We start from the raw sequence: 55,045 nt of genomic DNA, 5'->3' as shown, positions 1-55,045 counted from the left end.
GGGAAGATGATTCCCGGACAGAGCTTCACCACCAGCTGATGCACCTCTCGAAACCGTTCCCTCCTCACGAGGATTCTCTTCGCCGAGACACCGATGGCCGGTCACGAAATCCCTGAACCCAAAGACCGCAAGCCGGTAGCCGACCCAGGGTCGGAGCCGCGGACGGTCGAAGAAGCACGCCATGCGTGCGATCCCGCCTTCCGGCACGGAGTCGTGGTCGGTTTCGACGGCTCCACGTCGAGCGAGCGGGCTCTCGCCTACGCCATCGGCATGGCCGGCCGATCGGGCTCCGGCCTGATCATCGTCCACGTCGCCAACCGATTGCCGACCACGGTCTGGGCGGGCTGCGAGCCCCCCGTCTTCGTCGATGTCCCCGATCACCGCACCGAGGTCCTCGGCCTGGAGCTGGCCTGCGCGGACTATCTCTCGGAGGTGCCCTGGGTGCTGGTCGAGCGCGGGGGCGACATCTGCCACGAACTGGAGGAGGTCGGCCGGGAGTACGCCGCCGACGCCATCGTCGTGGGCTCCACGCACGGCATCGTCGGCCGGATCTTCGGGTCCGTGGCCGGCCGCCTCGCCCGCCGTGCGCAACGCCCCGTCATCGTCATTCCCTGAGGCCTCCGAAATAGCCCGAAGGCCGCCCCGCGCATCCTGAGGGGCCGCCAGGAGGCCCTGTAGCGCCACGCGTTGGGCCCCGTACCGTCTTCGCGACGGTACGGGGCCCAAGGTCTGTGTGCCACCGTCTACTCGACCGTCACGGACTTCGCCAGGTTGCGCGGCTTGTCGATGTCGCGGCCCATCGCGAGGGCCGTGTGGTACGCGAACAGCTGGAGCGGGATGCCCATGAGGATCGGGTCCAGCTCGTTCTCGTTCTTCGGCACGACGATGGTGTGGTCGGCCTTCTCCTGCACCTGGTGGGCGACGGCGAGGATGCGGCCGCTGCGGGCCTTGATCTCCTCCATCGCGGCGCGGTTCTTCTCCAGCAGGTCGTCGTCCGGCACGATCGCCACGGTCGGCATCGCGGGCTCGATCAGCGCGAGCGGACCGTGCTTCAGCTCGGAGGCCGGGTAGGCCTCGGCGTGGATGTACGAGACCTCCTTCAGCTTCAGGGAGGCCTCGCGGGCCACCGGGTAGCCGCGCACCCGGCCGATGAACATCATCGACTTGGCGTCCGCGTACTCCGCCGCGAGCCGCTTGATCTCGTCCTCGTTCGCGAGGATCTCGCTGATCTGCTCGGGCAGCCTGCGCAGCCCGTCGATGATGCGCTTGCCGTCCGCGACCGAGAGGTCACGGATCCGGCCCAGGTGCAGGGCGAGCAGCGCGAAGGCGACCACGGTGTTGGTGAAGCACTTGGTGGAGACCACGCAGACCTCCGGCCCCGCGTGGACGTACGTACCGCCGTCGGCCTCACGGGCGATGGCGGAGCCGACCACGTTGACCACGCCGAGGACCCGGGCCCCCTTGCGCTTCAGCTCCTGGACGGCCGCCAGCACGTCGTACGTCTCGCCCGACTGGGAGACCGCGATGTACAGGGTGTCGGGGTCCACGACGGGGTTGCGGTAGCGGAACTCGGAGGCCGGCTCGGCGTCGGCGGGGATCCGGGCCAGCTCCTCGATCAGCTGGGCGCCGATCTGACCAGCGTGGTACGAGGTGCCGCAGCCGAGGATCTTGATCCGGCGCACGCCGCGCGCCTCGCGGGCGTCCAGGTTGAGGCCCCCCAGGTGCACGGTGGAGAACCGGTCGTCGATCCGGCCGCGCAGGACGCGGTCCACGGCGTCGGCCTGCTCCGAGATCTCCTTGTGCATGTACGTGTCGTGGCCGCCCATGTCGTACGACTCGGCCTCCCACTCCACGGTGGTCGGCGTGGCCGTCGTGGTCGAGCCCTCCGTGGTGTACGTACGGAAGTCGTCGGCCTTCAGGGTGGCCATCTCGCCGTCGTCGAGCGTGACGACCTGGCGGGTGTGGGCGACCAGGGCGGCGACGTCGGAGGCGACGAACATCTCCTTCTCGCCGATGCCGAGGACGACCGGGGAGCCGTTGCGGGCGACCACGATGCGGTCGTTGAAGTCGGCGTGCAGCACGGCGATGCCGTAGGTGCCCTCGACCGAGCGCAGCGCCTCGCGGACCTTCTCCTCCAGGGTGTCGGCCTGGGCGCGGGCGATCAGGTGGACCAGAACCTCGGTGTCGGTCTCGGAGAGGAAGACGATGCCGTCGGCGGTGAGCTTGGCGCGCAGCTCGGAGGCGTTGTCGATGATCCCGTTGTGGACGACGGCGACCTTGTTCTCCGCGTCCATGTGCGGGTGGGCGTTCTCGTCGCTCGGCGCGCCGTGGGTGGCCCAGCGGGTGTGGGCGATACCGGTGGTGCCGGCGAAGCGCTTGGGGACCTTGGCCTCCAGCTCGCGGACCCGGCCCTTGGCCTTGACCATCTTCAGCGCGCCCGGCTTGCCCGCCGCCGCCTTGCCGGTGATGACGATGCCCGCGGAGTCGTACCCCCGGTACTCCAGCCGCTGCAGGCCCTCCAGCAGCAGCGGAGCGACGTCACGCTTTCCGATGTATCCGACGATCCCGCACATGTTTCTCTGCCCCTCCATCGACGTACACGCATTCCCGTTCGGCGCCCCGCACGGGCGCCCGGTCGCCGGCCGCGGCCGGTCAGCCGTAGACGATGCGGCGCAGCTGGCGGAGCGAGAGCTCCGGCGGCGCCACGGCGCGGTGCGGCAGCTCGGCCGCGATCCGCTCGAAGATCTCCGTGTTGACCAGGCCGCCGGACTGCAGTTCGCGGTGGCGGCGCCGGACGAAGTCGTCGGTGCTCTCGTCGAAGTACGCCAGCACGTCGAGGATCACCCGGGCCGCCTCGCCGCGCTGGAGCGCGGTGGAGCGTACGAGGTGATCGATGAGGTCGTCATGGGACGAGCGGCGTTCAAGCACCCGTCGATATTGCTTGCCGGGGCGCGCTTACGCAAGAAATCTGCCCGATATCGGGCAGAGAGGGCAGGGAATGCTCTCCGATCGCGTCACATGCTGCGCAGAACGGCCTGCTTCGCGGCGCTGAACTCCTCGTCGGTGAGCACTCCGGCCCGATGCAGCTCGCCCAGCTCCCGGAGTCGCCGCAGCAACGTGTCGTGGTCGCCGGCGGGCGGGGCGGCGGGCGCCGGCTCGGCCGCCTTGGCCAGGGCCGGGGCCACCTCCGGGGCGGCCGGCAGCGCACGGGTCCCGGGCAGCCGCATCAGCACCGCCGCCGCGACCAGGACCGCGGTGTGCTCCTTCTTGGATATCCCCCACAGCGCCAGGGAGTACGCGTCGTACTTCGGTGGGGCGGAGACAGCCCCCTCCACCGGCTCGAAGCGCAGATAGCCGTACTCCAGCCCGATCGAGGGCAGCCACCGCACGCCGGTGATCCGTGACAGCGGGAGGACGGACGGGCCCCCGGCGGTCTTGGACTCCTCGGCCTTCCAGTTCCAGGTCAGCCGGACGCTCTCGCCGTCGAAGGACGCCGTGCCGTCACCGCCTCCGCCGGAGACCGGCAGCGCGGGGCCGGGCAGCAGGAAACGGTCCACGGGGCCCTCCGGCACCTGCTCGGTCAGCAGCGCGTTGCGGACCTCGTCGACGAAGTACTCCGCGACCCCCGTGCGGTCCTTCTCCACGGTCAGCGCATAGGGATCGGCGCCGTCCTTGAGACGGCCGTCGGCGGCCCGCAGCACCGGGCAGGCGCCGCCGCGCAGCCGCAGCCGCAGCCGCCCGCCCTTGCGGTCCGGTTCGAACGAGATGCCCGCCACCGCCTGCACGGGTACGGCTGTCTCACCCAGCTCCTGCCGGACCGGGTGCGCCTTTCCCCCCGGCACGATGCGCACGGTGTCCCCGTCGAACGTCCACGTTCCGTCCCGCTGGATGATCTCTGCCATACCCGTGATTCTGCCAGCCCGCCTCCGGGCCGCGCGGAAGAAGGCGAGCGCCCGGGGGACCGTCCCCGGGCGCTCACCGGTCGGGAGGCCGCCGCGGACCGGCGGCCGGGCTCAGAACCCGGCGATCGGATTCTTCAGGATGCCCACCAACTGGAGTGCTCCGGCCGGGTCGTTGAGGTCGACCATCTGCTGGTTGTCGCGCAGCTGGAGGCGGTTGAGGCAGGAGAGTGCGAACTCCGCCGCGAACAGGTCGTACCGCTGGAACTTGTCTGCGAGATACGGCACCGATGCCTGGTAGTCGCGCACACAGGCGGCGACCGTCCGCCAGAAGGTGTCCTCGTCCAGGACGCCCTCGGTGTCCAGCCCCGCGCCCAGGAAGCGGAAGAAGCAGTCGAAGACGTCGGTGAGGACCGACAGCGCCTTCATGTCCTCGGGGACCTCGACCCGGATCCGCTCGACCTGCGGCGGCAGCACCGCGTCCGGGTCCATCACCGCGATCTCCTCGGCGATGTCCTTGAAGATCGTGCGCGTGACGACACCGTCCTCCACGACCAGGATCACGTTCTCGCCGTGCGGCATGTAGACGAGGTCGTAGGCGTAGAAGCTGTGCAGCACCGGCACCAGATAGGCGTCCAGGTAGCGACGCAGCCACACCCGCGGCTCCAGGCCGGACTCGGCGATCAGCGCCCCGGCCACCGAGCCGCCCTCGTGGTCGGTGTGGAGCAGCGAGGCCATCGTCGCGACCCGCTCGCCGGACCGGAGGCCGGGCACGGGGCTCTCGCGCCACAGGGCGGCCAGCATCTTCCGGTACGGGGAGCCCTTGGCGGTGGCCGCCTCGTAGGACCGGTGGTGGTAGCCGATGGCGGCCCGCTCCCGGATGATCGAGAACCCGGCGCCGCGCAGCAGGTCGTCGCGCTCGATCAGACCGGCCAGCCAGTCGTTGATCGCGGGAGTGGCCTCCATGTACGCGGCGGACAGACCGCGCATGAAGCCCATGTTCAGGACCGACAGCGCCGTCTTGACGTAGTGCTTCTCCGGGTGGTCGGTGTTGAAGAACGTGCGGATCGACTGCTGGGCGAGATAGCCGTCCTCGCCCTCGCCGAGCACCACCAGACGCCGTGCCGCCAGCTCTCCGGCGAAGCTGACCGCGAGCTTGTTCCACCACTGCCAGGGGTGGACGGGCAGCAGGTAGTAGTCGCCCGGATCGAGGCCGAGCCCGCGCAGCGTGCCGTCGAACCGCTCCCGGGTCGCCTCGCTCAGCTCACCCTTGACCAGCGCTTCGTGGTCGAGGCCGGCGCCCGCGGTGAAGGTGGCCCGGTCCCGGTGGGCGGCCAGCCAGACGAGCCGGACCTCCGAGGCCGTCTCGGGGGCGTACGCCCGGTACTCGTCCACGCCGAAGCCGAGCCGCCCGTTGTTGGCGACGAAGCACGGGTGGCCCTCGGTCATCCCGGTCTCGATGGCCTGGAAGCCGGCGGCGACGAGCTGGCCGGAGGTCGCCGGTTCCTTGGTGAGTTTGTAGGCGGTTCCGGCCAGGGTGGAGGAGACCTCCTCCAGATAGACCGGGAGGACCTCCGCGGATATCCCGAGGGTGTGCCGCAGCTCTATGAGGAACTCCAGTGTATCCAGGGGGAGTTCGGAGTCATGCCGGTGCCGGGTGATGCTTCCGGCGTCGATCTGCCAGTGGTCCAGGGCGAAGAGGCGCGCGGTGAAACGGTACTCGGTGGAGGCGTCGTCGCTACGGACGGTGTAGCGGCCGTCGCCGAGCGGCGTGGGGGCCAGCAGCCGTTCATGGCTGAATTCCGCCAGTGCTTTGCGCACCAGCAGTCGGTTTGCGGTGGCCCAGCGCCCCGGGGAGAGGTGGGCGACACTGTCGGTGAGGGCGCTCGTCATCGGTCGTTACCTCCGGTTGCTGCTTCGAACTGCGCACGGGTGCAGGCGCTGAGCAGGGCGTCCTTCTCCGGTTTGGCGATCTCCCGGAGCACCTCGAAGCCGACGGCCTTGTTGAGGGTCTGTACGGCGCTGTTGGTGACGTCGGGCTCGACGACGACCCGGCGCACCGACGGGTCGGCGAACAGGAAATCCAGCACGGCGGTGATCACGGCCCGGGTGAAGCCGTGCACCGGGGTGTCGGTGGGGGCGACCAGGAAGTGCATGCCGACGTCGCCGGGCTCCGCCTCGTACAGCCCCTTCAGCTCGACCTCGGTGGGGTCGTAGCTCTCGATCAGGAAGGCGGGTTCGCCGTCGTGCAGCCCGATGAACGCGTCATGGTGCGGGTGGGCGGCGATGGACCGGTACTCCCGCTCCACGTCCGCGAGCCCGGCGTCGCCCATCAGCCAGAAAGCGGCCTTGGGGTGGGTCACCCAGCCGTGCACCAGTGCGGCGTCGGCGGCGGGGTCCAGCGGGCGGACGGCGAAGACGCCGAGTCCGTCGGGGCCGAGTCCGTCCGGGCTGAGTCCGTCGGGGCTGAGTCCGTCCGGGCCGAGTCCGTCGGGACGGCTTTTGTCGGGGCAGCTTTTGTCGGGGCGGCTCATACGGCGAACTCCTGGAAGGCGATGGACTTCTCGACCGGGTAGACCTCGCGGCCGAGCAGCTCGCCGATGATGTACGCGTTGCGGTAGGCGCCCATGCCGAGGTCGGGCGAGGTGATCGAGTGGGTGTGCACCGAGGCGTTCTGGAGGAAGATCCCGCGCCCGGTGGTGTCGATGCTGTAGTTGCGGGCCACGTCGAAGCGGCCCCGGCTGTCGTGGCGCAGCCGCCCGGTGACGGGCGCGAGGAAGGCGGGTGCCTCGTACCGGTATCCGGTGGCGAGGATCAGGCCCTCCGTGGTGAGCGAGTAGTCCTTGCCCTGCTCCTCCTGGCGCAGCCCCAGACGGTACGCGCCGCCCTCCGCGTCGTAACGCGCGCTGAGCAGGGCCGAGTTGGTCAGCAGCCTGGTCGGCGCAGGGCCGGCGATGTTCTTCTGGTAGAGCAGGTCGAAGATCGCGTCGATCAACTCCCCGTCGATGCCCTTGAACAGCCCCTTCTGACCGGTCTCCAGCCGGTAGCGGGTCTCCTCGGGCAGCGCGTGGAAGTAGTCGATGTACTCGGGTGAGGTCATCTCCAGCGTGAGCTTGGTGTACTCCAGCGGGAAGAACCGCGGGGAGCGGGTGACCCAGGTGAGCCGGTAGCCGTACGTGTCGATCTCGGAGAGCAGGTCGTAGTAGATCTCCGCCGCGCTCTGCCCGCTGCCGACCAGGGTGATCGACTTCTTCTTCTGGAGCTCCGCCTTCCCTTCCAGATAGCGTGAGTTGTGCAGAAAGTCGCCGCCGAGTCCCTGGCAGGCGTCGGGTATGTGCGGCGGGGTGCCGGTGCCGAGGACCAGGTGCCGCGAGCGGAACAGCTCGCCGGAGGCGGTGCGCACGGTGTACAGCCCGGTGCTCTCGTCGTACGTCACCGTCTCGACGGTCCGGCCGAACCGGATGCTGCTCAGTCGCGCGGCGGCCCAGCGGCAGTAGTCGTTGTACTCGGTCCGCAGCGGGTAGAAGTTCTCCCGGATGTAGAAGGAGTAGAGCCGGCCGCGCTCCTTGAGGTAGTTCAGGAACGAGTACGGCGAGGTCGGGTCGGCCATCGTGACCAGATCCGACAGGAACGGCGTCTGGAGATGGGCCCCTTCGAGGAACATCCCGGCGTGCCACTCGAAGTCCGGCTTGGACTCCAGGAAGACGCCGTTCAGCTCGTCGATCGGCTCGGTCAGGCAGGCCAGTCCGAGATTGAACGGGCCGAGCCCGATCCCGATGAAGTCGTGGGGTTCAGGAAGCGCGGTCAACGGAGTCTCCCAGGTACTTCTCGGCGTGGCCGGAGATCAGATCGAGGACCGCGGCGATGTCGTGCACGGTCGTCTCGGGGTTGAGCAGGGTGAACTTCAGGTACTGGCGCTCGCCCACCTTGGTGCCCGCGACGATGGCCTCACCGGAGGCGAACAGCGCTTTGCGGGCGTGGAGGTTGGCGCGATCGATCTCGTCGGGGGCGGTGACACCGGGCGGGACGCAGCGGAAGACGAGCGTGGAGAGCTGCGGCTCGACGACGACGTCGAAGCGTGGGTCGGCGGCGAGCAGCTGCCACCCCTCTGCGGCCAGGTCGCAGACCTCGTCGAACAGTTCGCCGACGCCGTCCGCGCCCATGACGCGCAGCGTCATCCAGAGCTTGAGCGCGTCGAACCGGCGGGTCGTCTGGAGCGACTTGTCGACCTGGTTGGGTATCCGCTCCTCGGCCATCCGGCGCGGGTTCAGATACTCCGCGTGGTACGTCGCATGCCGCAGGGTCGCCCGGTCACGGACCAGCAGCGCCGATGAACTGACCGGCTGGAAGAAGGACTTGTGGTAGTCGACGGTGACCGAGTCGGCGTGGGCGATGCCTTCGAGCAGCCCGCCCCGCTCACGGGAGGCGAGCAGCCCGCAGCCGTACGCGGCGTCCACGTGCATCCAGACGGCGAACTGTTCGCAGAGCGCGGCGATCTCGGGCAGCGGGTCGATGGAGCCGAAGTCCGTGGTGCCGGCGGTGGCGACGACGGCCATGGGGACGGCCCCCTCGGCGGCACAACGCTCCAGGGCGCGGGCGAGGGCCACGGTCCGCATCCGCTTGTCGCGGTCGACGGGGACGGAGACGACGGCGTCCGGTCCGAGGCCGAGGAGCTTTGCGGACTTCTGCACGCTGAAGTGGCTGCACTCGGAGGTGAGGATCCGCAGCCGGGTGAAGTGCTCCGGCCGGACCTTCGCCTCCTCCCGCGCCAGCAGAAGGGCCTGGAGGTTGGACTGCGTACCGCCGCTGGTGAAGATGCCGTCGGCTGCCGGGCCGAGCCCGATCCGCTCGGTGGTCCAGTCGATCAGCCGGCGCTCGATGAGGGTGCCGCCCGCGCTCTGGTCCCAGGTGTCCAGGGAGGAGTTGATCGCGGAGAGCACGGCCTCGCCGAGCACGGCGGGTATGACGACCGGGCAGTTGAGGTGACCCAGGTAGCGGGGGTGGTGGAAGTAGACGGCGTCACGGAGGTAGACCTCGCCGAGTTCGTCGAGGGCGGCGGCCGCGTCGTTCAGCGGCCGGTCGAGGTCGATCGCGTCGATGACGGGGGAGAGCTCGTCGACACCGATCCCGCTGAAGGGGCGCTCGGTGGCGGCGAGCGTGGCCGCGACCCGTTCCACTCCTGCGGAGACGGTTCTCCGATAGTGCTCCGCGGTCGTGTTGTTGAGCAGGTGCGAACGCATGGGGGTCCTCCCGGGTGAGGGGAACTTCATCGCGGCCCTCCGGGCAGGAAGGGGGGACGAGGGCGCGATGCCGAAGTAAGGTGAGCCTAACCTAACCCGTAATCCGGCGTTCCCCCCACCCCCTCGGCGGCCCTTGAAGCCGACGCTCGCGGCCAACTTCGCGCAAACGGCCACCGCCGCTCCCGTCGGAGTGGGAGCGGCGGCGGCCGTCTGCGCGGGTAAGGCATGCAGGTCCGGAGCGTGACCGCGTCCCGCATGCCGGGACGGAGCCGGGTCAGTGCTTCGGCGGGTTCGTCACCACCCAGTCGGAGTTCCGGAAGTGGGCGGAGATCCCGTTCCCCTTCTGAGACGTGTCGGGAGGTCCGGAGCTGGGGAACAGCGACGGCGCGATGGCCCGGCCCAGCCGCTCCTCCCAGACGGTCGCCCACTTCTCGAGGTCCGGGAAGGCCTCCTGGACCGCGGTCCGGTTGACGAAGTTGAATTTCTGATGGATGAATCCCTTGCGGAGGTCCTCGTCGCTGAGCTTCCCCGTGCTCTTCAACTCGTCCCACGCCTCCCGGGCCTCGGCCACCATGACGTCGGACGAGATCTGGAAGTCCCCGTCGCTGGGTCCGAACGGCTTCCCGTTCTCGTCGAGCATCCCCAGTCTGTGCAACGCGCCGAACGGGCGGCGCGCCGGGCGCTCGGCGGGAGGCGTGGAGCCCATCCACTCCTGGAACCTCGCCAGCGCCACCGGCTGCCCTGCCAGGTCCCGTTCGGTCGGGAAGTCCTTGTGGCGGCCCGAGAAGAAGAACGCCCATGATCCCTGGAGCCGTACGTCATAGTCCTGGGGGCGCTCGCAGGAGGCGCACAGGACCCTGTACAGGGAAGCCGACATGCGCTGGAACTGGTGGGGAGTCGTGCCCAACGGTGCCTGATAGCGGCGCCACCACCTGACCTGCTGCTGCGTCAGCCCGAGGAATTCCAGATCCCGGGGCTGGACGCGGTATCCCGTGTCATCGTGTGGCCATGCGCGGCCCCCCTCGCTCTGGCTTCCCGGGACTCTGCCGTCGGCGTCGATGAGCCCCTCGGCCTGTGCCTTCTGACGCCTTTTGAGGAAGCCCGGGTCCTCGTCGGCCGACGGGCCCGCCAGGACGGCCTGCCCGTGGATGCTCGCTGTGACCGGCCAGGAGGTTACCGCCGCGGTCGGGGCAACCGCCGGACCTGACAGAACCAGGGCCGCAAGGGCCAGTACTCCCAGCCTCAGACGCTGACGTGACACTCTTTCGCCTCCAGGGGAAAACACTTCGCATGGCTCGCGCTTCTCGCGCTCCATGACTCAGAGTTACGCATATCGCTACGTGTCACCGTTACAGCCACGCCGACCTTGACGGCCCGACCCCCCTGGTGCCCGGAGGCGGGGGATGCGCGGTGGGTGATCACCGGGCCGATCATGGGCGGCCCGGCGTCGTCGGGCGGTGATTCCGGGCGCGACCACCGGAACGGGTGAACCTCGGCCGGGCCACCCCCGGTGGCGGCCGTCACCTCACCGTCACCGTGATTCCGCTGGGCCGGCCGCCCGTCGCGGCCTCGACCCCGGAAGCGCGCCGAGTGCGTGGCGATGCCGGCCCGGCACGAGATACGGTCCACCCGCAGCGAGCCGGGCCGGCAGACCCGCCGGCTCGTGACCAGGCGACTGCCGGAACGACAAACCGACCCTACTGAGCGGAACTGTTCTCGAAGCCCTGCCTCATACGCTTCAAGACGGGTGAAGGTCTCCGCTGGTGCGCTGCCGGCCGTATCGCTCGACGAGGGCGTTGCCGATCGAGGCCAGGCGGTCTCGGACACTCGGAGGGCCGGTCACCTCGACCCATTCGACCAGCCCGGAGAGCTCGCCGGCGAGGATGTACTCATTGGGGCCCCGGATCACGACCTCGATGCGGCCATCGGTCGTGGAACCTCCCACGTCGAGCCGGTCGCCGAGCGCCATCCGGAGTATGCCTGTCCCGCCGGGTGCGCATACCGCCTGGACCTCCAGCGGCGTTCGTTTGCGATCGACCTCTTCGGCGATCTCATTCCAGCTCTCGGCAAGGTCGAAGTCCCCGGGTCGGTGCACAGGGTCGCCGGTCGGGTCGGCGGACGACACGCGGTCGATCCGGAAGACCCGTCGGCCGGTCTCGGTGTTGGAGACGAGGTACCACACAGGACCTTTGGCGACGATGCCCAGCGGGTGGACGGTTCTCCGGGTTTCGACGCCTTTGCTGTCGACGTAACCGAGCGACACCTGGACGCCGCTGATCACCGCCTCCTGGAGTTCGTCGAGGAAGCGGGGCGGCCGGTGCTCGATCCGGCTCGCCCCCCATCGCTGCGGGTCTACGACCAGCGACGCCGCCGCTGCCTCAGCCTGTACCCGGAAGGGTTTCGGTAGAGCATGGACAAGCTTGCGCAGAGCTGCCTTCATCGCCGGCGTCGCGTCCGAGGCCGGACCGACAGCCAGGAACAGGGCGCGTGCCTCACTGGCGGTCAACCCGGACAGGTCGGTACGAGCACCGCCCACCAGGCGCCAGCCGCCACCTCGGCCCTGTACGGAGTACACGGGCACCCCGGCCATGGCCAGGGCGTCGAGGTCACGGCGGGCGGTGCGCTCGGAGACGTCCAGTTCTCGGGAGACCTCCGCGGCTGTCACCTGCTCGCGCCGTTGGAGCAAGAGGAGTAGGGCCACCAGCCGATCGGATCGCATACTGACAAAACTCTCATAAAAACCGGTCACAAGGTGACCGGTTTGAGTAGCAAGCTGGCGACATGGCCTCATCGAGGAGGTCATGTCGCCAGCGAGCGCGCCCTCAGAGAGGAAATGCAGTGTTCAATCAAGCGGAATTTCCCGAGTCCACCCTCATCCAGGTCAACGGTGTGGAGCTGGAAGTCTTCGAGGCAGGCCGGGAAAACAAGGGCAAGCCCATCGTGCTCTGCCACGGCTGGCCGGAGCACGCCTTCTCCTGGCGTCACCTGATGCCCGTCCTCGCGGCGGCTGGCCACCACGTCATCGCACCGAACCAGCGGGGTTACGGCAACTCATCCCGCCCGACCGAGGTGACGGACTACGACATCGAACACCTGACGGGTGACCTCGTCGCGCTCCTGGACCACTATGGCTACGAGGACGCCACGTTCGTCGGCCATGACTGGGGTGCGTTCGTCGTCTGGGGACTGACCCTGTTGCACCCCGACCGGGTGAACAAGCTGATCAACCTGAGCCTGCCCTACCAGGAGCGCGGAGAAGCGCCGTGGATCGAGGTCATGGAAACCTTCCTCGGCGGCGACTTCTACTTCGTCCACTTCAACCGGCAGCCGGGCGTCGCGGACGCCGCATTTGACGCCAATGCCTCCCAGTTCCTCCGCAACCTCTACCGGAAGAACGTGCCCCCCGCGCCCCCTGAGCCGGGCATGGCATTCATCAACCTCGCCAAAGCGGAAACACCACTCGGTGAGCCCATCATGAGCGACAGTGATCTGGCCGTCTACGTCTCCGCGTTCGAGACGTCTGGATTCACGGGCGGCATCAACTGGTACAGGAATCTCGACCGCAACTGGCACCGACTGGCGGACGCGGACCCGATCATCAAGCAGCCCGCCCTCATGATCTATGGCGACCAGGACTTCGCGATCCCGAGATTCGAAAGACTGGCAGAGTTCGTGCCCAACGTGGAAGTGGTCGGCCTGGACTGCGGTCACTGGATCCAGGAGGAAAGGCCAGAAGAAACCAACCAGGTGATTTCGGAATGGCTGGAACGGCAGGGCTAGTTTCCTGTGATCCGGTTCGTACCACCTGAAGGCCGAGTTCTCGCATCACACCGATGACCGCCGGACGTGGGGGCGGGTCAGGTCGCGCGGCCTCCTCGTCAGGGCTTCGAGGTCATCCGGTAGCGGGTTTCCGGCTCACCCTGGGGTGGAACCCGACCTCCGGCCCGACGGCCGTCACGACGGTGGTGAACGGGGCGACTTCGGGGGCGGCGGCGGTCGTCGGCGTCAACGGGGGCTCCTCCGGGACGGGCCGGAGCGGCGGACGGACAGGCCCGGCTTCCGACTGGGGCGATCCGAAGGAAGGTCAGCCACCCTTGCTCGAAGGGATGGTGTCATGCCCGCCTCCGCTCCGGTGCTCCGGCCGATCCGCTCACACCCCGAACTCCGCCCGGCAGGCGTCGAGTCCCTCCACGGCCACGTCCACGTTCCGGTGCGCCTCCCACCGGGCCTGGTCCAGGCGCAGTCGCCGCAGAGTGACGGGAACCCCACGTACGACATCCGTCTCCAGACCGTCGTCCAGGTATCCGAGCCGCCGCGAGACCCTGAACGAACGGGGGTTGTCCGTCATGGCGGCGGAGACCGCGTACCGCGCGCCGAGCCCGGCGAACGCGAGGTGGAGGGCGGCGGCGCGCATCTCCGTACCGAGACCCTGGCCGTGGTACGGGAGCCCGAGCCACGACCCGGTCTCAACCTGCCGTCTCACCCCGAACCGCCGCCCCATCAGGTCCTGCCGCCCGATGACCTCTCCCTCGTGGAGGACGGCCAGGCTGAGCGTCCAGTCCTGTGCGGACCAGTCGGCCACGGTCCCCAGCACGTGCTGGAACACCGCCCGGCCCACCTCGTCGGGGGTCCCGTCGGTCCACGGCACGCTGAAGGGCATACGGTCCGGGCCGTGTACCCCGTGGGCCGCCACCGAGGCCATTTCGTCCAGGAGCCCGAGGCCGGGCAGTCGCAGTTCGAGGCGCGGTGTACGGAGGCGGAGCCTGTAGAGGGGCCAGTGCCGGAGGTCGATGAGGTCCATGAAGCGACTCTGCCGGACGCGCACGAGCGGTGTCGACCGCAATACGGGGAGCGGCGGACGGCGATGGGGGCGACCGGCTCCACCCGGCCGCCCCCACCCTTCCCCCGCCGCGTTCAGGCGCCGATCGCGGCGGGCCGCTCGACGCCGCCCGCGGCGTCGTCCCCGCCCGGGGATGCCGCGCCGCCCCGACCGCCGTCGCTGGAGGAGGGCCCGCCCGTCGCCGCCGGCCGCCGGGCGCGGAGGCCGAACGCGCTGACGGCGGCGGCGGTCAGGGCGGCGGCCAGCGGGACGACCAGGGCCGCCCGGTACCCGTCGAGGAGGGCGTCGGGCGAAGTTCCGTCTGTGGCACCGATGTTGACGGCCGCCACCGCAGACAGCCCCAGTGCGGCCCCGAACTGGAAGGACGTGTAGAGCAGCCCGCCCGCCACCCCCTGCTCCTCCTCGGCGATGCCGCCGGTGGCCACGATGGTGAGGGGCCCGTAGACCAGGGAGAAGGCCACGCCCAGGAGGAGCAGGCCCGGGAACATCGCCGCGTACGTCCAGTCCGCGGCGATCGGCAGGAACAGGGCGTACGACAGCGACGCGACGAGCAGCCCGCCGAAGATGACCCGGGCGTTGCCGAACCGGGCCACCAGCCTCGGGGTGAGGAGCGGCGAGAGGACCGCGTCCACGCCGATCACGATCAGCGCGAAGCTGGTCTGCAGGGACGACCAGCCGCGCAGTTCCTGGAGGTAGAGCACGGCGATGAACTGGAAGCCGAAGAACCCGGCGGCGAACAGCAGTCCCGACACGTTGGCGCGGACCAGCGCCCCGCCGCGGAGGAGACCCAGGCGCACCAGCGGTGAGGACGAGGCACGCTCGATCAGGACGAACGCGAGGAAGAGGAGCAGGGCCGCGCCGATCGTGCCGACGGTCCAGACGGCCGGGACGTGCGTGGCCCGCTCGACGCCGAAGACGAGCAGCAGGATCCCGGCGGTGACGGTGAGGGCCCCGCCCAGGTCGACGCCCTGCCCGCCGCGCTCCGGCCGGGGCGAGGCGGGGATGAGGGCGAGCGCGGCGAGGAGGATGCCGAACGAGAGGACGACCGGGGCGAAGAACACCCAGCGCCAGTCGATGGCGGAGAGCAGCCCGCCGACGACCAGGCCGATCGAGAAGCCCCCGGCGGCGGTGCCCGCGTAGACCAGCAGGGCCTTGTCGCGCTGCGGCCCTTCCGGGAAGCCGGTGGTGATGATCGACAGGCCGGCCGGGGTCATGAAGGCCGCGGCGATCCCCGTCACGAAGCGGGCGACGACCAGCATCCAGCCCTCGGTGGCCAGCCCGCCCAGGCCGGAGAAGAGCAGGAACACCACGAGCCAGAGGACGAACATCCGGCGACGGCCGAACAGGTCGGCCGCCCGCCCGCCCAGCAGCATGAAACCGCCGTAGCCCAGGACGTACGCGCTCATCACCCACTGGAGCGTGCCGGTGGACAGATCCAGATCGTCCCGGATCGCGGGCAGGGCCACGTTGAGCATGGCCACATCGATGCCCTCCAGGAAGATCGCCCCGCACAGGACGAACAGCACGCCCCAGGCGCGACCGGTCATGCGGTCACCGCGCGCACTCGACGGGGACGGCTCCGAAAGGGATGGTGATGAGGACACGGGACTTCTCCTTGTACGCGGACGCATGGGCATGGCGAGGCAACTGCAACAGCAGTCGTTTGAAGGGGGCTTGGCGTGCAGGGATCTCAAGATGCTTGCAAGAGCGGCGAGTTACCAAAGTGCTGGTCGGTTCCCTCTTGTAACCACTCGAAGCTTGCGGCACCGTGGGGAGGTATGGAAGAAGGCACTTCGAAGTCACCGAGTAACTGCGCGGATACCGGAGCCGGTCAGGACTACGACATCAGCCAGTGGGACGTCCGCGAGGGATGCGAGGTGCGGCAGATCCTCGACCGCGTCGCGGACAAGTGGTCGCTCCTCGCCATCGCCCACCTGGAACGCCGCACACTGCGCTTCTCCGAGCTGCGCCGGCTGATCGAGGGCATCAGCCAGCGCATGCTGACGGTGACCCTGCGCCAGCTGGAACGCGACGGCCTGGTGCGGCGCACGGTCTACCCCGTCGTCCCGCCCCGCGTGGAGTACGAACTGACGGAGCTGGGCGCGACGTTGCACACGACGATCAGGTCCCTGGTCGACTGGACCGAGACCCATCAGCAGGAGATCGCGAGGGCCCGCGCCGACTACGACTCCCGCAAGGACGCCGAGGTGCCGGTCTCCTGAGACCGCGGGTCTTCACCCGTGTCCGGGGGGCCGGGGCCGCATTAGAGTGAAGCGGTGACCTCACCCCAGGGAAACGCCGCCTCGCGCGTGGGCGAAGACGACCGCGAGAGCGCCGTGCGGCGCGTGCGGGAGGCGTACGCCGCTGAGCACATCGCGCACGAGGAGATGGACGAGCGCCTCGGCCGGGTGCTGGCCGCCACGACGCACGGCGAGCTCGCGGCGGCCCTGGAATCGCTCCCGGCGGAGGACCCGGGCGCCACGGCGACGATCGCCGCCGCCGGCGGGCGGATCACGCGGCGTGGCGCATGGCGGGTCCCCCGCGTCCTCAAGGTCGAGTCCGCCTTCGGGCGGGTGCGCCTGGACCTGTCCCGGGCGGTCATCGAACACCCGGTCGTCGACATCGAGCTGAGCCTCGGCACGGGCAACGCGAGCATCACGGTCCCGCGCGACGCGATCGTCGAGGCCGAGGGCCTGACGACCGGCTGGAAGGACCTGCGCTACAGGCCCCGGCAGCCGGCCCGCCCCGGCGCGCCGCGCATCCGCTTCTCGGGGGCGCTGGGATACGGCCGGCTGAAGATCCGCCACGCCTGGCGCTGAGGCCGAGCCCTCCGGCACGGGCTGCGCGGCATCCTGCCGTCCTCCGGTCGTCCGCTCGCCGCGGAAGTGCAGGTAGTTGCCTACTCGTTGCGCTGCGTCGAGGGCTGTTCGAGGAGCCGGAGGCGGGGTGTCAGGCCGTACCTTGCCGGATCAGACGACTCGTGAACCCGGCCGCGACCAGCCGCTCGTAGGCCTCCGCGACCTCGTCCGGGACGGGCTGCTCGATCGTGAACCCCTGCGCTGGGTAGACGAGCAGCCGTTGCAGGGTCCCGACGAGCATGTCGACGACCATCCGGTCGTCCCCGATGGAGTCCACGTACTCCTCGAAGGTCATCGGACTCGAAGCGCTCACGATGTCGACACCCGGCCACAGCTTGCGGGTCGTGGCGTACGCCCGCCGCTCCTCGTACGGCTTGCTGACCAGCAGGACGGATTCCACGTTCACCCCGGCCTCTTCGAGGAGTGCCCGCGAGAAGCGGATGTTCTCACCGGTGTTGCGGGCATTCGGCTCGACCAGCACGGCGGACACCGGCACGCCCAGCTCGACGGCCCGCTCCCGGTAGTGCACGGCCTCGCCACGCGGCATGCGCTCGCGAGTGGTGGGGCTGGTCGAGCCGGTGAACACGATGACGGGGGCCAGCCCGCGCAGGTAGAACCCCGCCGACATGTCGGCCACCCCGAGGTCATGGCTGCCCAGCCCGACGATGACCGAGCAGGGGCGGGGGGTGTGGTGCATGAGGTGGTGATTCCACACCTGCCGGGCGTCCGACCAGGACTGGTTGGAGATCATGTTGCACCGTCCTTCCTTCGCGCGGAGTCCGGTACCGCGAACTCGTACGTCCACCGGAACCTGGATGCCGCGTGTACACCGATGGCGAACTCGACCACTGTTCCGTCTGCGGTAAAGGTGGTTCGATGGAGCTCTACCACGGCCTCGCCGCTCGGAAGTTGGAGAAGTTTGACCTCTTCCGGTGTCGCGGAGCGGGCGAAGAGGTCCTCGCGCATGTGGTCGATCTCGTACCCGGCGTCGTACAGGACGCGGAACCCTCCACCACGGCCCGCAGGGCCGGGCGCCGGGTCGACGAGGCGTGTTCCCTCGACGTGTTCGGGGCGGTAGTAGCTGGTCATGGTGTGGGTTGGACGGCCATTCTCCTTGACCAGGCGAGCCCGTGCGTACACATCTGATCCCGGCCGCAGGCCAAGGGCGACGGCAACCGTTGTTGTCGCCTCGACGCGGTTGACCGTCTGCGTCTGGTCACCACGGTTGTGAGGTCGCCCCGAGGCGACACGGTCGGCGATGAAGGCGACCTCGTCGCCGTCGCGCCACTTCGCCTTGTCATAGCGGTCGATGCCCAGCCGCTTGAGGGCGGCCGGCGGTCGTACGACAGTGCCGTGACCGCGCGAGGAAGTGACCAGGCCTTCCGCCTCCAACGCCTTGTACGCCGCATGGACCGTTGACTTGGAGCCCTCGCCTCTTGCCACGAGATCCCGGATGTGCGGCAACTGCTGGTCTGGTGCGTACTCGCCGCTTCTGATGCGTTCGGCCAGCTTGTCGGCCAGGTCTCGCCACTTGGGCGCCATGCGTAGCTCCTCTCAACAGGAGCAGTCAAACACAGCACTGAGCAGCTTGACAGTCCTGGGACTATGAGTCACAGTGGCGTCACTGATAGTCGTAGTCCTAGGACTGAAGGGCTGGGTTTGTGATGACGGAGAGCAGTGGCGGGCGGCAGTATCTCTCTCGACTCATGAGAGACCTGGGCAGCGACGGAGTCCTCATCGTCCCGAATACCGGCCCCGGCCAGGGTGGCATCGACGCCGACCTCGTCCCCGGCGCCGCCCTCCGGTGGCCGCCCTGCAAGCGCGGGCATTCGCTGTGCCCCGACCTCGTGCCGCCGGATGGCGACGGGTGACTCCCCGCTGACACGACCCGCCCCGGCCGCCGTAAGTACATCCACGGCGGCCGGGGCGGCAGCGATCGGGGGATCGGGCGGCAGATCAGCCCGGCAGCCCCAACTCCCGTGCGATCAGCATCCGCTGCACCTCGCTCGTCCCCTCGCCGATCTCCAGGATCTTCGAGTCGCGCCACATCCGCGCCACCGGGTACTCGTTCATGAAGCCGTAGCCGCCGTGGATCTGCGTCGCCTCCCGGGCGTTGTCCACCGCGACCGTCGAGGAGTACAGCTTCGCGATCGCCGCCTCCTTCTTGAAGGGTTCGCCCGCCACCAGCCGCGACGCCGCGTCGCGCCAGCCCACCCGGGCCATGTGCGCGCGCATCTCCATGTCGGCGATCTTGAACTGGATGGCCTGGTTCGCGCCGATCGGCCTGCCGAACGCGTGGCGCTCGGCCGCGTACTTCACCGACTCGTCCACGCACCCCTGGGCCAGGCCCGTGGCCAGCGCCGAGATCGCGACCCGGCCCTCGTCGAGGATCCGCAGGAACTGTGCGTAGCCCCGGCCCTCCTCGCCCAGGAGGTTCGCCGCCGGGACGCGGACGTCGGCGAAGGACAGCTCCCGGGTGTCCGAGGCGTTCCAGCCGACCTTCGAGTAGGGGGCGGCGACCGTGAAGCCGGGAGTGCCGGACGGGACGATGATCGCGGAGATCCGGGGACGGCCGTCCTCCTTGCGGCCCGTCACGGCCGTCACCGTCACCAACTCGGTGATGTCCGTGCCGGAGTTGGTGATGAAGCACTTCGAGCCGTTGATCACCCACTCGTTCGTGGCCTCGTCCAGGACCGCCGTCGTCCGGGTGCCGCCCGCGTCCGAGCCGCCGTCCGGCTCGGTCAGGCCGAACGCGCCCAGCGCCTCGCCCGCGCACAGCTTCGGCAGCCACTGCCGCTTCTGCTCCGCCGTGCCGAACAGGTGCAGCGGCATCGCGCCCAGCGAGACCCCGGCCTCCAGGGTGATCGCCACCGAGGAGTCGACCCGGGCCAGCTCCTCCAGGGCGATCCCGAGCGCCAGGTAGTCGCCGCCCATGCCGCCGTACTCCTCCGGGAACGGCAGGCCGAACAGGCCCATGCGGCCCATCTCGCGCACGATCTCGTACGGGAACTCATGGCGCTCGTAGAAGTCGCCGATCTTCGGCGCGACCACGTCGTGGGCGAACGCCTCGACCGTGCGGCGCAGTTCTTCGTGCTCGGCGGTCAGCCGGTGGTCCAGGGACATGGTGTGGCTCACTCCTTGTGGGAGGGGGAAGAGGAAGGGGACAGGGCGCGGACCGTGCGGGATGGGCTCGGTCGGCCCAGGTGTCCGGCGAGCCAGACACTGGTGGCGGTCAACTCGGCCAGGTCGACGCCCGTTTCGATGCCGAGGCCGTCGAGCATCCAGACCAGGTCCTCGGTGGCGAGATTGCCCGTGGCGCTCTTCGCGTACGGGCAGCCGCCCAGGCCGCCCGCCGAGGCGTCGACCGTGCTCACCCCGTGCTGGAGCGCGGCCAGGGTGTTGGACAGTGCCTGGCCGTACGTGTCGTGGAAGTGGACGCCGATGACGGGGGTCGTCACACCCGCCTCGTTCAGCGCTGTCAGCAGGGCGGTTACGTGGCCCGGCGTCGCCACCCCGATCGTGTCGCCCAGCGACAGCTCGTCGCAGCCCAGCTCCATCAGCGCCTTCGCGACCCGGACCACCTGTGCCACGGGCACCGCGCCTTCCCACGGGTCGCCGAAGCACATCGACAGATAGCCGCGCACATAAGCCTTCTCCGCCTTGGCGCGGGCCACCACCGGCTCGAACATGGCCAGCGACTCGTCCACGGTCCGGTTCAGGTTGCGGGCGGCGAACGTCTCCGTCGCCGAGCCGAACACCGCGATCGACCGGGCCCCGAGCGCCAGCGCCCGGTCCAGCCCGCGTTCGTTCGGCACGAGGACCGGGAGGGAGACGTCACCCACGTCCGCGATATCCCCGAGGAGCGGGAACAGGGCTTCCGCATCTGCCAGTTGGGGCACCCACTTCGGGTGCACGAAGCTCGTCGCCTCGATCGTGGTCAGACCGGCCACCGCCAGGCGGCGGATGAACTCCGCCTTCACCTCCGTCGGGACGGTCCCCTTCTCGTTCTGGAGGCCGTCCCGCGCGCCCACTTCGTGGATACGGACCCGGATCGGCAGCCCGGTGGCCGGGACCTCCATGGGGAGCGTGCGCATGGTCATGAGCCCTCCTGAGCCGAAGCGGCCGCGACGGGGACCACCACCGCCAGGATCTGGTCCATCGCGACCGTCGCACCCGCCGTGACGTCCAGCTCGGTGACGGTCCCCGCGTGCGGGGCGGAGATCACGTGCTCCATCTTCATCGCCTCCACCACGAGCAGGCTCTGCCCCGCCTCGACCTCGTCCCCGACGGCGACCTTCACCACCGTGACCGTGCCCGGCATCGGGGCCGCCAGGGTGTCCGCCCCGCTCCGGCCCGCCCCGCTCAGGGACGCCGCCACCGGATCGTGGTCCTGGACGTGCCAGGTGTCGCCGTCGCGGCCGAGCCAGTCCCCGGAGCGGTGGAAGTGGCCCACCGTGCCGTCGAGTTCGACCGTGACCCGGCCGGCCGTGACCGTCGCGGAGGCCGGAGCGCAGCGAGTGACGGGTTCAGCTCCCGCTACCCGCAGCGGGAAGAGCAGCGGGGCCCGCAGGCCCCCCGTCCGCCACCCGTTCGGCACCGAGAACGGGTCCGTCCAGCCGCCCGCGTCCGGCCGGGGCTCCAGCGCCTCCCGGCGGACCGCCGCGGCCGCCGCGTACACCTCGTCCGGCACCCCGTCCGGCACCAGGCCCTCCGCCTCGCGTTCCACGAGCCCGGTGTCCAGGTCGCCGGAGACCACGTCCGGGTGGGCCAGCAGGCGGCGCAGGAAGCCCGCGTTGGTCGGGACGCCCAGGATCACCGTGTCCGCCAGGGCCGCCCGCAGCTTGCGCAGCGCGCTCGCGCGGTCGGGGCCGTACGCGATGACCTTCGACAGCATCGGGTCGTACAGGCTGCCCACCGGCACGCCCTCGCTGAGGCCCGAGTCCGTCCGCACCCCGCCGCCCTGCGGCTCGCGCAGCGCCAGCACCGTACCGCCGGAGGGCAGGAAGCCCCGGGCCGGGTCCTCCGCGCAGACGCGGGCCTCGATCGCCCAGCCGGTGAGGGTGATGTCCTCCTGCGCGTACGGCAGTCGCTCGCCGGACGCCACCCGCAGCTGCCACTCCACCAGGTCCACGCCGGTGATGAGCTCGGTGACCGGGTGCTCGACCTGGAGGCGGGTGTTCATCTCCATGAAGTAGTACGAGGCCGGGTCGTCGCCCGGCACGATGAACTCCACCGTCCCCGCGCCCGCGTACCCGCAGGAGCGGGCCGCCCGCACGGCCGCCTCGCCCATGGCCGCCCGGGTCTCCTCGTCGAGGAAGACCGAAGGGGCCTCCTCGATGATCTTCTGGTGGCGGCGCTGGAGCGAGCACTCGCGCTCGCCGAGGTGGATCACGTTGCCGTGGGTGTCGGCCAGCACCTGGATCTCGATGTGGCGCGGCCGGTCGATCCACCGCTCCACGAGGAGGGTGTCGTCGCCGAAGGAGGCCCGCGCCTCACGGCGGGCCGCCGCGATCTCCTCCGCCAGCACCGCCGCGTCGCGGACCAGGCGCATGCCCTTGCCGCCACCGCCCGCGCTCGGTTTCAGCAACACAGGGGTGCCGATCTCCCGTGCCGCGTCCTCCAGTTGGGCGTCGGTCAGACCGCTTCCGGAGGAGCCGGGCACGACCGGGACCCCGTACGCCGCGACCGTCTCCTTGGCCCGGATCTTGTCGCCCATGAGGGAGATCGCGGAGGCGGGCGGGCCGATGAAGACCAGCCCCGCGTCCGCGCACGCCTGGGCGAAGCCGGCGTTCTCCGCCAGGAACCCGTAACCGGGGTGCACGGCCTGCGCGCCGGTGCGGCGGGCCGCGTCGAGCAGCGCCGCCACGTTCAGATAGCTCTCGGCGGCGGGCGGCGGGCCGATCCGGACCGCCGTGTCCGCCTCCCGTACATGCCGGGCGTCCGCGTCCGCGTCGCTGAAGACCGCGACCGAGCGCACGCCCTGCTCCCGCAGGGTCCGGATCACCCGGACCGCGATCTCGCCGCGGTTGGCGACCAGAACGGTGTCGAACATCGTCATCTGTTCCTCACATCCGGAAGACGCCGAAGCCGGGCCCGGCCGGGTCCTTCTGGGGCAGCGGGGCGTTGGCGCAGGCCGTGAGCGCGAGGCCCAGGACCTGCCGGGTGTCCACGGGGTCGATCACACCGTCGTCCCAGAGCCGGGCGGTCGCGTAGTAGGCGTTGCCCTGGGTCTCGTACTGGGCGCGGATCGGGGCCTTGAACGTCTCCTCGTCCTCGGCGCTCCAGTCGTCGCCGAGCTGGTCGCGCTTGACGGTGGCCAGCACGGAGGCGGCCTGCTCGCCGCCCATCACCGAGATCTTGGCGTTGGGCCACATCCACAGGAAGCGGGGGCTGTAGGCCCGGCCGCACATCGAGTAGTTGCCCGCGCCGTACGAACCGCCGACCACGACCGTCAGCTTCGGCACGCGGGTGCAGGCCACGGCCGTGACCATCTTCGCGCCGTGCTTGGCGATGCCACCCGCCTCGTAGTCCCGGCCGACCATGAAGCCGGAGATGTTCTGGAGGAAGACGAGCGGGATGCCCCGCTGGTCGCACAGCTCGATGAAGTGCGCGCCCTTCTGGGCCGACTCGGAGAACAGGATCCCGTTGTTCGCGACGATCCCGACCGGGTGGCCGTGGATGCGGGCGAAGCCGGTGATCAGCGTCTGCCCGTACTCCGCCTTGAACTCCTGGAAACGCGAGCCGTCCACCACCCGGGCGATGACCTCGCGCACGTCGTACGGGGTGCGGGAGTCCACCGGGACCGTGCCGTACAGCCCGGCCGGGTCCACCTTCGGCTCCTCGGCCGGCTCGACCGACCAGGGGAGCGGGGCGCGGTCGGGGAGGGTCGCGACGATGTTGCGGACGATCCGCAGCGCGTGCGCGTCGTCCTCCGCGAGATGGTCGGTGACCCCCGACGTACGGGAGTGGACCACGCCGCCGCCCAGCTCCTCCGCCGTGACGACCTCGCCGGTGGCGGCCTTCACCAGCGGCGGGCCGCCGAGGAAGATCGTGCCCTGGTCGCGGACGATGACGGCCTCGTCGCTCATCGCCGGGACGTACGCCCCGCCCGCCGTGCAGGAGCCCAGCACCGCCGCGATCTGCGGAATGCCGGCCCCGGACATCCGGGCCTGGTTGTAGAAGATCCGGCCGAAGTGGTCCCGGTCGGGGAAGACCTCGTCCTGCATCGGCAGGAACGCGCCGCCCGAGTCGACCAGATAGAGACAGGGGAGACGGTTCTCCAGGGCCACTTCCTGGGCGCGCAGGTGCTTCTTCACGGTCATCGGGTAGTACGTGCCGCCCTTGACGGTCGCGTCATTCGCGACGATCACGCACTCCCGGCCGCTCACCCGCCCGATCCCGGCGATCACCCCGGCGGCCGGGGCGGCGCCCCCGTACAGCCCATCGGCGGCCAGCGGGGCCAGCTCCAGGAACGGCGAACCCGGGTCGAGGAGGGTGTCCACCCGGTCCCGGGGGAGCAGCTTGCCGCGCGCCTCGTGGCGGGCCCGCGCCTTCTCACCCCCGCCCAGCCGTGCCGTGGCGAGGCGTCCCGCCAGCTCGTCGGAGAGCGCGCGATGAGCCGCCTCGTTGGCCTGCCAGGCCTCCGAGGCGGGATCGGCCGCGCTCGCCAGGACCGGTGCCTGCTGCATCGTGTCGAGCCCCCTTGCCCGTACCGCGAGAGTCAACAGCCGCTGTCGCCGCTGTTAGTGATCGTTAACGCGTTTCCCTCAGGTTAACGAGCGCTAACGACCCTGTCTAGAATGAATCCTCATGAGCACCCATGCCTCCTCCCGTGTCGCGGCCCCCACCCGCCGCGAGCAGATCCTCCGGGAGGCCGCCCGCCTCTTCGCCGAGCGCGGCTTCCACGGCGTCGGCGTCGACGAGATAGGCGCTGCCGTCGGGATCAGCGGTCCCGGTCTCTACCGCCACTTCCCCGGCAAGGACGCGATGCTCGCCGAGCTCCTGGTGGGCATCAGCGAACGGCTGCTGGCGGGCGGCCGGATGCGGGTGTCGGAGGACGCCGCCCGGGGCGACGGCTCCCCGGAGGCCCTTCTGGACGCGCTCATCGAGGGCCACATCGACTTCGCCCTCGACGACCGCCCCCTGATCACCCTCCACGACCGCGAGCTGGACCGGCTGCGCGACACGGACCGCAAGCGGGTGCGCCGGCTCCAGCGCGAGTACGTCGAGGTCTGGGTCGGCGTCGTCCGCGCCCTCTACCCGTCGCTGGCCGAGAACCGGGCCCGTGTCACCGTGCACGCCGTCTTCGGCCTGCTGAACTCCACCCCGCACCTGGCCCGCCCCGAGACCCTGCCCGGCCGCGCCGTGACCGCCGCCCTGCTGCACCGGCTGGCCCGGGGCGCCTTCGCCGCCGCGGAACCCTCCTGAGCAGCGGTTTCGCCTCCTGAGCAACCTCGGACGGGGCTCGCGCGTCTCTCCGTTCGACACACATCTGTCCGGTCGACACGCGTCTGTCCGGTCGGCACGCAAGGAAGTCGGGGAGCCCCGCCATGGCCGTCTCACTGGGCGAAGAGATCATGCTGCTGTCGCTGGACGACACGACCGGCGCCGCGAAGGGGGAGACCGCCGCCCGCTGGGGCGTGGCGGCGGGCATGCTCCTGGAGCTGGTCATGGCGGGCCGCGTCACGGTGAAGGGCGGCCGCGTCGAGGTCTTCGACCCGTCCCCGACGGGCGATCCGCTCCTGGACGGACGGCTCGACCGGCTGACGCGCTGGGTCCACGGGACGTCCAGCAGCCGCAAGGTCACCGACTGGCTGACCCGGGACCACGCCAAGGGCTCGCAGGACGTCGTGGAGAGCCTCTGCGCCCGCGGTCTGGTGACCGAGGAGAAGCACCGGGCCCTCGGCGTCTTCCCCGTGCGCCGCTACCCGGAGGCCGACGGAACCGTCGAGCGGGAGCTGCGCGACCGGCTGGCCGCCGCGGTGCTGCACGGGGCCGAGCCGGACGCCCGAACCAGCTCCCTCGTCGCCCTGCTGCACGCCACGGGCATGCACCCCCAGGCCTTCCCCGGCCTGCCGAAGAAGCAGGTCGCCCCGCGCATGGCCCGCATCGCCGAAGGGCACTGGGCGGGCGTGAGTGTGGGCGAGGCGATCCGCAACCTCCAGGCGGCGATCTCCACGGTGACCGTGGTGACGGTGCTCTCCGTGGTGTCGTAGGCCCGCCCGGACGGTTACGGGGCCGGGGCTGTCCGGCCTCCGCCGGCGTCGGACTCCGGCCCTGGGCTGTCAGGGCTCCGCCGTCAGGTGCCGGTCCGCCCAGGCGGCGAACGAGGTCACCGGAATCCCCAGCTCCGTGGCGAGTTCGGGGCGGGCCGGCTGCGTGATGGCGTTGCTCCACAGATGACCGGCGCCCCAGGGAGGCATCCCCGCGGCGAGCGCCTCGTCGAGGTCCATGGACGGGGCCTCCACCGGCACGCCCCACGCGGTGGACAGCACCCCGGCCACCTGCTCCATCGTGAGCCGGTCGCCCGCGAGTTCCAGCTCCACCCCGTGGAAGCGGTCGGGGTCCCGTACGGCGTGGGCGACGGCCGCGCCGATGCCCTCGCAGGCCACCAGCGCCAGGGTCGTCTCCGGCCGGATGACCGTCGCGAGACCGCCGCCGGGGCCGTCCGGCGCCAGCTGGGGCAGGTTCTCCATGAAGAACGAGGGCTTGACCACGGTCCAACGGGCGAAGCCCGCCCCGCGCACCGCCTCCAGGATGGCCTGCTTGGTCTCGAAGTAGGGCTCCATCGCCGCCCAGTGCCCCTCCGCCCAGCCGGGGGTCTCCGTGTGCACGCCGACCCCGCTGGTCGAGGACTGGACGAACTGCGGCACGTCCGCCGCCCGCGCCGCCTCGATCAGGTGCGTCGCCTGCGCCAGCTCCCCCGCGAAGTCGACGCCGCTCTCGCTCATCGGCGGCATCTGCACCGAGAACACGGACCGGACGCCCGCGCAGGCCGCGTCCAGCGAGGACCGGTCGGCCAGGTCCCCGGTCACCAGCTCGACACCCAGCGCCTCGACGTCCTTCGCGCGCCGCGTGTGCGGGTCGCGCACCAGGGCGCGCACCGGGATGCCGGCGTCCAGCAGGGCCCGGGCGGTGGCCCCGCCCTGGCGGCCGGTGGCGCCGGTGACCAGGACAGAGGTCGTACGTGATGCCATGGGGGTGTCTCCTCGCAAACCGGAAAACGTAAAACGGCGGGGCCCGCCGTTTCTTCCCCGGCTACGATATGGCGGGGCCCACCACTTAGCAACCGGAGTGAGAACGTGACAGGTCAGCGCGCGGACGCCCGCCGCAACTACAGCCGCATCCTCGCCGTGGCGGAGGCAGAGGTCGCCCGGCACGGAGCCGCCGCCTCCCTCGAACAGGTCGCCCGCACGGCAGGCGTCGGCTCCGCCACCGTGCGCCGTCACTTCCCCACCCGCCAGGCGCTCCTGGAAGCGGTCTTCCAGGAGCGCATCCAGGCCCTCGGCCGGCGCGCGGAAGAGCTGAGCCGGACCGAGGACAGCCGCGCCGCCCTGCTGGACTGGCTGCGCGACTTCGTGGAGTACGCCGTCTCCGCCCGGGGGTTCGCGGACGCACTGACCTACGAGCCGCCGACCGACACGCCCGCCGGCGACGTGCCCGCCGGTGACGCGCCCGCCGGCGACGTGCCGCACTCCTGCGGCGCGGTGCTCGACAGCGCGGCCGCCCCCCTGCTCCGGCGCGCGCTGCGCGACGGGACGGTCCGGCCGGGCGTCACCTTCCACGACCTGATCACCCTGGTCGTCGGCATCGCCCTGGCCACCGAGCACCACGCCGAACCCTCGGCCCAGGCCGGCCGCCTCTTCACACTCGCGGTCGAAGGCCTCAGCCCCAGCCCGTGAAGGGCCGGGCAGCGGGGGTGCCCCGGTCAGCCGGCCCTTACGGGTTGGGGCTGAGGCCCGGACGTGGTCGGCTCGCCCCGTTCCGGCCCGCCCCGTTCCGCCCCCTTCCGGGCCGTCAGCCGGCCGGAGCCGCCCGGTCCCTGGTCGCGACCCTGACCCGGTCGACCCGCATCGGGTGGCCCGGCTCGGTCGCGGGGCCCACCGTCGCCCCGTCGGCCTCCGGCAGCTTGCCGCCGACTGCCACGTTCAGGATCAGGAACACCCCGTGGTCCACGGCCCGCTTCCAGGTCCCGGCGTCCATGGCATCGGCCCGCACCCGGTGGTACACCCGGTCGTCCAGATACCAGCGCACCTCCTCCGCCCCGGGGGAGAGGTCGACCTCGACGGCGTACGTGCGGAACGCCCCACGGCAGTCCGCGCACGCCTGCGGACCCGACGTCAGCCCCACGGGCTCCTCGCACGGGCCGTCGTCCAGGACCCCGCAGTGCATCGAGCCGAAGAAGGCGTCCCGGCCGTTGACCGACTCCATCACGTCCAGCTCGCCGACCCCGGGCCAGCCCGTGTACCCGTCGCGCAGGTCCGCGCCCAGGGTCCAGAACGCCGGCCAGTAGCCCGCCGCCTTCGGTCCCGTCACGTCCGGCAGCGCGATCGACGCCTCGATCCGCAGCACCCCGCCGGGCGGCGGCGCGAAGTCGGACCGCACGGTCGTGACCCGGCCCGAACTCCACTGCCCGCCCTTCCTGGTGGGCACGATCTCCAGTACGCCCTTCCCGTCCAGGCGCACGTTGTCGGTCGAGTCGGTCATGGTCTCGATCTCGCCGGTGCCCCAGCGCGGCGCCGGGCAGCCGGGATAGCAGGTGCCGAGGTCGTAGCTCCAGTGCGCGGGGGAGGGGCGGCTGTTCGCCGGGCCGTCGAAGTCGTCCCGCAGCAGCTCGGTCCAGCCGTCCGCCCCGGGCGCGGCGGAAGGCGCGGGAGCGGGAGCGGGAGCGGGGGCGGGGGCGGCGGCCGGGGGCAGTGCGCCCGACTCCGTCAGCAACCGCTCCAGCCGGGGAGTCAGCACGATGGCCGCCACGTTCGTCAGATGGGCGTCGTCCCGGTAGAGCAGGACCCGGTCCCGTACCGCCGGGCAGGTGGGGCCGTCCCCCGGGCACAGCACCTGGTTCACGCCGACCGACCGCACGCCCGGCACCGCGCCCGCCGCGATCCGCCGGGCCAGTTCGTCCGTCGGGACCGCCTCCGCCCGGCTGAACGCGCAGGCGGCGGTGGAGTCCGGAGCGCCGGACACGCACGCGGGAATGTCCGTACCCGGTACGGGGGTGTCCTCGATGTACACGATCGGCGCGCCGGTCGCCCGCAGCGGCTTCAGCGTCTTCTCCCAGGCGGCGGAGAGGAGTTCACGGTCGGCGGTGTACCGGTCGAGCGAGGCGATCACGATGAGCCGTGGCTTCGGCCCCGTACGCAGCCGGTCCAGGGCGTCGGCCCGCCAGGTGTCGCACTCCCGGTACTCGCGCCCCAACTGGGGGTTTTTCACCGTCAGTTGCGGTAGCGGGCAGCCCTGCTTCACCAGCTCCTGGAGCGCCCAGCCGCGCTGGGAGGCCAGCGCGAGCAGCGGGGAGAACCACTGCCCGGCGTGCGAGTCGCCGAGCAGGACCACGCGGTCGGGGCTGTCCACCGCCCCGAACAGGCACTCCGGGCTGCGGGTCACCGCGGGCGCGACCTGGCAGTCCCCGTCCGGGGGGAAGTCCTTGCGCGCCTGGGCCGGTCCCGGCACCAGCGGGCCGTCCGCGAGGGAGGAGCCGTCGGCCCGGGCGAGCAGCGAGGGGCCGGTGGCCGCGCCGGGCGGGAGGCCCTTGGCGTCGACGGGGGTGGCCGGGCCCACCAGGTGCAGGGTCGTCGTGCCGACGACCAGCGCGAGCACGACCGGCAGGACGATGGCGGAGATCCCCACCGCCAGCCCCCGGCGCGGGAGTTCGGAGACCGTACGGCTGCGGCGCAGCGGCTGCTCGACCCAGCGCATCGTGGCGAGGGCGGGCAACGCGGCGGCCAGCGTCAGCGCCGTCTTCGCGGGCCAGCCGAGCGTTCCGAGGCGCGCCTCGGCGAGTACCAGCACCGGCCAGTGCCACAGGTAGAGGTTGTAGGAGAGCCGCCCGAGGGCCCGAGGGGCCCGGCCGCTCAGCAACCGCCCGACGCCGTGGGCACCTTGGACCTCGCGCTCGCCCCGGCCCGGGATCGCGGCGAGGATCACTGCGGCCGTGCCCAGGGTGGGGACGAGCGCCGCGTAGCCGGGGTACGGGGTCGACGCGTCGTACGCCACGACGCACCAGACGATCGCCGCGGCCCCCGCCCACCCGCAGGCCAGCCGCAGCGGGCGCGGCCCGCGCAACAGGTGCCAGGGCAGCAGTGCCAGCAGCGCGCCGACGGCGAACTGCCAGACCCGCGAGGGGGTTCCGAGGTACGCGAGCGAGACGGAGTCCCGCGTCCAGTGCAGGGACAGCGCGAACGAGGCGAGCGCCACGGCGGCGGTGGTGAGCGCCACGACCGCCCGCACGGCCCGGCCCCGGCGGACGGCACGGGCGGCGACGAGCACGATCACCGCCAGCAGCGGGGCCCAGAACAGATAGAACTGCTCCTCGACGGCGAGCGACCAGAAGTGCAGCAGCGGACTCTGGCCGTGCCCGGCGGCCAGGTAGTCGGTCTGCTGGGAGACGAACCGCCAGTTGGCGACGGACAGCGCTGCCGCGAGGACGTCCTGCTCCAGGTCGGCGCGGAGCAGCGGTACGGTCAGCCACGCCCCGGCCACCGCGACGGCGGCGAGGACGACGGCGGCGGACGGCAGCAGCCGGCGGGCCCGGCGGGAGAAGAAGTCGCCGAGCCGGATCCGGCCGGTGGTGATCGCCTCCCGGACCAGGAGTCCGGTGATCAGGTAGCCGGAGATGACGAAGAAGACGTCCACGCCGACGAAGCCGCCCGCGGTCCCCGGTATCTGGGCGTGGAAGGCGAGGACCGCGAGGACGGCGACCGCGCGCAGCCCCTCGATGTCGGGGCGGAACGTGGACCGGTGCGGGCTGGGCCCGGACTCGCTGCCCGGGCTGCCCGAGCCGCCCTGGCTGCCCGCGCCCACCGGGCTGCCCGGGCGCGGGGGCGTGGCGGACGGGGGCGGGGCAGCGGGCCGCTTCCGGCGGGGGCCGTGGGCGAGGAGGAACGGCATCGGGTGGCGCCTTTCGGTGCGGCTCAACTCAGCCACGGGAGCATCGGGTCGACCCACCCGGAGGCGAGCAGGCCGGTGAGCAGGAGGACGGCGGAGGCGGCGAGGGCCTCGGGCCAGCGGCGGGGCAGCACACCCGTCCGTGGCCGGGGCCGGGTCCGGGTCCGCGAACGGTGGCCGGCGGGCGACTCGGAACGGTGGCCGGCGGGTGACTCGGCGGTCTCGGCGGGTGCTCGGCCGTCCGCCCGCAGTTCGGTCACCAGGCCCCGGATCAGGGGCACGTTGATCTGGAGCTGGACCAGGAGGTAGAGGCCGAGGCCCCAGGCGGGCTCCCAGCCGTTGCGGGCCACCACCAACGCGAGGCCTCCGGCGGCGGCCCCGTTGGACAGGACCAGCCAGACCAGCGAGACGCCCGTGACCCGGCGGGCCATCGAGCCCGAACTCCCCCTGCTCCGCACCCCCGTGGGCACCCAGGCGGCGCTGCGGCCCCGCAGGGTGTGCCAGAACGCGGTGGCGGCGGCCACGCTGGTGAGGACGTTGGCGCGGATGACCTCGACCCGCCACCTGGTCCGGCTGATCCGGGGCAGCAGCACATGCCACAGCCACAGCGGGGCGAGCAGCGGCAGCACGTGCCAGGGGCGGATGTGGTCCGGATACCAGAACATCATCACCAGCGGCGGCAGCGGGGCGGCGAAGGTGTTCACGGCCGTGGTCAGGTAGCCGATGACGCCCTCGTAGAAGCAGAGCCGCATCCGCCACGGCGCGCCCATGCGCCCGAGGACCGGGGTACCGAGGAGGTGCAGGTTGCCCATCGCCCACCGGTACTGCTGGTTGACGAACGAGGTGACGGTGTCGGGTGAGGTGCCCTTGGCGACCAGGACGGGGACGTACTGGGTACGGAAACCCCGCTCGTGCAGGGCGAGTCCGGTGTAGAGGTCCTCGCTGTGGTCGAGCCGGGCGAAGCCGCCCGCCAGGTCGATCGCGGAGCGGCGGTAGACGGCGTTGCTGCCGCAGCAGATCGCCGCGTCGCTGGCGTCCCGCGAGGGCTGGATCCAGCGGAAGAACCACTCCTGCGCGGCCCCGGCGGCGCGCTGGATCCAGTCCATGCCCGCGTCGGTGTCGAAGCACTGCGGGCTCTGCACGATGCCGACGGCCGGGTCCGCGAGGTACGGGACCAGATGGCGCAGGAAGTCCGGCCGGGGCGCGAAATCCGCGTCCAGGATCGCGATGTACTCGGCTTCGGACAGCGTGAGCGCGTGGTTGAGGTTCCCCGCCTTCTTCAGGTGGCCCCGGTCGGGGCGTACGACGTACCGGTAGCCGTGCTCGGCCGCCAGGGCCGCCACCTCGGCCCGGTCGGCGTCGTCCAGCACCCAGACGGTGAGCGCGTCGGGCCAGTCGAGGGCGGCGACCGCGCGGTAGGCGTTGGCGAGGACGGGCAGCGGCTCGCCGCAGGTCGGCAGGTAGAGGTCCACGCCCGGCAGTGCGGCGGGCCGCCAGGCGCGGACGAGCACCTCGTGCGAGGCCCGGGTCAGCCGGCGCTGTCGCAGGCTGTTCACGGATGACAGCAGCAGGGCGACGACGTTCAGCCCGAGGATCGCGAGGAAGGCCCACAGCGCGGGGGTCCGTAACGCGAAGGTGAACATCGTGGCCGCCGTGAAGACGAAGGCCAGCGAACTGCTCACCAGCACCCACCGGCGTTGCGGCCCGAAGTACCAGTAGAGCTCGTCGTCGGACGGAGGTTGCGGAAGGTGATGCACGGTCATAAAGCCCCCCACGGCTGTGTATGTGCCCGTTTCAGGTGGCCCACCCTAATGTCAAAGGTATAGACCACTCACCCGAGAGCGCCCCGACGGAGAGAATCGGACACCGCTTTGGCGCGACTCAATTGGTCCAGACCTCTGGGTGGCTCCATTCGAGCCCGACGCTCGCCCGGCGGGGGAAGAAGCAGGTCACGCGGGGGTGAACAGTCCCGGAAGACTTGCCGGACCGGACATCGGGCGGGACATCGGGCCGGACATCGGGCCGGACACCTGACCGGGCCGCCGACCCTCACGTCCGACCGGAAGCGGACCCTCCGCCGCACGGAACACCCGGCACACCTGTCCGTCGGGCAAGACGCCGGGCACACCCCGCACACCGGACGGCACAATGGGTCCATGCCGATACCCAGCCGCGCCGCCCTCGTCGACCACCTCGTCCGTACGCGTATCGCGGGGGACGTCGCCACGCCACGCGACAACAACCTCTCCCACTACCGCAAGCTCGCCAACGGCGACCGCCACTACTGGCTGGGCCTGGAGCTGGGCGACCGCTGGACCGACGAGCAGGACGTGCTCGCCGTGATGGCCGAGCGCTGCGGCGTCAACGACGACCCGGCGCACCGGCAGGGCCAGGACACCATCGACCCGGAGCTGACGGTCGACGCCCTGGAGCGGATGGCGGCCCGGCTGCGCAAGGCCGCGGACGGCCGCGAGCGGGTCCTGTTCGCCACCGGGCACCCCGGCGGGATGCTGGACGTGCACCGGCAGACGGCGGACGCGCTGCGCCGCGCGGGCTGCGAGATCGTCCGCATCCCGTCGGGGCTGATGGCGGACGAGGGCATGGTCTTCCAGTTCGCCGACGTCGCGATGCTGGAGCGCGGGGCGACCCTCTGGCACACCCACTCCCCGGCCCCGATGGCCGCCATCCTGGACGCCATGGCCCACCTGGGCCGCCCGCTGCCCGACCTGGTCGTCGCCGACCACGGCTGGGCGGGCTGCGCGGGACAGCGCGGGCTGGACGCGATCGGTTACGCGGACTGCAACGACCCGGCCCTGTTCCTCGGCGAGGCGGAGGGCACCCTCCAGGTCACGGTCCCGCTGGACGACCACGTCACCGACCCGCGCTTCTACGACCCGATGACGGACTACCTGCTGCACGCGGCGGGGCTGCTGGAGGAGGAGCCGGTGGACGAGCCGGTGGAGTCCGCGGAGCCCGTGGAGCCCCTGGAGGAGCCCGCCGCGTAGGAGGCGACGAGGACCGGCGATGAGTTTCGCGCCCGGCGGGCGTCTTCACTGACACGACGCAGACGTAACGTAAGGGGCAGGCCATGAAGTTCAGCACGACGATGTTCCGGACCGGGAACAACACGGGCATCGAGGTGCCGGAGGCCGTGGTCGAGGCCCTCGGCGCGGGGAAGCGCCCCCCGGTGAACGTCACGGTGAACGGGTACGCGTACCGCTCCACGATCGCCCCGATGGGCGGGCAGTACCTCATCCCGTTCAGCGCCGACAAGCGCGCGGAGACCGGCATCGGCGGCGGGGACGCCATCGAGGTGGAGCTGACCCTCGACACCGCGTCCCGCACGGTGGAGCCGCCCGAGGACCTCGCGGCGGCGCTGGCCGCGGCCCCCGGGGCGGCGGAGGCGTTCGCCGCGCTCTCGCCCAGTCGGCAGAAGGCCTACGTCACGTCGGTCGAGGGCGCGAAGGCCCAGGAGACACGGGAGCGGCGGATCGCGAAGACGGTGGCGGAGCTGACGCCGTAGGGATCCGGGGCCGGTGGCGGAGCTGACGCCGTAGGGATCCGGGGCCGGTGGCGGAGCTGGCGCCGGGCAGTGCTTGTTCGAGAACCCGGAGAGTACCCGGGCTGTGGCGGCGCTGATCGTGATGATGAGAGTGTGCGAACCGCGAGGTCTGTGAAGGCGTCGTCTGTCGTGGAAACTCAGGGTGCGGGGATGCTGGTGACTGGTTTGGGCTGGATGGTCGGAAAGGATCTTCCGTTCGTGAGCATGACGTTCGTGAAGGGCATCACGGCCTGGCAGCTCCTGGAACGGATGGGTGCCGATGCGGCGACCGTGGCCGTCCGGGATCAGGAGGAGTTCCACGACGAGTTCGAAGGCCTTCTTTTCGAGATGGACGCCTACGTCGTGAGTGCCGGCCAGTGGGGTGACTGGGCGTGGGTCTGGGAGCATTCCAGCTGGCGCTGTTTCGACGACCCGCAGCTGATCAGCGACATCTCAACGGGGTCGGCCGGCGTTTTTCTGGCTTGGGGCGAGGGCCCGGCGGAGTTCATGTACGCGGAAGACGGTCAGTTGCTCAGCGCGTTCAGCTGCTACGCGACGACGGAGCTGAGGGATCTGGCAGGGGGTGCGCCCTCGCGTTTTGACTCCGAGTTGCGGAAGCACGGTGCGGACCCGGATACCGGAGACTACGGCCCCTTGACCCCACGCGAACTGTACCTTCGGCTTGCGGAGGGGGTGGGTGTCGGGCTGGCTGCGAATGACTTGCTCACCGAGCCAGTTCTCAGCGCCCAGCTCACTCCTCCGTAAGGCCGCGGCCGTCTGGTTTCCTGGACCAGTTCGGTCGTTTGCCGCCTCGGGCCAGGCGCCGGGTCATCACTGTGACGAGTGACCAGGTCAGGTGTGCTTCCCAGTGCCGGGGGAGGCGTTCGTCGTCGCGGACGTTGCGGCGGGCTTACATGATCCAGCCGAGTGCGTTCCCTCTCCCAGCGGCGTGGCAGGATCACGAAGCCCTTCGCTCCGAGGGGCCGATGCCGCAAGCCTCAGGGGCCGGGGTGCTGCCGCCGCAGCCGCTGCGCCCGCCCCGGCGTCGGGTCCAGATAGACCCGCCGCACCGACGGGAACCGCTCGCGCAGCTGCGCCTCCGCCTCCTCGCTGGCCCACTCGACCTCCGTGGCGGTGGCCATGTCCCGGAAGTCGATCTTCGCGGCGATCAGGATCTCGGACGGCCCCTGGATGAGCGTGGTCAGCTCCAGTACGTCCACGATGTGCGGCACCGACAGCAGCTCCTCGCGCACCCCGGACCGCATCGCCGGGGGCAGCGGCCGTCCGATGAGCAGCTGCGCGTTGGTGCGGCCGAGCACCCAGGCCACGTATACGAGCAGCAGGCCGATCAGGCAGGACGCGATCCCGTCCCAGACCCCCGAGCCCGAGAGCTGCCCGCCGAGCAGTCCGCCCGCCGCCAGCAGCAGCCCGATCAGGGCCGCCGAGTCCTCCATCACGACGGCCTTCACCGCCGTGTCCGGGGTGTGGCGCAGGTAGTACGTGTCCGGCACCCGCAGCCGTGACGCCTCGCGCCGCACCTGCTTGACCCCGGTGCGCAGCGAGTAGCCCTCCAGCAGGAACGCGACGCCGAGGACGAGGTAGGAGACGAGCGGGTCGCCCAGCTCCTCGCCTTCGACCAGGGTGTGGATACCGTCGTAGAGGGAGAAGACGGCCCCGCCGACGAAGGTGGCGATGGAGGCGAGCATCGCCCAGATGTAGCGCTCGGGGCCGTGGCCGAGCGGGTGGTCCTCGTCGGCCGGCTTCCCGCTCCGCTTGAGCGCGGCGAGGAGCATGACCTCGGTGACGGTGTCGGCGACCGAGTGGGCCGCCTCGGAGAGCATCGCGCTGGAGCCGCTGATCAGCCCGGCGACGGCCTTCGCCACGGCGATGCCGAGGTTGGCGACGGCTGCCACGATCACCGTGAAGGCGGACTCCCCGCCATCGGTCTCACTGCTCGCCTTCGCGTCGCTCATGGTGGCGAGTATGTCCGAAACGACGCTTCAGGTGGTGCTCATCAATGACGCTTGAGGTGGTGCTCATCCCCGTGGGACGCGGACGACGCCTTCCTGGATGACGGTGATCGCGAGGCGCCCGTCGGCGGTGTGGATGCGGGCCTGGCCCAGCCCGCGACCGCCGGAGGCGGAGGGCGACTCCTGGTCGTACAGCAGCCACTCGTCCGCCCGGAACGGCCGGTGGAACCACATCGCGTGGTCGAGGCTCGCGCCGACCACGTCCCCGACCGCCCAGCCGCCCCGCCCGTGGGCGAGGAGCACCGAGTCGAGCAGGGTCATGTCGGAGACGTAGGTCGCCAGGCAGACGTGCAGCAGCGGGTCGTCCGCGAGCTTGCCGTTCGTCCGGAACCACACCTGGGACCGGGGTTCGCGCGCCTCGCCCACCGTGCCGAACGGCGGCGCGTCCACGTACCGCAGGTCCACCGCCGCCCGCGCCTCGATCAGCCGGTCCACGACCCCCGGATCGCTGAAGCGGTCCGCGTACCGGGGCAGCATCTCGGCGGCCGTCGGCAGGGTCTCCGGGTCGGGGGCGGCGGGCATCGGCGCCTGGTGCTCCAGGCCCTCCTCGTGACTCTGGAAGGAGGCGGAGAGGTGGAAGATCGGCTGCCCGTGCTGGACGGCGACGACGCGGCGGGTGGTGAAGGACCGCCCGTCGCGGATGCGGTCGACGCTGTAGACGATGGGCGCGCCGGGGTCGCCCGCCCGCAGGAAGTACGAGTGGAGCGAGTGGGCTCCCCTGTCGGCGGGGACGGTGCGGCCCGCGGCGACGAGTGCCTGGGCCGCGACCTGGCCGCCGAACACCCGGGGCACGAGCGAACTACGGCTCACGCCCCGGAAGATGTCCCGCTCGATCTGCTCCAGGTCGAGCAGGTGGAGCAGATCGAGCAGGGGGTCGGGACTCTCGTTCATGGAGGGAACGTAACCCCTTACAGACCCATGGACTTGGCGATGATCGACTTCATGACCTCGCTGGTGCCGCCGTAGATGCGGTTGACCCGGTTGTCCGCGTACAGGCGGGCGATCGGGTACTCGTTCATGAAGCCGTAGCCGCCGTGCAGCTGGAGGCAGCGGTCGATGACGCGGTGGGCGACCTCGGTGCAGAACAGCTTCGCGGAGGCGGCCTCGGCCGCCGTCAGCTCTCCGGCGTCCAGGGCCTCCAGCGCGCGGTCGGCGACGGCCTGGGCCGCGTCCACCTCGGCCTGGCAGGCGGCCAGCTCGAACTTGGTGTTCTGGAACGAGGCGACCGTCTTGCCGAAGACCGTGCGGTCCTGCACGTACTCCTTGGCGAACCGGACGGCGGCCGCGGCCTGGGCGTACGCGCCGAAGGCGATGCCCCAGCGCTCGGAGGCCAGGTTGGTGCCGAGGTAGCCGAAGCCCTTGTTCTCCTCGCCCATGAGGTCCTCGACCGGGACCTTGACGTCGACGAACGCCAGCTCGGCGGTGTCGGAGACCCGCAGGCCCAGCTTGTCGAGCTTGCGGCCGACCGAGTAGCCCTCGGACTTCGTGTCGACGGCGAAGAGGGAGATGCCGAAGCGGCGGTCGTCCTCGCGCGGGGCGGCGGTGCGGGCGCAGACGATCACGCGGTCGGCGTGGACACCGCCGGTGATGAAGGTCTTGGACCCGTTGAGGACGTAGTGCGTGCCGTCCTCGGAGAGCTTGGCGGTGGTCTTCATGCCCGCGACGTCGGAGCCGGTGCCCGGCTCGGTCATCGCGAGGGCCCACATCTCCTCGCCGCTCGCGAACTTCGGCAGCCAGCGCTTCTTCTGGTCGCCGGTGGCCAGCATCTTGATGTACGGGAGGCCCAGCAGTGTGTGCACGCCGGAGCCGCCGAAGGAGACGCCCGCGCGGGCGGTCTCCTCGTAGATCACGGCCTCGTACTTGTGCGAGTCGATGCCCGCGCCGCCGTACTCCTCGTCGACCTCGATGCCGAAGATGCCCAGCTCGCCCAGTTTGAGGTAGAAGTCGCGCGGTGCCTGGCCCGCGGCGAACCACTCGTCGTAGACCGGCACGACCTCGGCCGCGATGAAGGCGCGGATGGTCTCCCGGAACGCCTCGTGGTCCTCGTTGAATACCGTACGGCGCACGGGATGCCTCCTAGGTCGGCAGTCGATTCGATCGCGTTGTTCTCGGCGTGCTCGGCTAAGCGCTTGCTCAGACTCCCTTCGAAGTTACCCGCCGGTTGTGGTCGCTGTCCAGGGTGATGCTCGGCACGCGGACGCCCGGTGCGCACCGGACCCCCGCCGCCCGCGTGCGGGCCGATTGTCAGTGGCGTGGGGGAGTATCGGAACGACGGCGACGGAACGTACGGAACGCATGGGGGAGACCGAGATGGGCGAGGCCTTCTGGATCATCGCGACGGCGTACGGCTTCGTGGACGCGGACCCGGAGAAGCTGATCGCCGAGCGCGAGTGGTGACCGGGCCCCGCCTTCGCGGGACGGGCCGGGCGCAGTCGGCCGTGGGAGGGTGAAGAGGCAGGGAGGGTGAAGGAGTGTGGCTGTGAGGCTGGAGGACCTGGCCCGGTTGCGTCGGGCCCGTGACCGCATGGACCGCGAGTACGCCGAACCGCTCGACGTGCCCTCGCTGGCCCGTGCCGCCCTGATGTCGCCCGGCCACTTCTCCCGCAGCTTCCGGGCGGCCTTCGGCGAGACCCCGTACAGCTATCTCATGACCCGCCGTATCGAGCGGGCCAAGGCACTGCTGCGCCGGGGCGACCTGTCGGTCACGGACGTCTGCTTCGCCGTCGGCTGTACGTCGCTCGGCTCGTTCAGCTCCCGCTTCACGGAGCTGGTCGGGGAGAGCCCGAGCGCCTACCGGGCCCGCCCCCACGACGCGGGCGAGACCATCCCGGCGTGCGTCGCCAAGATGCTCACCCGACCGGTCAGGAACGGAGAAGCGGATCGCAAGCCCCGCCCGTAGCGTGAAACGCATGGACATCAACCTCTCGCAGTGCTTCATCGCCGTCGACGACCACGACAAGGCGCTCGCCTTCTACCGCGACGCCCTGGGAATGGAGGTGCGCAACGACGTCGGATTCGAAGGCATGCGCTGGGTGACCGTCGGGTCCCCCGCACAGCCGGACGTGGAGATCGTCCTCGAACCCCCGCTCGCGGACCCGAACGCTCCGGAAGCCGACCGCCGGACCATGGCCGAGCTGCTCGCCAAGGGCATGCTGCGCGGCGTCATCCTCTCCTCCGATGACGTCGACGCGGCCTTCGAGAAGGTCCGTTCGGCGGGCGGCGAAGTGCTCCAGGAGCCGATCGACCAGCCGTACGGCGTCCGCGACTGCGCCTTCCGCGACCCCTCCGGCAACATGCTCCGCATCACCCAGGCCAAGAAGTAGCACCAGCCCGTGACACCAGCCCGTGAGGGGCCGGGGCCGGAACAGGCCCCGGCCCTCACGCACGACCAGTAGGCTCCGCGCACCAGCGGGCCGCCCGTATCCAGCCGCACCACCCGCCACGAGCCGCACCAACAAGGCCCCGCGCACCAGCAGGCCCCGCGCACCAGTAATGGAGAGACGACGAGCATGGCTCCGCGAACGAAGACCCAGCAGCCGCCCGCGCCGCACGCCGCCGACAGTCACGACCTGATCCGTGTGCACGGTGCGCGGGAGAACAATCTGAAGGACGTCAGCATCGAGCTCCCGAAGCGCCGGCTGACGGTGTTCACCGGAGTCTCCGGCTCGGGCAAGAGCTCGCTGGTCTTCGCCACGATCGCCGCGGAGTCCCAGCGGCTGATCAACGAGACCTACCCCGCCTTCGTCCAGGGCTTCATGCCCACGCAGGCGCGACCCGACGTCGACGTCCTCGACGGACTGACGACCGCGATCATCGTCGACCAGCAGCGGATGGGCAGCGACCCCCGCTCCACGGTCGGCACCGCCACCGACGCCAACGCCATGCTGCGCATCCTCTTCAGCCGGCTGGGCAAGCCGCACATCGGCCCGCCCGGCGCGTTCGCCTTCAACGTGCCCTCGGTGACGGCGAGCGGTGCGATCACCGTCGAGCGGGGCAACAAGAAGGCGGTCAAGGCGACCTTCAGCCGCACCGGCGGCATGTGCAACCGCTGCGAGGGCCGCGGCTCGGTCTCCGACATCGACCTCACCCAGCTCTACGACGACTCCAAGTCGATTGCCGAGGGCGCGTTCACCATCCCCGGCTGGAAGTCGGACAGCTGGTGGACCGTACGGACGTACGCGGAGTCGGGCTTCCTGGACCCGAACAAGCCGATCGCCAAGTTCACCAAGAAGGAGATGCAGGACTTCCTCTACCGGGAGCCGACCAAGGTGAAGGTGGAGGGCGCGAATCTCACCTTCGAAGGGCTGATCCCCAAGATCCAGAAGTCGTTCCTGTCCAAGGACCGCGAGTCGATGCAGCCCCACATCCGGGAGTTCGTCGACCGGGCGGTCACCTTCACCACCTGCCCCGAGTGCGAGGGAACCCGGCTCGCCGAGGGCGCGCGCTCCTCGAAGATCAAGAAGATCTCCATCGCCGACGCCTGCGCCATGGAGATCCGGGACCTCGCGGAATGGGTCCGCGGCCTGGACGAGCCTTCGGTCGCCCCGCTCCTGGAAGCCCTCCAGCAGACCCTGGACTCCTTCGTGGAGATCGGCCTCGGCTACCTCGCCCTGGACCGCCCCTCCGGCACGTTGTCCGGCGGCGAGGCCCAGCGCGTCAAGATGATCCGCCACCTCGGCTCCTCGCTCACCGACGTCACGTACGTCTTCGACGAGCCCACCATCGGCCTGCACCCGCACGACATCCGGCGCATGAACGACCTCCTGCTGCGCCTGCGGGACAAGGGCAACACCGTCCTGGTCGTGGAGCACAAGCCCGAGGCCATCGCCATCGCCGACCACGTGGTCGACCTCGGCCCCGGGGCCGGCACGGCGGGCGGCACCGTCTGCTTCGAGGGCACCCTGGAAGGACTTCGAGCCTCCGACACCGTCACCGGCCGCCACCTGGACGACCGGGCCGTCCTCAAGGACGAGGTGCGCAAGTCCACCGGCGCGCTGGAGATCCGGGGCGCGACCTCGCACAACCTCCGCGACGTCGACGTCGACATCCCGCTCGGTGTGCTCACCGTCATCACCGGCGTCGCCGGCTCCGGAAAGAGCTCGCTCGTCCACGGCTCGATCCCGGCGGGCAAGAACGTCATCTCGGTCGACCAGAGCCCCATCAAGGGCTCCCGCCGCAGCAACCCGGCGACGTACACGGGCCTCCTGGAGCCGATCCGCAAGGCCTTCGCCAAGGCCAACGGCGTGAAGCCGGCCCTGTTCAGCGCCAACTCCGAGGGCGCCTGCCCCACGTGCAACGGCGCGGGTGTCATCTTCACCGACCTCGGCATGATGGCGAGCGTCTCCAGCCCCTGCGAGGACTGCGAGGGCAAGCGGTTCCAGGCCTCGGTGCTCGACTACCACCTCGGCGGCCGCGACATCAGCGAGGTCCTCGCCATGTCGGTCGCCCAGGCCGAGGAGTTCTTCGGCTCCGGCGAGGCGGCCATCCCGGCCGCGCACAAGATCCTCGACCGCCTCGTGGATGTCGGCCTGGGCTACCTGAGCCTCGGCCAGCCGCTCACCACCCTGTCCGGCGGCGAACGCCAACGCCTGAAGCTGGCCACGCACATGGCCGACAAGGGCGGCGTCTACGTCCTCGACGAACCGACCACCGGCCTGCACCTCGCGGACGTGGAACAGCTCCTCGGCCTCCTGGACCGGCTGGTCGACTCCGGAAAGTCGGTGATCGTCATCGAGCACCACCAGGCGGTCATGGCCCACGCCGACTGGATCATCGACCTCGGCCCCGGCGCCGGCCACGACGGCGGCCGGATCGTCTTCGAGGGCACTCCGGCGGACCTGGTGGCCGACCGCTCCACGCTGACGGGCGAGCACCTGGCGGAGTACGTGGGGGCGTGAGACGCGGGGCCCTTTCGGTCGGCCCTTCGGGTCAGGCGGAGAGGGCCCCGCTCTTGACCGCGTCCACGAAGGAGGCCCACCCGGCGGCGGGGATGAGCAGGGCGGGCCCGCCAGGGACCTTGGAGTCGCGGACGGGGACGGCGGTGGGGTGGTGGTCCTGGACTTCGAGGCAGCTGCCGCTGTCACCGTTGCTGTAGGACGACTTGCGCCAGTCATCGAGGAGCGACGTCGCCGGGGCGGATCCGCTATCCATGGTCTCTGAAGCCCTTCGATGTCGCCTTCATCGCCGCCAGCGATTCCTTCAGCGGCAGCGCGTCGCTCAGGCTGAGAGTGTAGTCGCCCTGGAACGCCTCGACCGTGGACGGCGAATCGTGCAGCTTCCCCATTCGCAGCCCTTCGCTGTAGGCGACCGGAGGCTGGTCATCGAACCACATCAACGTCAACATTCCATCCAGCAACGGGTGATATCCGAGCCCCAGGGGAATCACATGCGTGCGGATGCGCTCCGATTCAGTCAAAGCGACGATGTGGTCGATCTGCTCGGCCATGGTTGCGGCACCGCCGATCGGACGTCGTAGCACTGCCTCGTCGAGCACGGCCCACACCACAGGCGTCGCCGGGTTCTTGAGGATCTGGGCACGATTCAGGCGTGCGACAACCGCCTTGTCACGTTCGGCGGGGCTCATTGAGGGAAACGCTCTGCCGAGAATCGCTCGTGCGTAGGCCTCGGTTTGAAGGATTCCCGGAACCAGTGAGGGCGCGAACTCGCGGATTACCGTCGCCTGCTGCTCAAGGTGTTGTACAGGTGCGAAGTAGTTCGCGAGTACTTCGTTGTCCGCACCGGGCCGGAAGCTGGTGAGCACATCACCCGTTCCCAGAGCCATGTCCAGCCGGCGGGCGTCCTCTTCGCTCGGCACGCGACGTCCGGCCTCGATGTGCGAGATATGCGACCGCGTCATCAGAGCCAGGTCCGCAAGCTGCTGCTGCGTCAGGCCGGCCGCTTCCCGCTGAGCTTTCAACCACTTGCCATAGGTGTTACTCACAGCCAACTCCCGCGCGACGAACGCGGTGTCACCCCGAACCCCCTGGCGAGCCTAGCCGCACCGCTCGCACTGTGTGAGTGGATCGCTACGCAGCGAAGGATTCACCCCCACTGCTCACGGAGTTGACGCCCCCATGAACGAACAGCCCCAGAACGCCGCGCGCCTGCTTCCCTGGGCCGGTACGGACGGCAGACCTTGCTACGTAGTCGGCGACGGCGGCGGCAAGGTCTCGCGGGAGGCCGACAAGGTCGAGGCCATGCAGCTCGGTATGGCGTACGAACTCCTCGACCACGCCGACGACATGGTCGAGGACGACGGCTCTACGGCCGTCCAGCTCCGCCACGTCGCCGCCGCCCTGGCGCACTCCCTGCGGGACGTCCACCGGGTTGCCCGGAGCCGGGGCCTCAGGCTGGGGATTCCCGACGCCTTCGAGCCGGGCCACCCGTCGGGCCCGGGGCTGGTCCGGCTGCGGCCGTGAGGGGGCGCGGGTGAGGATGGAGCCATGACCCGCGTCCTGTCGACACCGCCCGCGATGATCTCCGGCTGCCTCGCCGGTGGTCCGCAACCCGTGCTCCCGGTAAGCGGCGGCGACGGTCTGCTGCTGCGCCCCTGGGAACGGGCCGACGCGGCGGCGTTCCTCTCCGCCTACCGGGACGAGGAGACTCGCCGCTGGCACACGCACCGGCCCTCGACCGAGGCCGAGGTCCGCGAGTGGTTCGACGGGTACCGGCAGGACTGGGAGCGGGAGAAGGGCTGCCACTGGGCCGTTGCCCGTGACAGCGGCGAGGTGCTCGGCCGGATGGCGTTGCGCGGCCTGGACTTCGACGACGGCGTCGCGAACGCCGCGTACTGGGTGCTTCCGGCCGCACGCGGAGCAGGGGTCGCCTCCCGCGCACTCGCGGCGGTCAGCGCGTGGGCGCTGGGCGACATCGGCTTCCACCGGCTGGAGTTGGACCACTCGACGCGCAACCACGCCTCGTGCAGGGTCGCCACGAAGGCCGGCTACCGCCTGGAGGGCACCAGGCGAGACGCGGCCGTGCATGACGACGGCCGGCACGACATGCATCTGCACGCCCGGGTCAGGGGCGACTGATCAGGGGCGACTGATCCTGTCGCGCAGCCAGGAGTGGATGCCTTCGAGCGCCGTTGCGGCCAGAGCGGTGGGGTGGCCGGTGAAGCCGTGGGGGGCCTCGGGATAGACGCGCAGCTCCACGTCGTTGCCGGCTGCCGCCAGCCGACCCGCCAGCGTCAGGTTGTCCTCCAGCAGTACGTCATCGCTGCCCACGACGAGCAGCGCCGGAGGAAGCCCGCTCAGGTCGGCGTAGAGGGGGGAGATGTCGGGAAGGGCGCGGTCGGCCACGTGGCCCGCGTACGCCTGGAGGAAGTACTCGTCGGCGATGAGGCGGCCGCCCGGGGTCTGTGCGCTCAGGTCCCACGTACCGAAGCGGAGCGCGGCCCCGGCGAACCGGTCGACGAGGCCCCGGTCCCGCAGCCGGAGCAGGGTCGCCAGGGCGAGGGTGGCCCCGGCCGAGCTTCCGCCGATGGCGAGCCGGGAGGTCCCGAAGCGGGCCTCGGCCTCCTCGACGAGCCAGAGCGCCACCGCCGCGCAGTCGTCGGGCGCGGCGGGCCAGGGGTGCTCGGGCGCGAGCCGGTAGTCGACGCCGACGACCGCGATGCCCAGGGCGTCCGCGAGCTCGCGGTGGCGTTCGTCGCCCTGCGCCGCGGAGCCCATGTAGAAGCCGCCGCCGTGGATGCCCAGGTAGACGGCGCGGGGCGGGCCGCCGGAAGGGAGGAAGATCCGGACCGGGACCCGTACTCCGGCGGCTTCGACCGTCTCCTCGACGGCAGGCGGAACGGCGGCACGAGGCGTGGGCTTCTTCGCGCGGGCCTCCTTCAGCTCCTCGTACGAGCCGGGTCCCCGGCCTGCCACCCTCGACCGGTAGAAGGCGCGGGCCTCGGCGACCTGTTCGGCCGGCACGTCGGCCAGCAGTGCTTCCAGCGCGAATCGCACGCGTCGCTCCTCCTGGTCCACGCGGGCCCATCTGGATGCTATCGGGGCTGCCCTACTGGTCGCGTTGCTCCAGTTCGCCAGTCACGCTGCAGCGCGAGTTGGCAATGCTGTAGGGAATGATGACCTCGATGGCTCCTCCCGGCTCGCCCGACTGCAGGACCATGTTCCTCGCCGCGAGTGACGTCATGAGGTCCTGGTCCTGGTCGAAGCCGAGGAGCGCCTTCACCAGACGCGCCGATGCCGACGGCGAGGCGAAGCCGAGCGCCTCGTAGTTGATGCTGGTCAGGTCGTAAGCGAGCATGTTGGGTGTGGCGATCTCCAGCAGTACGCCCCCGGGATTCAGATAACCGCGAGCGTGTTCTCTCGACGTCGCCAGATACATACCCCTCCAGCCGTCCTCGGTCCGGGCGTCGCCGATCGAGAAGTCCTGTGCCGCTCCGTCTCCCCACCCCTCCCGGCGCGAGCGAAGCACCGACTTGTAGTGGACCCCGGCCACGGAGACGGTTCGCGGGGTACCGATCTGCTCGAGAAGCTCGGCGGATATCTCGACCTGCTGCTCGTAATCGGTCGGCGTCGTCCTGGAGATCTTCTGTCCGGTCGCCTTGTGGACCAGCACTCCTGCCGGCGTGCACAGAACGTCGGCCGTGGTGAGCACGTTTCCCTTGTGCCACAGCTCGTACGTCGAGCCGTCCGCGTCGATGTACTCCAGGCTGCCGCTGTTCACCATGAGGTCGCAGCCGTCGGCCGTGCGGACCGCGGTCGTCGAGTCCGAGTTCGTGAAGACGTCCCCGTAGGCGTCGAAGTAGGGCTCCGCGTTCCCTTCCCCCTCTGCGCGCTGCACGAAGGAGCCCGTTCGTGCCGTGGCCTCTGTCGCCTGCCACACGTCGGCGGTGTGGCTCCGCTGCACCGATGGTGCCCGCATGACCGCGGTCGCGTTGGCCTCCGCGGCGCGCTCGAAGGCGTCGGACGGGTCGGAGACCTTCAGCCCGGATCCATTGTCGGTGCCGGTGACAGGCCCTTCACGTTGCTGGATGACGTGGGTGAGTTCGTGGGCCAGGGTGTGCTTGTCCGCACCACCGTCACCTACGACGACGTGGTTGCCCGAGGTGTACGCGCGAGCACCGATCTCGGCGGCGGACTCCCGGGCGGCGGTGCCGGTGTGCAGGCGGACGTCGGAGAAGTCGGCGTTGAACCGGCTCTCCATGTCGTCCTTGAGCGCGCCATCCATGGGACGCCCCGGGGACCGGAGCACGTTGTGGACGGTGGAGCGCTGCACGTCGGTCGCGGCCTCGCCCGGGCCGGACGGGGCCGACTCCTCTTCCCGTTCCCGTAGGCGATTGACCGCCGCGTTGCCCAGGGTGGGCTGCAACGCGAGGAGAGGCGCGGAGACAGGGGCCCCGACGCCGCCGCCCGGGAGGCGGGCCGGAACCGCAGGCCGGGCCCGGCCCTGCGAGGGACTGTCGACAGGCTCTTTGCCCGAGGCATGAGCACGCACAGAGGGAGTTCCTTCGTCGCATCGATGGCAGTCCTCCCCAGACTGCTCCACCCCGTGCGCCCGGCGAAAGGTACGGCGGGGCAGCACACCGTGCCCCAGGGGGCCCGGCGGTGTTGCCTGCCGGCCCACCGGCTTCCGGCGGGGCGGTGTTGCGTGCTGCTCCCGGCCCACCGGCTTCCGGGCCCACCGGCTTCTGGCGCGATCCTCCGGCACGTACGCGCCCCGACCGCGAGGGAATCGCCCTGGCCCTCCGGCTCAGCCGCCCTGGACGGGCCGGGCCATCCACGTCTCACGGGTCGACCGTACGACGAGGTCGTCCCGGTGGCGTACGTCCTCGGGCCCGCCGTCGATGAGCCGGTCGAGCGCGGCCAGGTCCTCCGGCGAGATGCGCCCGACCAGATTGCCGCGGATGCGCTCGAAGACGAGATAGGCGTACCGGCCAGCCCCCTCGGGCAGCGGGGCGCGCAGCTCCCACGGCTCGGCGCGTTCCTGCTCGACGGAGAAGCCGGCGGCCACGAGCAGCGAGCCCCAGTCGGCCCCCCGGTGCGGCAACTGCTCGGCATGCAGGCCGTCGAGGGCCTCCCGGCAGCGGCGCTCCAACGCACCCGGCTCCCCGCCCTCCGGGAGGAAGGTCGGCATCCCGTCCACCTCCGCGACGGCCAGCAGCCCGCCGGGACGCAGCGCGGCGCGGATGCCGGCCAGGGCGGTGGCGGGGTCGTCCAGGTGGTGCAGGGACGCCGACGCCCAGACGAGGTCGGCGTCGACGACCCCGGGCAGCCCCGTCCCGGCGTCGGCCTCCAGCGTGTGCACGCGATCGCCGAGCCCCCGTTCCCGGGCGGCCGAGGCGAGCCGCTCCAGCATCGCGGGGGAGCTGTCGACAGCGGTCACCCGGGCGGTCGGGAACCGCTCCAGCAGGGCGAACGTGCCGGTCCCGGTGCCCGAGCCGAGGTCGACGATGCTCCGGACGTCGTCACCGGCGAGGCAGGCGATGCGCCCGGTGAGGGCGGTCAGGTGGGGCGCGAACAGGGCGGCGTCGAGGTCGAGGATCTCGGGGAGACCGTTCGGCGTCGCGGAGGGGTCGTGGGAGTGAGCCGCGTGTCCGTGCTGGTGCTGGGTCTGGTGCTGGTGTTCGTGAGCCATGAAGTCGAGCGTACGGACTCTTGCGCCAGATGCATGCAAGCTTGCCGATAACGCAAGAAGATGCCCCCGGGGCCACCCTCCTGCGCAAGGGGGCCGGTCCCGGAGCACACAACCATTCGCGGCGCGGAGGGTCCTTCTCGGCAGTGAGCACGTGCGCACATCAGGCGGACGAACAACGATGAAGCGCTTCTCCGACTCCGCGCCGCTTCGGCGGTCTCGGTGGCCCTCGCGACCACGGTGGCCGCCGCGCCGGCCCTCTCCGGTACGGCCGCGCCGGTCTCCGCCGCGCGTCAGCCCCGCCCGCCACCGGGTGATCAACCAGAACACGTCCGGGATCCCCGGCACGGCCGCCGCGAACGCCCGCTTCGGCACGGGCACGCCCGCCGACATCGACCGGGACGGCTACACCGACCTGCTGGTCTCGGCCGCCCATGGCCCGCGGGCATCCTGTTCGGCGGCAGGAGCGGCCTCGGCGCCCGGGCGGTCGCGTACCGGGGCCAGGGGTACGCGGTGGGCGACTTCGACGGCGACGGCCGAACGGACGCGGCCTGGATCGACCACACGGAGTGGGACGGGAAGGTCGTCCTGGACGAGAACATCGGCGCGGACGGCTCGGTCGGCGGCACCCGCACGGCACTCACCGTGAACAACGGCGCCACCGTTTTCGAGGACGTGCAGGCCGTGGACATGAACAGCGACGGCAAGGATGACCTGCTGGTGAGCACCGGCTGCGACGACGAGCCGGACTGCGGCGGGCGGTCGCTGTACCTGTCGACGGGCACGGGCTTCACCTACACCCCCTTCGTCACCGCACCGGGGACATACCTGGAGTACTCCTCCATGACGGTCGGTTCGGTCAACGGCGACGCCTACCCGGACCTGGTCTTCACCCGCCGGCCCACCGGCATGGACAGCGACGTGGACTTCCCGAGCAAGGGCGGCGCGGTGGCGGTCGTCCTCGGAGGGCCCCAGGGCCAGAACACCGCTGTGAAGCCGAAGTGGATCACCTAGGCCGCCACCGGAGTGCCGGGCGCCGACGAGAAGGGCGACGCCATGGGCGCAAGCGCCGCCGTTGGAGACCTAGCCGGCGACGGCTACGGCGAGGTCGTCGTGGGACTCCCGGGCGAGGACGTGGGAACGGCCAAGGACGCCGGCGGGGTCCTGGTCTTCAAGGGCCGCGCCTCGGGCATCACCCCATGGCCGGGGGAGAGGGCCAGAACCACTGAGGCCCGACGGACGACGGACGGTTCGGCTCGGCGTCCCACCACTCCTCGTCCACCGAGGTGCCGGCCTCGTGCAGCACTGCGTAGCGCTGATCCTCCGGTACCGATATGAGGTGGCCCCAGTCGACGATCAGCGCATCGATGCACATGCCCATGGTGAAAAGGGTGGAAGGTCGCCGGTACCGCTTGTGGTCCTGGGGGATCAGGTGGGGAATTCCCCGAGCCAGGTGCGCTGGAGGAGGTGCTTGGGGAGGTAGTCGGATTCGATATCGAGGGGGAAGTCGGCGTCGTAGGCGAGGCAGGCGATGGCGAGGGGGCCGAGGGCGATGCTGCCGTCGATGTCCGTGGCGCGGTCCTCGTCGAGCGTCCAGTAGGTCTTGTGGAGTTTGAGGGAGTCTGCGAGGGCGGAGGCGAAGCCATCCCGGTCGTTGCGGACGTAGTGGTAGAAGAGGTTGATCGGCGGGTAGAGCACCGCCTGGAGCAGGTCTTGTGGCGCGATGCGGGCCACGGTGGGGTCGGATGCCTCGATGGTGGCGATGAGCTTGTCCGCGAGGTCGGGTCGGCGGAGCCACCAGCTCTGGAGAGTGTCGACCCAGTGGTAGATGTACTCGTCGTAGGAACCCTCGGGTGAGCGCAGCCGTTCCAGGGGAATCTCGCTGAGCTGTGTCAGGCGTTCCTGGTCACGGCAGATGACGGCCAGCCAGAAAGCCGACAGCCAGGTGCCCGCATCAGCGAATGAACGAGGCCCGGTGGCGGGGATGGATCGGAGCTTCCTGTCGATGCGGCATTCCACCCGCCCCTCGTTTGCAGTGGTCACGGCAAATACGGCCGATCCGACCTGCATTGCGATGACGGCGGACTCCCACGTTTCCACCGCCGCCGATCGCGGATCGATGATGCTTCTGGCACGCAATGTCATGAGCGCCGTTCCGAACGTTGATCGGATGGCTTCAGTGGACTGTTCGAGACGCTCGATTCCCTTGGAAAGGTGTGCGCCGACACGTCCCGCAAACTCCTCAGAAGTGGGCCCTGTGGGAAGTGCATGGCGGGCAATCGCTACGGTCACGGAAGGGTCCCCTTGCTGATGTCGAAACGTCGGTACTGGTAACCAGTATACGTTCCCATGTTCTTCTCTCCCTTGACGACGACATAGTCTATCCGGTCGCCTTCAAGTGCTCTTTCCAACGCTTCTACAGTTTCGAACTCGCCTCGCTTCTTCATGGCCTCGATGATGTCAAGGAAGTATTCCTGGCTCCCTTGGGATACTCGTCTACCATCCGGAAGTCTGCGACTGCCCAGTTCTGTCTCGACGTTGCTCTTGGCCTCAACGACGACAACGCGGCCGTCCTCGTGCCTCCATACTTGGTCGAACTGGTCGTTTCCGCTCTTCGGGCCGAGGAGGTATTGCTTCTCGAAGTCTGGATATCGCTCGGCGATGAAGTGATGCTCCGCGGCTTTCTCGCCGAAATCCTCTGCTGATTTACCCATTTGAGTATGGGCTTCCTTGTAGGTGCCTCGAGCCTCTCCCCACTCCGCCGCTGATTCGGGGGTATTCAGTGCTTCGTGGAGAGTTGCTGTTTCGCCCTTCCATCTCGCTACGAGGTTATCCCACTGGATGTCCAGGAAGCGTTTTAGTGCGGTATCGTCGAGAAGCTTTAGCCTGGTGCGACTCGTTACGGTATCTGCTCTCACCGTTATGTAGTTCTCGTCGAGGAAATGAGGCTTAGGGGGTTCTGGAACATCCCTGGCCCTGGCCCAGGGGCCGTCAGGCAGGGGCTGGACGAGTTGAGGGGGAGTGAATCCGCTCTCATCGTGGATTTCGACCCGGTGGCGGGTCCCGTCCTTTCGGTAGTACTGCTCGCGGTACCCCGGCTCTTCATTCGCCCGATAGACCTGAATATCCTCGACCTGTTCCAGGGTGAGCGAACCGGGCCGACCATACGGGTTGGGTCCGTCGTGCATGAAGCTGGGACGTGGCACGGGCTGGCGCGTCGAGCCTGCCGACACAGAGGTGCCATCGGATCCGCGTGTCGCGTCATCGCCACCGCCAAGGCTGGTGCCGCCGGAGCTTCGAGGGCTGGGCACTCCGCTGTCGGCGGTGCCCGTCGGAATGCCGCTGCCGACTATGGAACCGCCGTGAATATCGCGGCCGCCTGTGCCAGTCGGGCCGCCCCCGTGCAGGCTGTTCGCAGGCAGATGACCGCCCTGGCCGCCGCGCGAACCACTGCCGGGCGCGCCGTTGTCCACGCTGTTGGTCGGCAGGTTGTTCGCTGTGCCGCCCGGTGCCCTGTTCGGGCGCGAGGCGTCGTTGCCCGTCCGGCCGAGGTCGTCGCCGATGCGCCCCGTGTCGCCCAGGTCCGAGCCCAGCCGGGCCGTGTCGCTGCCGCCGCGTGTGCCCGCGCCGACCAGGGTCGGTTGTTCGGCCGGGGCGTGGGGCAGGGGACTGTCCGCGTCTGTCCTGACGGAAGCGCCCTCCGTCGGGTTTTCGTGCTGGGCGCCGGAGTGGTGCTGTTTGAGAGTGCCGTCCTCGCCGAGGATGTTGCCCTCGCGGTCGAGGTGGATGACGTTGCCGTCGGCGTCGAAGCCCTTGAAGGTGCCCTCGGGCAGGGCGGTGGTGCCTTCGGGGAGTTTGAGGGCGCCTTCCTGGATCGGCAGGGAGCCTGCGGGCGGGGTCACGCCTTCGGGGAGGTGCACCACCCCGTCGCCGAGGTCGACCGCTCCGGCGGGGATCTCCGCGCCGTCCGGGAGCCTGACCGAGTTCCTCGGGATCTCGAACGCGCCGTCCGGGAGCGCCGCGCCCTCGGGCAGGTGCAGGGTGCCGTCGCCGAGCTTGAACGCGCCGTCCGGCAGCGTGATCGCGCCCGGCGCCAGTGGCGGGATCTCGACGTTGCCCGTGCCCTTGAGGCCGGCCATGACGTCGCTGATCTTGGTGAGGCCGGTGCTCGCGCCCTTGAAGAGGTACGTCGTCGGGTCGGCGTAGCGGCCCGCCTTGTTCGCGAACGACAGGGCCTTGGCCGCCACCGCCGCCTTACCCGCGCCGGAGACCGCACCCCCGGTGCCGCCGGTGAAGACCGTCGTCAGGACGTTGAAGGTGACCGCGCCTCCGGCGCGGGCGGGGTTCTCGCCCCACTGGTCGTAGGCGATCAGCGCCTTGCCGGTCTCCTTCATCGCCCGGCTCGAATCCCGCAGCCAGGAGGGCAACTCCTTCTCGGGTGTGGCGAGGAGGTACGTCCCCCCGGCACCTGCGGTCGCCAAGGTGATGGACACGCCGATGGAGAGGTGCGCGAGACCGCCCCAGGCCTGTTTCATACTGTCCCAGCCCTCGGTGCCGACCAGGGTGCCCAGGCCCTTGACCGTGGCCCAGACGCCGTCCACCACGAAGCCCTTGCCGAAGTCCCAGGCGTGTTCGTGGACCTGCCACCACGGTGTGGATTCCTTGACCGGGTCGCCCCACGGCAGTCCCTTGGCCTGCTTCAGGGCCTCGGCTTCGTAGCCGTACATGCCCTTGCCGCCGGAGCCGTCGCCGGTCTTGAGCGGCTTGCCGTCGGGAACCAGTGTGATGATCTTGTTGTAGCAGGCGCGCTCCACCGCCTGGAACGCGGCCCAGGTCTCGGCGATCTCGTCGCGGCGGCGGTTGTTCTCCTCGACCAGGTCGCCGTCCTCGCGCCACTTGTCGTCCGCGTTCGCCTCGTCCAGAAAGGCCGAAGCCTCCCGCTTGAGCCGCTGCAACTTCGCCACCAGCGGCTGCGCGTCGTCCGCGTACGCGCCGAGCGCGCCGGCGATCCTCGCCAGGTCCCCCTTCAGCGCGGCCCCGCGGTGCGCGACCGGTTGTGTCGTCGCGAACAGCTGATCGGCCTCCGGGGCCTTGTAGAACGCCTGGAGCCCGCCGAAGCTGCTGTGGATGTCCCCGGCGGCCGTCGCGATGTTCTCCCCGTCCCCGGCCAGGGCGGTCACCTTCTGGTCCAGCACCGCCAGATCCCCGGTGAACACCGGGATGCCGGACGGGTCGATCGGCTCCTTGTCGCTCACTTCCCACCCCGCAGGTCCCTCAGCACGTCCAGCCGGACCGCCTTCGCCGCGTTCTGCGCCTGCTTCGCCGTGTCGAGGTCACCCTCCACGTACTCGTTCGTCGCCGTCGCCGCACCCAGCACCGCCGCCTGGATCCGCTCCGACAGCGACTTCAGCTGCGCCTGCCGCGCCTGCGCGTACGTACCCAGCGCCGCGGCCACCGGGCCCGTCGCCGTCGGGGCACTGACGAGCGCCGCGACCGGGCCGGCCTGCCGGTGCGGAACCACCGGGCCCACCGGCTGCCCCGCCTCCGTGCCCCCCGGCACCGCGGTTCCCGCCGCTGCCGCCGCCTCGGACAGGTGCGTCATCAGCGCGTTGAGCGCCTTCTCCAGCTCACCGGCGTGTCCGCCGACCACCTTCAACTGGCCCTGCACACCCTGCGGTTTGATATCCCACGCAACCATCCACGCCCCCCCGTACGCACGCACCACACAACCGGCCCACCCCGCACGGGGTGGGCGCACGCCATCCGGCGGTCAGCCGATGCCGTCTACCGCGGCTTTCGCCCGCGCCAGCGTCTGCGCGGCCGTGCCGTCGTTCTTCTCCAACGTCGTCCGCAGCAGCCGGATGATGTTCCGCACCTCCTGCGACGTCGCGTTCCAGCGCAGTTCCTTGCCGTGGTACTCGTCCGCCACGCCATCGGCCGCGAAGTCGTTCATCGCCGCTTTCACCTGCGCGTCCCGCGCGGTGATCACCTGCTCCAAGCGGCCGATCACCACCTGGAGAGCCGCCTGTACCTCCGTCGAGGCCCCCGTGTCGTACGAACGCCGATCCGTGCTGCTCGCAGCCATCAGTCCTTCAACTCCCCGTCAGACAAAAGTGTGGCCGAACCGGTCACCATGCCCGGTCTTAGCGGCCGCCGAAGCGCGCCGCGTCGAAATTCGCCGACGCCATCTGCGACTTCGCGTTCTCGTCCTGCTCCTGGTCACCCGAACCGAACGCCGCGTCCATCCCCGACTGACCGCCCAGAATCCCCGACAACGACGCGTTCAACGCCTTCGTGATCTCGTCCGAACGTGTCTTGAAATCGTCGAACGCGACCTTCCCCGCTCCGTTGAACTTCCCCTCCAACGGCTCCGCCGCAGCGATCAGCTGCTGGATAAGCGTCCCCAGATCCGTACTCGCGCTCTGCGAATCCGACAGCAGCCTCGACAGGACCGTCGCCCCCATGTCGAACTTCATGACATCCCCCGTTACATCGAAACATCGAAACTTCGAAACATCGAACGCGTCGACTACATCGACCGAACGCACGCCTACTTGTGCGTACATCCTTGTCTATCAACCCCGACATCACTACTGCAATCTGCAATCAGCCATATTGCGGCGGGGAGTCCGGGAAGTCCCTACGCCCCTTTGAGGTGCCGCATCAGCCGCTCGAACTCCTGCCACCCCCCCAGATCCGAGGGGTTCCCCGGCAGTGGGTAGTACAGCGCAGGTCTGGTACGCGGGCCGAGTCGCACCGGTTGTTCCGCCAGCGGCGTGCGTCGCGCCCGGTCTCCCGGCATCGCGCGTACCTCCTCCGCGCCCAGCACGAAGGCCAGCGGGACCCCGGGGCCCTCGAAGCGCGGCGGTACGGTCACATCGCGGCGCGCTTTGCGAAGTTGTACGAGCATCGACTGAAGGTGGTGGCGCGTGGCGAGCGCCTCGGCGG

General features: G+C 70.4%; 53 protein-coding genes and 1 pseudogene (1 of these 54 running past the window's edge). 19 read left to right on the top strand and 35 right to left on the bottom strand.

From position 1 onward, the window contains the following. Window positions 1-93: 93 nt before the first annotated feature. Window positions 94-615 (top strand): universal stress protein, encoded by a 522-nt coding sequence (locus tag ACH4KB_RS34150; RefSeq protein WP_026290787.1) that lies wholly within the window; start codon window positions 94-96, stop codon window positions 613-615. A gap of 128 nt (window positions 616-743) precedes the next feature. On the opposite strand, the gene glmS is transcribed toward ACH4KB_RS34150, so the two are convergent. The 9 genes from glmS to ACH4KB_RS34105 all read right to left on the bottom strand — a co-directional run bounded on the left by glmS (window position 744) and on the right by ACH4KB_RS34105 (window position 11,858). Continuing rightward, entirely contained in the window at window positions 744-2,573 is a 1,830-nt protein-coding gene (glmS, locus tag ACH4KB_RS34145; protein ID WP_398070350.1) for a glutamine--fructose-6-phosphate transaminase (isomerizing), read from the bottom strand. A gap of 79 nt (window positions 2,574-2,652) precedes the next feature. Further along, a complete protein-coding gene (locus ACH4KB_RS34140) occupies window positions 2,653-2,928 on the bottom strand; it encodes a hypothetical protein (RefSeq protein ID WP_003968990.1) in 276 nt (91 codons plus the stop codon). An 86-nt stretch (window positions 2,929-3,014) separates the two neighbouring features. Further along, window positions 3,015-3,902, bottom strand: coding sequence for a DUF4429 domain-containing protein (locus ACH4KB_RS34135; RefSeq protein WP_398070348.1), 888 nt, complete (start codon window positions 3,900-3,902; stop codon window positions 3,015-3,017). 111 nt (window positions 3,903-4,013) lie between these two features. Further along, window positions 4,014-5,792, bottom strand: coding sequence for an IucA/IucC family protein (locus ACH4KB_RS34130; protein WP_398070346.1), 1,779 nt, complete (start codon window positions 5,790-5,792; stop codon window positions 4,014-4,016). Continuing rightward, window positions 5,789-6,433 (bottom strand): GNAT family N-acetyltransferase, encoded by a 645-nt coding sequence (locus ACH4KB_RS34125; RefSeq protein WP_398070344.1) that lies wholly within the window; start codon window positions 6,431-6,433, stop codon window positions 5,789-5,791. Before ACH4KB_RS34125 ends, ACH4KB_RS34130 begins: the two co-directional genes overlap by 4 nt. Next, window positions 6,430-7,707 (bottom strand): lysine N(6)-hydroxylase/L-ornithine N(5)-oxygenase family protein, encoded by a 1,278-nt coding sequence (locus ACH4KB_RS34120; protein WP_398070342.1) that lies wholly within the window; start codon window positions 7,705-7,707, stop codon window positions 6,430-6,432. Before ACH4KB_RS34120 ends, ACH4KB_RS34125 begins: the two co-directional genes overlap by 4 nt. Next, window positions 7,691-9,139, bottom strand: coding sequence for a pyridoxal phosphate-dependent decarboxylase family protein (locus ACH4KB_RS34115; RefSeq protein ID WP_398070340.1), 1,449 nt, complete (start codon window positions 9,137-9,139; stop codon window positions 7,691-7,693). Before ACH4KB_RS34115 ends, ACH4KB_RS34120 begins: the two co-directional genes overlap by 17 nt. A gap of 274 nt (window positions 9,140-9,413) precedes the next feature. Further along, window positions 9,414-10,454, bottom strand: coding sequence for a hypothetical protein (locus ACH4KB_RS34110; protein ID WP_398070338.1), 1,041 nt, complete (start codon window positions 10,452-10,454; stop codon window positions 9,414-9,416). Window positions 10,455-10,877: 423 nt separating this feature from the next. Further along, entirely contained in the window at window positions 10,878-11,858 is a 981-nt protein-coding gene (locus ACH4KB_RS34105) for a helix-turn-helix transcriptional regulator (protein WP_398070371.1), read from the bottom strand. A gap of 119 nt (window positions 11,859-11,977) precedes the next feature. Between ACH4KB_RS34105 and ACH4KB_RS34100 the strand changes: the two genes are divergently transcribed. Further along, entirely contained in the window at window positions 11,978-12,919 is a 942-nt protein-coding gene (locus tag ACH4KB_RS34100; RefSeq protein WP_398070336.1) for an alpha/beta fold hydrolase, read from the top strand. Window positions 12,920-13,289: 370 nt separating this feature from the next. Here ACH4KB_RS34100 and ACH4KB_RS34095 read toward each other — a convergent pair whose 3' ends face one another. Next, window positions 13,290-13,940: a GNAT family N-acetyltransferase gene (locus ACH4KB_RS34095; protein ID WP_398070334.1), complete on the bottom strand. Its 651-nt coding sequence runs from the start codon at window positions 13,938-13,940 to the stop codon at window positions 13,290-13,292. A 113-nt stretch (window positions 13,941-14,053) separates the two neighbouring features. Next, window positions 14,054-15,526, bottom strand: a complete 1,473-nt coding sequence (locus ACH4KB_RS34090; RefSeq protein ID WP_398070332.1) for an MFS transporter — start codon at window positions 15,524-15,526, stop codon at window positions 14,054-14,056. Window positions 15,527-15,757: 231 nt separating this feature from the next. On the opposite strand from ACH4KB_RS34090, the gene ACH4KB_RS34085 reads away from it, so the two are divergent. Next, entirely contained in the window at window positions 15,758-16,201 is a 444-nt protein-coding gene (locus ACH4KB_RS34085) for a winged helix-turn-helix transcriptional regulator (protein WP_398070330.1), read from the top strand. A 54-nt stretch (window positions 16,202-16,255) separates the two neighbouring features. Next, window positions 16,256-16,798: a DUF1707 domain-containing protein gene (locus ACH4KB_RS34080; RefSeq protein ID WP_398070328.1), complete on the top strand. Its 543-nt coding sequence runs from the start codon at window positions 16,256-16,258 to the stop codon at window positions 16,796-16,798. A 130-nt stretch (window positions 16,799-16,928) separates the two neighbouring features. Here ACH4KB_RS34080 and ACH4KB_RS34075 read toward each other — a convergent pair whose 3' ends face one another. Together ACH4KB_RS34075 and ACH4KB_RS34070 are read right to left on the bottom strand one after the other, a co-directional pair. Further along, a complete protein-coding gene (locus ACH4KB_RS34075) occupies window positions 16,929-17,588 on the bottom strand; it encodes a YdcF family protein (protein ID WP_398070326.1) in 660 nt (219 codons plus the stop codon). Then, the gene (locus ACH4KB_RS34070) at window positions 17,585-18,379 is read right to left on the bottom strand and encodes a GntR family transcriptional regulator (RefSeq protein ID WP_398070324.1); all 795 of its coding nucleotides are present in this window, start codon (window positions 18,377-18,379) and stop codon (window positions 17,585-17,587) included. Before ACH4KB_RS34070 ends, ACH4KB_RS34075 begins: the two co-directional genes overlap by 4 nt. A gap of 122 nt (window positions 18,380-18,501) precedes the next feature. Here ACH4KB_RS34070 and ACH4KB_RS34065 point away from each other — a divergent pair, with 122 nt between their 5' ends. Next, window positions 18,502-18,708 (top strand): hypothetical protein, encoded by a 207-nt coding sequence (locus ACH4KB_RS34065; RefSeq protein WP_398070323.1) that lies wholly within the window; start codon window positions 18,502-18,504, stop codon window positions 18,706-18,708. An 85-nt stretch (window positions 18,709-18,793) separates the two neighbouring features. Here ACH4KB_RS34065 and ACH4KB_RS34060 read toward each other — a convergent pair whose 3' ends face one another. Genes ACH4KB_RS34060 through ACH4KB_RS34045 form a run of 4 tightly spaced genes read right to left on the bottom strand, consistent with a single transcriptional unit; the run spans window position 18,794 to window position 24,525 of the window. Further along, the gene (locus tag ACH4KB_RS34060) at window positions 18,794-19,960 is read right to left on the bottom strand and encodes an acyl-CoA dehydrogenase family protein (protein WP_398070321.1); all 1,167 of its coding nucleotides are present in this window, start codon (window positions 19,958-19,960) and stop codon (window positions 18,794-18,796) included. Window positions 19,961-19,968: 8 nt separating this feature from the next. Then, window positions 19,969-20,937: a hydroxymethylglutaryl-CoA lyase gene (locus ACH4KB_RS34055; protein ID WP_398070319.1), complete on the bottom strand. Its 969-nt coding sequence runs from the start codon at window positions 20,935-20,937 to the stop codon at window positions 19,969-19,971. Next, the gene (locus tag ACH4KB_RS34050) at window positions 20,934-22,895 is read right to left on the bottom strand and encodes an acetyl-CoA carboxylase biotin carboxylase subunit (protein ID WP_398070317.1); all 1,962 of its coding nucleotides are present in this window, start codon (window positions 22,893-22,895) and stop codon (window positions 20,934-20,936) included. The genes ACH4KB_RS34055 and ACH4KB_RS34050 overlap by 4 nt, the downstream gene beginning before the upstream one ends. Window positions 22,896-22,902: 7 nt before the next feature. Further along, complete coding sequence (locus ACH4KB_RS34045) at window positions 22,903-24,525, bottom strand: carboxyl transferase domain-containing protein (RefSeq protein ID WP_398070315.1); 1,623 nt, start codon at window positions 24,523-24,525, stop codon at window positions 22,903-22,905. A 121-nt stretch (window positions 24,526-24,646) separates the two neighbouring features. Here ACH4KB_RS34045 and ACH4KB_RS34040 point away from each other — a divergent pair, with 121 nt between their 5' ends. Next, window positions 24,647-25,264: a TetR/AcrR family transcriptional regulator gene (locus ACH4KB_RS34040; protein ID WP_398070313.1), complete on the top strand. Its 618-nt coding sequence runs from the start codon at window positions 24,647-24,649 to the stop codon at window positions 25,262-25,264. Window positions 25,265-25,386: 122 nt separating this feature from the next. Beyond that, window positions 25,387-26,052, top strand: coding sequence for a GPP34 family phosphoprotein (locus ACH4KB_RS34035; protein WP_398070311.1), 666 nt, complete (start codon window positions 25,387-25,389; stop codon window positions 26,050-26,052). 69 nt (window positions 26,053-26,121) lie between these two features. On the opposite strand, the gene ACH4KB_RS34030 is transcribed toward ACH4KB_RS34035, so the two are convergent. After that, entirely contained in the window at window positions 26,122-27,033 is a 912-nt protein-coding gene (locus ACH4KB_RS34030; RefSeq protein WP_398070309.1) for an NmrA family NAD(P)-binding protein, read from the bottom strand. Window positions 27,034-27,138: 105 nt separating this feature from the next. Here ACH4KB_RS34030 and ACH4KB_RS34025 point away from each other — a divergent pair, with 105 nt between their 5' ends. Continuing rightward, window positions 27,139-27,738: a TetR/AcrR family transcriptional regulator gene (locus ACH4KB_RS34025; protein WP_398070307.1), complete on the top strand. Its 600-nt coding sequence runs from the start codon at window positions 27,139-27,141 to the stop codon at window positions 27,736-27,738. 115 nt (window positions 27,739-27,853) lie between these two features. Here the strand turns inward: ACH4KB_RS34025 and ACH4KB_RS34020 are convergent, their stop codons facing one another. After that, window positions 27,854-30,946 carry an acyltransferase family protein gene (locus ACH4KB_RS34020; protein ID WP_398070369.1) on the bottom strand — a complete coding sequence of 1,031 codons (3,093 nt, stop codon included), beginning with the start codon at window positions 30,944-30,946 and terminating at the stop codon, window positions 27,854-27,856. A gap of 23 nt (window positions 30,947-30,969) precedes the next feature. Next, the gene (locus ACH4KB_RS34015) at window positions 30,970-32,706 is read right to left on the bottom strand and encodes a glycosyltransferase family 2 protein (RefSeq protein WP_398070305.1); all 1,737 of its coding nucleotides are present in this window, start codon (window positions 32,704-32,706) and stop codon (window positions 30,970-30,972) included. Between the two features lie 393 nt (window positions 32,707-33,099). Here ACH4KB_RS34015 and ACH4KB_RS34010 point away from each other — a divergent pair, with 393 nt between their 5' ends. The 3 genes from ACH4KB_RS34010 to ACH4KB_RS34000 all read left to right on the top strand — a co-directional run bounded on the left by ACH4KB_RS34010 (window position 33,100) and on the right by ACH4KB_RS34000 (window position 35,249). After that, on the top strand, window positions 33,100-33,948 hold the full coding sequence (locus tag ACH4KB_RS34010; protein ID WP_398070303.1) for a phosphatase: 849 nt from the start codon (window positions 33,100-33,102) through the stop codon (window positions 33,946-33,948). A gap of 83 nt (window positions 33,949-34,031) precedes the next feature. Beyond that, window positions 34,032-34,466 (top strand): YdeI/OmpD-associated family protein, encoded by a 435-nt coding sequence (locus ACH4KB_RS34005; RefSeq protein ID WP_398070301.1) that lies wholly within the window; start codon window positions 34,032-34,034, stop codon window positions 34,464-34,466. 243 nt (window positions 34,467-34,709) lie between these two features. Next, entirely contained in the window at window positions 34,710-35,249 is a 540-nt protein-coding gene (locus ACH4KB_RS34000; RefSeq protein ID WP_398070368.1) for a DUF6461 domain-containing protein, read from the top strand. 233 nt (window positions 35,250-35,482) lie between these two features. Here the strand turns inward: ACH4KB_RS34000 and ACH4KB_RS33995 are convergent, their stop codons facing one another. The 3 genes from ACH4KB_RS33995 to ACH4KB_RS33985 form a co-directional block, all read right to left on the bottom strand. Continuing rightward, window positions 35,483-36,457: a cation diffusion facilitator family transporter gene (locus ACH4KB_RS33995; RefSeq protein ID WP_398070299.1), complete on the bottom strand. Its 975-nt coding sequence runs from the start codon at window positions 36,455-36,457 to the stop codon at window positions 35,483-35,485. A gap of 63 nt (window positions 36,458-36,520) precedes the next feature. Beyond that, on the bottom strand, window positions 36,521-37,405 hold the full coding sequence (locus ACH4KB_RS33990) for an acyl-CoA thioesterase (RefSeq protein WP_398070297.1): 885 nt from the start codon (window positions 37,403-37,405) through the stop codon (window positions 36,521-36,523). A gap of 17 nt (window positions 37,406-37,422) precedes the next feature. Beyond that, window positions 37,423-38,580: an acyl-CoA dehydrogenase family protein gene (locus ACH4KB_RS33985; RefSeq protein ID WP_398070295.1), complete on the bottom strand. Its 1,158-nt coding sequence runs from the start codon at window positions 38,578-38,580 to the stop codon at window positions 37,423-37,425. Between the two features lie 229 nt (window positions 38,581-38,809). Here ACH4KB_RS33985 and ACH4KB_RS33980 point away from each other — a divergent pair, with 229 nt between their 5' ends. The 4 genes from ACH4KB_RS33980 to ACH4KB_RS33965 all read left to right on the top strand — a co-directional run bounded on the left by ACH4KB_RS33980 (window position 38,810) and on the right by ACH4KB_RS33965 (window position 42,411). Further along, complete coding sequence (locus ACH4KB_RS33980) at window positions 38,810-38,911, top strand: DUF5713 family protein (RefSeq protein ID WP_398070293.1); 102 nt, start codon at window positions 38,810-38,812, stop codon at window positions 38,909-38,911. A gap of 82 nt (window positions 38,912-38,993) precedes the next feature. Continuing rightward, window positions 38,994-39,413 carry a helix-turn-helix transcriptional regulator gene (locus ACH4KB_RS33975; RefSeq protein ID WP_097867123.1) on the top strand — a complete coding sequence of 140 codons (420 nt, stop codon included), beginning with the start codon at window positions 38,994-38,996 and terminating at the stop codon, window positions 39,411-39,413. A 10-nt stretch (window positions 39,414-39,423) separates the two neighbouring features. Further along, the gene (locus tag ACH4KB_RS33970) at window positions 39,424-39,837 is read left to right on the top strand and encodes a VOC family protein (protein ID WP_398070291.1); all 414 of its coding nucleotides are present in this window, start codon (window positions 39,424-39,426) and stop codon (window positions 39,835-39,837) included. A gap of 186 nt (window positions 39,838-40,023) precedes the next feature. Beyond that, window positions 40,024-42,411 carry an ATP-binding cassette domain-containing protein gene (locus ACH4KB_RS33965; RefSeq protein WP_398070289.1) on the top strand — a complete coding sequence of 796 codons (2,388 nt, stop codon included), beginning with the start codon at window positions 40,024-40,026 and terminating at the stop codon, window positions 42,409-42,411. Between the two features lie 31 nt (window positions 42,412-42,442). On the opposite strand, the gene ACH4KB_RS33960 is transcribed toward ACH4KB_RS33965, so the two are convergent. Continuing rightward, complete coding sequence (locus tag ACH4KB_RS33960; RefSeq protein ID WP_398070287.1) at window positions 42,443-42,664, bottom strand: DUF397 domain-containing protein; 222 nt, start codon at window positions 42,662-42,664, stop codon at window positions 42,443-42,445. Further along, window positions 42,657-43,454, bottom strand: a complete 798-nt coding sequence (locus tag ACH4KB_RS33955) for a Scr1 family TA system antitoxin-like transcriptional regulator (RefSeq protein ID WP_398070285.1) — start codon at window positions 43,452-43,454, stop codon at window positions 42,657-42,659. The genes ACH4KB_RS33960 and ACH4KB_RS33955 overlap by 8 nt, the downstream gene beginning before the upstream one ends. A gap of 133 nt (window positions 43,455-43,587) precedes the next feature. Here ACH4KB_RS33955 and ACH4KB_RS33950 point away from each other — a divergent pair, with 133 nt between their 5' ends. Then, the gene (locus tag ACH4KB_RS33950; RefSeq protein WP_398070283.1) at window positions 43,588-43,932 is read left to right on the top strand and encodes a hypothetical protein; all 345 of its coding nucleotides are present in this window, start codon (window positions 43,588-43,590) and stop codon (window positions 43,930-43,932) included. 24 nt (window positions 43,933-43,956) lie between these two features. Continuing rightward, window positions 43,957-44,547 (top strand): GNAT family N-acetyltransferase, encoded by a 591-nt coding sequence (locus ACH4KB_RS33945; RefSeq protein WP_398070281.1) that lies wholly within the window; start codon window positions 43,957-43,959, stop codon window positions 44,545-44,547. On the opposite strand, the gene ACH4KB_RS33940 is transcribed toward ACH4KB_RS33945, so the two are convergent. The 3 genes from ACH4KB_RS33940 to ACH4KB_RS33930 form a co-directional block, all read right to left on the bottom strand. Beyond that, window positions 44,548-45,465, bottom strand: a complete 918-nt coding sequence (locus tag ACH4KB_RS33940) for an alpha/beta hydrolase (RefSeq protein WP_398070279.1) — start codon at window positions 45,463-45,465, stop codon at window positions 44,548-44,550. Between the two features lie 52 nt (window positions 45,466-45,517). Next, on the bottom strand, window positions 45,518-46,834 hold the full coding sequence (locus ACH4KB_RS33935) for a DUF4157 domain-containing protein (RefSeq protein ID WP_398070277.1): 1,317 nt from the start codon (window positions 46,832-46,834) through the stop codon (window positions 45,518-45,520). A 381-nt stretch (window positions 46,835-47,215) separates the two neighbouring features. Further along, window positions 47,216-48,100 (bottom strand): class I SAM-dependent methyltransferase, encoded by an 885-nt coding sequence (locus ACH4KB_RS33930; RefSeq protein WP_398070275.1) that lies wholly within the window; start codon window positions 48,098-48,100, stop codon window positions 47,216-47,218. A 510-nt stretch (window positions 48,101-48,610) separates the two neighbouring features. On the opposite strand from ACH4KB_RS33930, the gene ACH4KB_RS33925 reads away from it, so the two are divergent. Together ACH4KB_RS33925 and ACH4KB_RS33920 are read left to right on the top strand one after the other, a co-directional pair. Then, entirely contained in the window at window positions 48,611-49,111 is a 501-nt protein-coding gene (locus ACH4KB_RS33925) for an FG-GAP repeat domain-containing protein (protein WP_398070273.1), read from the top strand. A 42-nt stretch (window positions 49,112-49,153) separates the two neighbouring features. Then, a pseudogene (locus tag ACH4KB_RS33920) lies at window positions 49,154-49,219 on the top strand (hypothetical protein); the annotation flags it as partial. 70 nt (window positions 49,220-49,289) lie between these two features. Here ACH4KB_RS33920 and ACH4KB_RS33915 read toward each other — a convergent pair. The 7 genes from ACH4KB_RS33915 to ACH4KB_RS33885 form a co-directional block, all read right to left on the bottom strand. Then, the gene (locus ACH4KB_RS33915) at window positions 49,290-49,478 is read right to left on the bottom strand and encodes a hypothetical protein (protein WP_398070373.1); all 189 of its coding nucleotides are present in this window, start codon (window positions 49,476-49,478) and stop codon (window positions 49,290-49,292) included. Window positions 49,479-49,525: 47 nt separating this feature from the next. Further along, window positions 49,526-50,242 (bottom strand): immunity 49 family protein, encoded by a 717-nt coding sequence (locus ACH4KB_RS33910; RefSeq protein WP_398070271.1) that lies wholly within the window; start codon window positions 50,240-50,242, stop codon window positions 49,526-49,528. Between the two features lie 143 nt (window positions 50,243-50,385). Next, window positions 50,386-53,352, bottom strand: coding sequence for a hypothetical protein (locus tag ACH4KB_RS33905; RefSeq protein WP_398070269.1), 2,967 nt, complete (start codon window positions 53,350-53,352; stop codon window positions 50,386-50,388). Continuing rightward, window positions 53,349-53,795, bottom strand: coding sequence for a DUF6507 family protein (locus tag ACH4KB_RS33900; protein ID WP_398070267.1), 447 nt, complete (start codon window positions 53,793-53,795; stop codon window positions 53,349-53,351). The genes ACH4KB_RS33905 and ACH4KB_RS33900 overlap by 4 nt, the downstream gene beginning before the upstream one ends. 72 nt (window positions 53,796-53,867) lie before the next feature. Next, window positions 53,868-54,182, bottom strand: a complete 315-nt coding sequence (locus tag ACH4KB_RS33895; protein WP_398070265.1) for a pore-forming ESAT-6 family protein — start codon at window positions 54,180-54,182, stop codon at window positions 53,868-53,870. Between the two features lie 58 nt (window positions 54,183-54,240). Then, on the bottom strand, window positions 54,241-54,573 hold the full coding sequence (locus ACH4KB_RS33890) for a hypothetical protein (protein ID WP_398070263.1): 333 nt from the start codon (window positions 54,571-54,573) through the stop codon (window positions 54,241-54,243). A gap of 164 nt (window positions 54,574-54,737) precedes the next feature. Beyond that, window positions 54,738-55,045: the end of a DUF6177 family protein gene (locus tag ACH4KB_RS33885; RefSeq protein ID WP_398070261.1), read on the bottom strand. Its footprint extends 1,111 nt past the window's final position; 308 of the gene's 1,419 nt are visible here — the last part of the coding sequence; its start codon lies beyond the right edge, outside the window — the gene reads right to left on this strand; its stop codon occupies window positions 54,738-54,740.

The organism is Streptomyces sp. NPDC017520 (genome assembly GCF_044329855.1).
Taxonomy (GTDB): domain Bacteria; phylum Actinomycetota; class Actinomycetes; order Streptomycetales; family Streptomycetaceae; genus Streptomyces.
This window is presented reverse-complemented; position numbering and strand designations above follow the sequence as displayed.

Excerpts from the sequence above, each read along its gene's own strand:
- ACH4KB_RS34150 (WP_026290787.1), top strand. The coding sequence starts at position 94 with ATGGCCGGTCACGAAATCCCTGAACCCAAAGACCGCAAGCCGGTAGCC.
- glmS (WP_398070350.1), bottom strand. The coding sequence starts at position 2,573 with ATGTGCGGGATCGTCGGATACATCGGAAAGCGTGACGTCGCTCCGCTG.
- ACH4KB_RS34135 (WP_398070348.1), bottom strand. The coding sequence starts at position 3,902 with ATGGCAGAGATCATCCAGCGGGACGGAACGTGGACGTTCGACGGGGAC.
- ACH4KB_RS34130 (WP_398070346.1), bottom strand. The coding sequence starts at position 5,792 with ATGACGAGCGCCCTCACCGACAGTGTCGCCCACCTCTCCCCGGGGCGC.
- ACH4KB_RS34125 (WP_398070344.1), bottom strand. The coding sequence starts at position 6,433 with ATGAGCCGCCCCGACAAAAGCTGCCCCGACAAAAGCCGTCCCGACGGA.
- ACH4KB_RS34115 (WP_398070340.1), bottom strand. The coding sequence starts at position 9,139 with ATGCGTTCGCACCTGCTCAACAACACGACCGCGGAGCACTATCGGAGA.
- ACH4KB_RS34110 (WP_398070338.1), bottom strand. The coding sequence starts at position 10,454 with ATGGAGCGCGAGAAGCGCGAGCCATGCGAAGTGTTTTCCCCTGGAGGC.
- ACH4KB_RS34105 (WP_398070371.1), bottom strand. The coding sequence starts at position 11,858 with ATGCGATCCGATCGGCTGGTGGCCCTACTCCTCTTGCTCCAACGGCGC.
- ACH4KB_RS34095 (WP_398070334.1), bottom strand. The coding sequence starts at position 13,940 with ATGGACCTCATCGACCTCCGGCACTGGCCCCTCTACAGGCTCCGCCTC.
- ACH4KB_RS34090 (WP_398070332.1), bottom strand. The coding sequence starts at position 15,526 with ATGACCGGTCGCGCCTGGGGCGTGCTGTTCGTCCTGTGCGGGGCGATC.
- ACH4KB_RS34085 (WP_398070330.1), top strand. The coding sequence starts at position 15,758 with ATGGAAGAAGGCACTTCGAAGTCACCGAGTAACTGCGCGGATACCGGA.
- ACH4KB_RS34075 (WP_398070326.1), bottom strand. The coding sequence starts at position 17,588 with ATGATCTCCAACCAGTCCTGGTCGGACGCCCGGCAGGTGTGGAATCAC.
- ACH4KB_RS34070 (WP_398070324.1), bottom strand. The coding sequence starts at position 18,379 with ATGGCGCCCAAGTGGCGAGACCTGGCCGACAAGCTGGCCGAACGCATC.
- ACH4KB_RS34065 (WP_398070323.1), top strand. The coding sequence starts at position 18,502 with ATGACGGAGAGCAGTGGCGGGCGGCAGTATCTCTCTCGACTCATGAGA.
- ACH4KB_RS34060 (WP_398070321.1), bottom strand. The coding sequence starts at position 19,960 with ATGTCCCTGGACCACCGGCTGACCGCCGAGCACGAAGAACTGCGCCGC.
- ACH4KB_RS34055 (WP_398070319.1), bottom strand. The coding sequence starts at position 20,937 with ATGACCATGCGCACGCTCCCCATGGAGGTCCCGGCCACCGGGCTGCCG.
- ACH4KB_RS34050 (WP_398070317.1), bottom strand. The coding sequence starts at position 22,895 with ATGACGATGTTCGACACCGTTCTGGTCGCCAACCGCGGCGAGATCGCG.
- ACH4KB_RS34045 (WP_398070315.1), bottom strand. The coding sequence starts at position 24,525 with ATGCAGCAGGCACCGGTCCTGGCGAGCGCGGCCGATCCCGCCTCGGAG.
- ACH4KB_RS34040 (WP_398070313.1), top strand. The coding sequence starts at position 24,647 with ATGAGCACCCATGCCTCCTCCCGTGTCGCGGCCCCCACCCGCCGCGAG.
- ACH4KB_RS34035 (WP_398070311.1), top strand. The coding sequence starts at position 25,387 with ATGGCCGTCTCACTGGGCGAAGAGATCATGCTGCTGTCGCTGGACGAC.
- ACH4KB_RS34030 (WP_398070309.1), bottom strand. The coding sequence starts at position 27,033 with ATGGCATCACGTACGACCTCTGTCCTGGTCACCGGCGCCACCGGCCGC.
- ACH4KB_RS34020 (WP_398070369.1), bottom strand. The coding sequence starts at position 30,946 with ATGCCGTTCCTCCTCGCCCACGGCCCCCGCCGGAAGCGGCCCGCTGCC.
- ACH4KB_RS34015 (WP_398070305.1), bottom strand. The coding sequence starts at position 32,706 with ATGACCGTGCATCACCTTCCGCAACCTCCGTCCGACGACGAGCTCTAC.
- ACH4KB_RS34010 (WP_398070303.1), top strand. The coding sequence starts at position 33,100 with ATGCCGATACCCAGCCGCGCCGCCCTCGTCGACCACCTCGTCCGTACG.
- ACH4KB_RS34005 (WP_398070301.1), top strand. The coding sequence starts at position 34,032 with ATGAAGTTCAGCACGACGATGTTCCGGACCGGGAACAACACGGGCATC.
- ACH4KB_RS34000 (WP_398070368.1), top strand. The coding sequence starts at position 34,710 with ATGACGTTCGTGAAGGGCATCACGGCCTGGCAGCTCCTGGAACGGATG.
- ACH4KB_RS33995 (WP_398070299.1), bottom strand. The coding sequence starts at position 36,457 with ATGAGCGACGCGAAGGCGAGCAGTGAGACCGATGGCGGGGAGTCCGCC.
- ACH4KB_RS33990 (WP_398070297.1), bottom strand. The coding sequence starts at position 37,405 with ATGAACGAGAGTCCCGACCCCCTGCTCGATCTGCTCCACCTGCTCGAC.
- ACH4KB_RS33980 (WP_398070293.1), top strand. The coding sequence starts at position 38,810 with ATGGGGGAGACCGAGATGGGCGAGGCCTTCTGGATCATCGCGACGGCG.
- ACH4KB_RS33970 (WP_398070291.1), top strand. The coding sequence starts at position 39,424 with ATGGACATCAACCTCTCGCAGTGCTTCATCGCCGTCGACGACCACGAC.
- ACH4KB_RS33965 (WP_398070289.1), top strand. The coding sequence starts at position 40,024 with ATGGCTCCGCGAACGAAGACCCAGCAGCCGCCCGCGCCGCACGCCGCC.
- ACH4KB_RS33960 (WP_398070287.1), bottom strand. The coding sequence starts at position 42,664 with ATGGATAGCGGATCCGCCCCGGCGACGTCGCTCCTCGATGACTGGCGC.
- ACH4KB_RS33950 (WP_398070283.1), top strand. The coding sequence starts at position 43,588 with ATGAACGAACAGCCCCAGAACGCCGCGCGCCTGCTTCCCTGGGCCGGT.
- ACH4KB_RS33945 (WP_398070281.1), top strand. The coding sequence starts at position 43,957 with ATGACCCGCGTCCTGTCGACACCGCCCGCGATGATCTCCGGCTGCCTC.
- ACH4KB_RS33930 (WP_398070275.1), bottom strand. The coding sequence starts at position 48,100 with ATGGCTCACGAACACCAGCACCAGACCCAGCACCAGCACGGACACGCG.
- ACH4KB_RS33915 (WP_398070373.1), bottom strand. The coding sequence starts at position 49,478 with ATGGGCATGTGCATCGATGCGCTGATCGTCGACTGGGGCCACCTCATA.
- ACH4KB_RS33910 (WP_398070271.1), bottom strand. The coding sequence starts at position 50,242 with ATGACATTGCGTGCCAGAAGCATCATCGATCCGCGATCGGCGGCGGTG.
- ACH4KB_RS33900 (WP_398070267.1), bottom strand. The coding sequence starts at position 53,795 with ATGGTTGCGTGGGATATCAAACCGCAGGGTGTGCAGGGCCAGTTGAAG.
- ACH4KB_RS33895 (WP_398070265.1), bottom strand. The coding sequence starts at position 54,182 with ATGGCTGCGAGCAGCACGGATCGGCGTTCGTACGACACGGGGGCCTCG.
- ACH4KB_RS33890 (WP_398070263.1), bottom strand. The coding sequence starts at position 54,573 with ATGAAGTTCGACATGGGGGCGACGGTCCTGTCGAGGCTGCTGTCGGAT.